32 protein-coding genes and 2 pseudogenes (2 of these 34 cut by a window edge) are annotated in these 57,671 nt (G+C 60.1%); 18 read left to right on the top strand and 16 right to left on the bottom strand.

Annotation, left to right across the window (positions count from 1 at the left end):
• From PSH69_RS29950 to PSH69_RS29925, 6 genes are all read right to left on the bottom strand, one after another.
• Positions 1-357, bottom strand: partial view of a DUF2971 domain-containing protein gene (locus PSH69_RS29950; RefSeq protein WP_305410627.1) — the start only. Its footprint begins 492 nt before the window's first position; 357 of the gene's 849 nt are visible here — the first part of the coding sequence; it begins with the start codon at positions 355-357; its stop codon lies beyond the left edge, outside the window.
• A 707-nt stretch (positions 358-1,064) separates the two neighbouring features.
• Positions 1,065-5,096 (bottom strand): hypothetical protein, encoded by a 4,032-nt coding sequence (locus PSH69_RS29945; RefSeq protein ID WP_305410626.1) that lies wholly within the window; start codon positions 5,094-5,096, stop codon positions 1,065-1,067.
• Between the two features lie 14 nt (positions 5,097-5,110).
• A complete protein-coding gene (locus tag PSH69_RS29940) occupies positions 5,111-5,518 on the bottom strand; it encodes a DUF6375 family protein (protein WP_305410625.1) in 408 nt (135 codons plus the stop codon).
• Positions 5,515-6,432, bottom strand: a complete 918-nt coding sequence (locus PSH69_RS29935) for a radical SAM protein (RefSeq protein WP_305410624.1) — start codon at positions 6,430-6,432, stop codon at positions 5,515-5,517. The genes PSH69_RS29940 and PSH69_RS29935 overlap by 4 nt, the downstream gene beginning before the upstream one ends.
• A gap of 996 nt (positions 6,433-7,428) precedes the next feature.
• Positions 7,429-13,599, bottom strand: a complete 6,171-nt coding sequence (locus PSH69_RS29930) for a hypothetical protein (RefSeq protein ID WP_305410623.1) — start codon at positions 13,597-13,599, stop codon at positions 7,429-7,431.
• Positions 13,596-24,800 (bottom strand): hypothetical protein, encoded by an 11,205-nt coding sequence (locus PSH69_RS29925; protein WP_305410621.1) that lies wholly within the window; start codon positions 24,798-24,800, stop codon positions 13,596-13,598. Before PSH69_RS29925 ends, PSH69_RS29930 begins: the two co-directional genes overlap by 4 nt.
• Positions 24,801-25,100: 300 nt before the next feature.
• On the opposite strand from PSH69_RS29925, the pseudogene PSH69_RS29920 reads away from it, so the two are divergent.
• From PSH69_RS29920 to PSH69_RS29890, 7 genes and pseudogenes are all read left to right on the top strand, one after another.
• Positions 25,101-25,645 (top strand): annotated as a pseudogene (locus PSH69_RS29920) (IS5 family transposase); the annotation flags it as partial.
• Between the two features lie 767 nt (positions 25,646-26,412).
• Positions 26,413-28,269 carry a DEAD/DEAH box helicase gene (locus PSH69_RS29915; RefSeq protein WP_305410620.1) on the top strand — a complete coding sequence of 619 codons (1,857 nt, stop codon included), beginning with the start codon at positions 26,413-26,415 and terminating at the stop codon, positions 28,267-28,269.
• Positions 28,266-28,694, top strand: a complete 429-nt coding sequence (locus PSH69_RS29910; RefSeq protein WP_305410619.1) for a hypothetical protein — start codon at positions 28,266-28,268, stop codon at positions 28,692-28,694. The genes PSH69_RS29915 and PSH69_RS29910 overlap by 4 nt, the downstream gene beginning before the upstream one ends.
• A 557-nt stretch (positions 28,695-29,251) precedes the next feature.
• Entirely contained in the window at positions 29,252-30,154 is a 903-nt protein-coding gene (locus tag PSH69_RS29905; protein ID WP_305410618.1) for a LysR family transcriptional regulator, read from the top strand.
• A 131-nt stretch (positions 30,155-30,285) separates the two neighbouring features.
• Complete coding sequence (locus tag PSH69_RS29900) at positions 30,286-30,912, top strand: glutathione S-transferase family protein (protein ID WP_305410617.1); 627 nt, start codon at positions 30,286-30,288, stop codon at positions 30,910-30,912.
• Between the two features lie 63 nt (positions 30,913-30,975).
• Positions 30,976-31,923: pseudogene (locus PSH69_RS29895) on the top strand (pyridoxamine 5'-phosphate oxidase family protein); the annotation flags it as partial.
• Between the two features lie 391 nt (positions 31,924-32,314).
• Positions 32,315-32,692, top strand: a complete 378-nt coding sequence (locus tag PSH69_RS29890; RefSeq protein ID WP_305410616.1) for a DUF6124 family protein — start codon at positions 32,315-32,317, stop codon at positions 32,690-32,692.
• Between the two features lie 50 nt (positions 32,693-32,742).
• Here the strand turns inward: PSH69_RS29890 and PSH69_RS29885 are convergent, their stop codons facing one another.
• Genes PSH69_RS29885 through PSH69_RS29850 form a run of 8 tightly spaced genes read right to left on the bottom strand, consistent with a single transcriptional unit; the run spans position 32,743 to position 41,752 of the window.
• Positions 32,743-33,873 (bottom strand): glycosyltransferase family 4 protein, encoded by a 1,131-nt coding sequence (locus PSH69_RS29885; protein ID WP_305410615.1) that lies wholly within the window; start codon positions 33,871-33,873, stop codon positions 32,743-32,745.
• The gene (locus PSH69_RS29880) at positions 33,874-35,004 is read right to left on the bottom strand and encodes a glycosyltransferase family 1 protein (protein ID WP_305410614.1); all 1,131 of its coding nucleotides are present in this window, start codon (positions 35,002-35,004) and stop codon (positions 33,874-33,876) included.
• Positions 34,988-36,364 carry a glycosyltransferase family 1 protein gene (locus PSH69_RS29875; RefSeq protein WP_305410613.1) on the bottom strand — a complete coding sequence of 459 codons (1,377 nt, stop codon included), beginning with the start codon at positions 36,362-36,364 and terminating at the stop codon, positions 34,988-34,990. The genes PSH69_RS29880 and PSH69_RS29875 overlap by 17 nt, the downstream gene beginning before the upstream one ends.
• Positions 36,361-37,626 carry an ABC transporter ATP-binding protein gene (locus PSH69_RS29870; protein ID WP_305410612.1) on the bottom strand — a complete coding sequence of 422 codons (1,266 nt, stop codon included), beginning with the start codon at positions 37,624-37,626 and terminating at the stop codon, positions 36,361-36,363. Before PSH69_RS29870 ends, PSH69_RS29875 begins: the two co-directional genes overlap by 4 nt.
• Positions 37,626-38,423, bottom strand: coding sequence for an ABC transporter permease (locus PSH69_RS29865; RefSeq protein WP_305410611.1), 798 nt, complete (start codon positions 38,421-38,423; stop codon positions 37,626-37,628). Before PSH69_RS29865 ends, PSH69_RS29870 begins: the two co-directional genes overlap by 1 nt.
• A complete protein-coding gene (locus tag PSH69_RS29860; RefSeq protein ID WP_305410610.1) occupies positions 38,424-39,866 on the bottom strand; it encodes a mannose-1-phosphate guanylyltransferase/mannose-6-phosphate isomerase in 1,443 nt (480 codons plus the stop codon).
• A gap of 3 nt (positions 39,867-39,869) precedes the next feature.
• The gene (gmd, locus tag PSH69_RS29855; protein ID WP_305410609.1) at positions 39,870-40,841 is read right to left on the bottom strand and encodes a GDP-mannose 4,6-dehydratase; all 972 of its coding nucleotides are present in this window, start codon (positions 40,839-40,841) and stop codon (positions 39,870-39,872) included.
• Positions 40,838-41,752 (bottom strand): GDP-mannose 4,6-dehydratase, encoded by a 915-nt coding sequence (locus PSH69_RS29850; protein ID WP_305410608.1) that lies wholly within the window; start codon positions 41,750-41,752, stop codon positions 40,838-40,840. Before PSH69_RS29850 ends, gmd begins: the two co-directional genes overlap by 4 nt.
• 417 nt (positions 41,753-42,169) lie before the next feature.
• Between PSH69_RS29850 and PSH69_RS29845 the strand changes: the two genes are divergently transcribed.
• The 7 genes from PSH69_RS29845 to PSH69_RS29815 all read left to right on the top strand — a co-directional run bounded on the left by PSH69_RS29845 (position 42,170) and on the right by PSH69_RS29815 (position 51,453).
• Positions 42,170-43,804: a glycosyltransferase gene (locus tag PSH69_RS29845; protein WP_305410607.1), complete on the top strand. Its 1,635-nt coding sequence runs from the start codon at positions 42,170-42,172 to the stop codon at positions 43,802-43,804.
• On the top strand, positions 43,798-45,102 hold the full coding sequence (locus PSH69_RS29840; protein ID WP_305410606.1) for a glycosyltransferase: 1,305 nt from the start codon (positions 43,798-43,800) through the stop codon (positions 45,100-45,102). The genes PSH69_RS29845 and PSH69_RS29840 overlap by 7 nt, the downstream gene beginning before the upstream one ends.
• Entirely contained in the window at positions 45,099-45,995 is an 897-nt protein-coding gene (locus PSH69_RS29835) for a bifunctional 2-polyprenyl-6-hydroxyphenol methylase/3-demethylubiquinol 3-O-methyltransferase UbiG (RefSeq protein ID WP_305410605.1), read from the top strand. Before PSH69_RS29840 ends, PSH69_RS29835 begins: the two co-directional genes overlap by 4 nt.
• Positions 45,988-47,142: an acyltransferase gene (locus PSH69_RS29830; RefSeq protein ID WP_305410604.1), complete on the top strand. Its 1,155-nt coding sequence runs from the start codon at positions 45,988-45,990 to the stop codon at positions 47,140-47,142. The genes PSH69_RS29835 and PSH69_RS29830 overlap by 8 nt, the downstream gene beginning before the upstream one ends.
• On the top strand, positions 47,136-47,975 hold the full coding sequence (locus tag PSH69_RS29825; protein WP_305410603.1) for a class I SAM-dependent methyltransferase: 840 nt from the start codon (positions 47,136-47,138) through the stop codon (positions 47,973-47,975). Before PSH69_RS29830 ends, PSH69_RS29825 begins: the two co-directional genes overlap by 7 nt.
• Before the next feature lie 162 nt (positions 47,976-48,137).
• Positions 48,138-49,334, top strand: coding sequence for a DUF3142 domain-containing protein (locus tag PSH69_RS29820; RefSeq protein ID WP_305412897.1), 1,197 nt, complete (start codon positions 48,138-48,140; stop codon positions 49,332-49,334).
• A complete protein-coding gene (locus PSH69_RS29815; RefSeq protein ID WP_305410602.1) occupies positions 49,321-51,453 on the top strand; it encodes a hypothetical protein in 2,133 nt (710 codons plus the stop codon). The genes PSH69_RS29820 and PSH69_RS29815 overlap by 14 nt, the downstream gene beginning before the upstream one ends.
• A 3-nt stretch (positions 51,454-51,456) precedes the next feature.
• On the opposite strand, the gene PSH69_RS29810 is transcribed toward PSH69_RS29815, so the two are convergent.
• Positions 51,457-52,086: a LysE family translocator gene (locus tag PSH69_RS29810; protein WP_064621373.1), complete on the bottom strand. Its 630-nt coding sequence runs from the start codon at positions 52,084-52,086 to the stop codon at positions 51,457-51,459.
• A gap of 145 nt (positions 52,087-52,231) precedes the next feature.
• Between PSH69_RS29810 and PSH69_RS29805 the strand changes: the two genes are divergently transcribed.
• Positions 52,232-52,705: an Lrp/AsnC family transcriptional regulator gene (locus PSH69_RS29805; RefSeq protein WP_019580354.1), complete on the top strand. Its 474-nt coding sequence runs from the start codon at positions 52,232-52,234 to the stop codon at positions 52,703-52,705.
• A 45-nt stretch (positions 52,706-52,750) separates the two neighbouring features.
• On the opposite strand, the gene lpdA is transcribed toward PSH69_RS29805, so the two are convergent.
• A complete protein-coding gene (gene lpdA, locus PSH69_RS29800; RefSeq protein ID WP_305410601.1) occupies positions 52,751-54,151 on the bottom strand; it encodes a dihydrolipoyl dehydrogenase in 1,401 nt (466 codons plus the stop codon).
• A 211-nt stretch (positions 54,152-54,362) separates the two neighbouring features.
• Here lpdA and hflK (PSH69_RS29795) point away from each other — a divergent pair, with 211 nt between their 5' ends.
• The 3 genes in view from hflK (PSH69_RS29795) to hflK (PSH69_RS29785) are tightly spaced (each overlapping or abutting the next) and all read left to right on the top strand, a layout consistent with a single transcriptional unit that may run on beyond the window.
• Positions 54,363-56,327: a protease modulator HflK gene (gene hflK / locus PSH69_RS29795; protein WP_305410600.1), complete on the top strand. Its 1,965-nt coding sequence runs from the start codon at positions 54,363-54,365 to the stop codon at positions 56,325-56,327.
• A complete protein-coding gene (gene hflC / locus PSH69_RS29790; RefSeq protein ID WP_305410599.1) occupies positions 56,324-57,379 on the top strand; it encodes a protease modulator HflC in 1,056 nt (351 codons plus the stop codon). Before hflK (PSH69_RS29795) ends, hflC begins: the two co-directional genes overlap by 4 nt.
• Positions 57,376-57,671, top strand: partial view of a protease modulator HflK gene (hflK, locus tag PSH69_RS29785; protein ID WP_138866556.1) — the start only. 763 nt of this gene lie beyond the right edge of the window; only the first 296 of its 1,059 coding nucleotides appear in the window; its start codon is at positions 57,376-57,378; the stop codon falls past the right edge of the window. Before hflC ends, hflK (PSH69_RS29785) begins: the two co-directional genes overlap by 4 nt.

The following is a 57,671-nucleotide window of genomic DNA, read 5'->3' as shown; positions in this document are numbered from 1 at the left end:
TGTATTTGTGTACAAGACATCGCCTGAGTCAACCGTGATCAAGTTGTAGTCGGGAGAATTGAGAAATGGGCCTGAGACATCGTAGCCGATCACAAAGCCCTGGTGCTGATCTGCATAGTGAGCCCACATCAGCGGATTGATAGCGCTGCGCGTTAAGCAAAGAATGGCGACCTGGTCCTTGAGCTGGTCGATCCTTGCTTTGAGCGTTTCTTGCTTGCCAGCGGGGCCAACACTGTTCGACAGCGCGGTTAGCTCGAAAGGATCGTTGAAGAACTCGGGCTTTCGGAACCCCAGGTTCTGGCTCTTGAGGGCGGCCTTGCCACCGGCGTAACTGTAGTATTTGTAGAGGATAGTCACGCGCAACTTCTGTCTCGGCAAATCGTGAGATCTTAACGACTCTCTCCGCTTTCGTCTCTGCCCCAAGGGGCTGCGGTGAGTGCTGCCTACTTCGCGATTTCTCGTTTCAACCTCGAATTGGCTGCGAAATTGCGCTCCACGTGACCACCCGCTTGCATAGGCAGCGCATGACCGAACAGGCCGGCGACGCTGCCGAAGCGCACTAGTCTCGGCAGGTCGGCAGGGCGTCCTTGCCGAAGCAGCCCGATCGCTCCGAGCAGCAGACCGGCAGCCAACGTGGGCCATAGCGTGAAGGCGAGCGCCCCCACGCCGTGCTGCGCCTTCGCGATCGGCGCACCGAGGCCAAGTGTGATACCCGCTGCCCAGCAGTAGCGGCCAGATTCGGGACAGGTTCATGAGATGAAGGCTCTCGTGGTTGATGTCCTGTTCAGTCTGGACACCGGATTACTGCCAATCTAGAGGAGCCTTGGAACTTCAATTTTTCCACTGGGTGGGGAATCGACCCAAATTTCGTAGACACTTCTGATGGTCCACTTCTGGCAGATTTATGCCTGCCGCCACTGGCAGCTTCACGCCCTGAGGAAGTCAGTCAACCAAAATCGAGGTTCTTGAGGAGCGATGAACCACGCTTCCTCAAGGCATTCAAATAGGTGATTTCGTCGTAGAGCGTCCTGGTCTGCCAGACCCGGTATAGAATCCGAATCCACTTAAACGCGAGTGCTCGAAGCAGGCTGATAGACGTGAGTACGCTTGTGAATATTCTGGTGGTTCGCGTAGAACTCGTGCAGGTTGTGCGCCTCGGCTGACCGGTGATGGAGGCCACGCTCTCCCCACATGAGCCACACCAGCGCCTTACCGGACTGCGTCAAGTAGCTGTCAAGAAGGTCACGACGCAGATAGCTGAAAGAGCCACTAAGCTGCGAGCCATACTCGCCGACTTCGCGGTACAGGGACGCCACGCCTTCAGCATCGTGCAAATCCCATTTGGCGCGGTACCTGAGACTCAAAGCGTTACAGAGCCGTTTAGAGGGCAGGCGCGCACCGCTGTCCTGGTTCACCACGCTGTGGTTGCTCTCCCAGTTGTACTGCTGCACTGGGATGTCGATCGCGATGCCATTGTTTGACCACCTATCAGCGGACACCATGTATTCGGCGTGGTCGCCCTCTTGCTCATCGGTGACAGGCAGTCCCGGGATCGAGGAGAAAGGCATCTCACCCGCATAGGTGTAGTAGTCGCCTGGCACCTCCGGAATGGCGCCATTTCCGGGGTATTCGAGACTAGTGAATAACGTGCACAGGCGGTCGACTTCTCCGCTGTCCACGAGTACACCTCGGAGGAAGGTGAAGGCCTGTCGGTCATCAGCGGGAGCGTTCTGTTCGAGGAACCCGTCAAGTACGACCCACGGCCCCGTCAGGCCATCAATCTTCGCGATCTCGAGGATGTCGCGGTAGTCTGGTTGCGGACCACTCACAATCCAGTCGCCAGTACCCGTAGGCTGACCGCTGAACAAGACTGGGAGCTGCAGGTCGATGCTCACGACCTTGAGCGGGAACGTCGGGTCGATGTCCGCATCTGAGGGGCGAGCGCTGTGCTCCTCGGCAAGGAGGCCCTGCGCGTACCGGACACCCCACATCTCGAAGTAGGCGATCCAGCCGTACTTCTTCCCGTATCTGTCGACCTTGTTCTTGTCATTTCCCATACGAGGACCGGAGTCCATTTGCCGATCAACAGCTTCGAATTGCTCGGGGTCATAGCCAAGCATCAGCATTCGCGAAACGATTACCGGCAGCACCCGCTGGTACTCTGGATTGCGGTCGTCGTAGTTCGACCGACCTGGAATCAGTCTCCCCATCGTGTAGTTACCGAAGTCCATTCGAATCGCCGAGCGCTTCGCACGCTCGATCACCGCCGGGTCATACTGCGGCATGTTCTCAAACGGACTGGGCAGATGGTCAAACGGTGGAACGAGATGAGCTGCCTCGTCCTCAGACAAGCAAGCCGGATCAACCGTCCTCGCGATGGCAATGGTTCCCAGGCAGTACTGCTGATATAGAGCATGCCAGGTGGGATGCGTCGCGCCAGGCGCGAACATCGCTTGATAAATCTCACGAGCAACTCTCGGCAGTACCTCACGCATCTCCACAGCATTAATATCCGACCAAGTGGTCAGCACCGTACCGTAGGCCGCGGCGAACATCCGTTCGGGGACGTATGGGTCTGAAATGGCGATTGCCTCCACTGCCAGCCGGAAAAACTCCCCGGGCCGCTTGGCGGCGAATTCGTACAGGGTCTTGGTGGCCACGTCTCGCAGGCTTCTGGATGTCGACGTCAGCGCCCACATCACCCAACGCGCCCGCCGAATCTCTCGCTCGTCTAGGCAACCCGACTTCCATCTAGTCGACAGGAATTTGAAATCGTCTTCAACTTCCTTAGACCTCTCGCGAACCCACTCCGACCAGAAAAGATCGCGCTGCGTATTGGGCATGGTCAAGAGCACGCCGTGCAAGAAATCCATGTCAAACGGATGCGCTCGCGCTGCCCTGGTGCTCCAAAGTCTCTTGAAGGCCATCCGTGCGAACTGCTTCGACTCCTGCATTGCGCGCGCGAACCGTTCCACCGTTTCCCGCCCGATTTGCCTTGGGTCTGATTGCGCTGTCAACAACAGAGCGTTCATGACAAGGTTCTCGTCCGACAATTCTTGCCAAAGCTGGCGCCTGCCATGGCGTTGCGGATACAGGCCAACCAGAGCCTGGAACACGTCATAGGCGAAGGTATGCGATCCAGCCTCACGGAATTGGAATTGCGTGCGTCCTTCATCGCTTTGCAGCCATTGCACCAAGGACGGCCTGGCAAGCAGGTACCGTGCCATCATATGTCCGGCCATCAGGTCGTATGAAAACGCGATTCCTTGGCCGCCGTCTTCAGAAGTCGTTCGAACGAGGACGCCTTCGGACTCCAGCGCGCGAATGACGCTGGCGTCCCAACGGCCCACGTCTCGAACAGCCGTTCGTGCAGCTTGGAACTCCACGCTTCTCGCGTTCCCCCCCCAGAGGAGACCCGCGATCGTCAGCAGCGCATCTTGCACTTCCTCCTGATAGATGCGATGCGCCGCCGGTGAAAGCTCAGCAACTCGTTCGGCGACCTTGTTGAAGTGCACTTCGAACAGGCTTGCAAGCGAACTGGGCAGCGCTTCCACGCCGACAATGTGCTGGCGTCGAGGGTTCGCCACCTCGCAGAAGATTCTCAGCGTCAAAGGATGCTGCAAGAACTCAATTGGCAGATCCGCGTCGGTGGCGTCGATCTTGTAGTACTCAAAGTACTTGTCGATGGCCGTCTGCGGATCTTCCTGGAACCCGTTGTGCTCAACTTGAGGAAAATCCTCTGGCAGGCACATCTGCGTGAACTCATTGCGCAGAGTGACAACCAACAGGACGTACGGAAAGTCCCTAAGAAGCTCATCCGCCCGGCAGAGCTCATCCCTCCAACTTCTGGGGTCTTCCGCCTCATTTAGACCGTCAATGACAATAGGGATGCGCTTGCCCGCGCGCTGACCCGCCGCATCTACGGCCTCAACCAGCCGGTCGAAGCTCTCCGCCGGCTTGCCAGAAATCTTGAAGGCAGACACGAGATCGTCAAGCCCCTGGCCTGCATGGAGATTCTTGCCCAGCAGCAAGACACCACCGGGGAATTCTCCGTCCGCCTGCGTCACCTTGACGGCAAGCTCGGACTTTCCTTCGCCCGCGGCCGCAATCACGGCGACGGCTCGAGCGCCGATCGAGCGCTCCAGACTGCGCAGTGCCGACGAAACTGCATGGATGTCCGCAACCAGATTCGCGGCTAACGGAGCTCCGTCTGAACGCGCCCCACGCAGCTTCGAGAGCAGCCTGTCGTAGCGCACCGGCTGCGAAGGATTCGACGCCAGTATTTGTTGTACAGCGTCGAAGTTGCCCTTGCCAAGCGCCTCGTTCAGGCTATCAAGCAGGTCAGCCAATCCGGTGGCTCGAGCCAAGAGCGATTCGACTTCGGCCTTGATTTCATTTTTGAGTTGCCCTGTCAGCGAAGCAATGTCCGTGCAATTCCTCTTGAGGGCACTTGAGAGCTTCCTCAGTGATTCCCACGCACTCTGGCCGCCCAGACGCCTGAGTACCTTCTCCTCTGCCCCAACGACAACATGAACTTCTGGCTGGTATCGGCGCTTGAACGGAGCCGCAGCGAGCCTGTACTGCTCAGCAAGTAGCGCAGGCGTCAGAACGAGCTCGCCGAAGTAGGTTTCTCGAAGTAGCGCTCCCGGTCCAACCAAGAGGTCTTCGATGTCGGTTGCCGTCAGCAGCTCCAACTTCAGCTCGGGGAAGCGGTCTTTCTCAAGCGCGAAGAACCACTCTTGGTCTCCCTTTGTCAGCGTGTGGTGTGTCCAAAGCTTCCAATCGGTCACGCCTGGGACATGCTTGCGCGTCTTCTCCATGCCCTCAATGATCTTGTTGCGGCGTGTGGCTCCCAAGTCTTGTCCGTTCGCCAGCTCATACCATTTGCATTGCCAACCAATCCAGTGTGGCGGCGCTCCGAGATCACAAGACTCCGTCAGCTGGAGGTGGAACTCCACGCCAGGCTGGTTTGCGAGTTGCTTGAAGCGACCGAAGCGCCCGTAGTGTCGGCGCACCAGAGAGCGGCAAAGCTTCTCGAAGTTTTCATCCGCTGCTCCGGGTAGCTCGCTGAATACATCCCAATTTGCTTCAGGCATCGGTGTTTTCCCTGTCAGCTGGCGTCGGCGGAATCGGACGGGTAGTCGTGCGCCGAGAAGACTTCGACCTTTGCCCCAGCCTCAATGAAGAGCTTCACGAACGCGGACACCTCAGCCTCGTCAGTCGTGACAGTGATTCGATCGCCTTCACGCCTGAGATAATGCTCAGATACCAGCTGGCCGAGATCAGCTGGCCCCAAGGTGTTGAGGTTCAGGCTGCGCATCAACGAGAGCATGTCATCTGAAAATCTCTGATCCTCTGGTTCAGCAAAAGGGATGGAGTGGCTGTCATCTTTCGAAGCCTGAGCGCTGAGCCTGTCAATGTCCTTCTCGACCTTCTCTGCGTCTTGCGCTCGCTTGAACCTCCCGATGAGAACCAGGTTCATCGAATGCTCAGACCCGTATCCGTTCCAAATCTTCATGATTGCGTCTCGCATTTGATCTCGAAGGTATTTCTGAGTCGCTTAAGCGCCGACAGAACGCCGGCGTCTCCAATCTTCGCGCCGGCAGGCGAGTAAGAACTCGCGCGAAGCATGCCGGACGCGTCTATGTGCGCATAGGCCTGAAGGCCTCGCTCATCGGGGAGCGGGTCGCACGTAGGCAGTCCAGACGCACCCGCCTCACTGACCGCAAGGCGAACCTTGCCTCTGTAGCTGGAAACCCAGTCCTGAAATGCTTGGCCGACCACTCCATCCATGCTTGCGACTGCGGTGGTTGCTTGCTGAGGAAGCAACAGCAATTCGCTAGCTCCAACCTTTTGCGCGAGCTCGCTCATCGCGTCAAGTTCTGTAACCGTGCGCTCGTTGACCACAACGTTGATCCCAAAGGGCGACAAGGTCGCAATCGACTCCATGCCTCGGAGCAGGCTGGCAAACTGCTTCCCGCGCTGTTCTTCATAGGTGCGACCTACCCCGTCAACGCTAATGCGTGCGAAGTGGATCGAGCCCTTGAGGCGCTCGACGAGCTGTGGCGTCAGGCGATGACCATGAGTCGTGAATGTGACCGCGAGCTGAGTCTCTCCCGCAACCCGTTTGCATATGTCGACGAAGTCAGGATGCAGCGTGGGTTCGCCGCCGCCAAATCCGATGCCGAGGCACCCCTCAGTATCCAGTTCCTTCAACCAGCCGAGCACCTGGTCAGTATGCAGCGACGCCTTGTGCTTCGGCGCGTAGCAGTACGCGCAGTGAAGGTCGCAAACATTGGTTAGTGCAATGGATACCTGGCGGGGGGACGTTGACCAAACCGCCTCTTTCGGGCGCAACTCGTCTAGCAGGACATTCAGACCTGAAAGTCGATCGAAAAGATGCACCCCGTTTGGGCCGATTCTGGACTTCATAAGGCATTGTCACCTAAAGCAGTTCTACCTTAAACGGGTATTCTAGCGCGTCGATGTTCTCGAGGCAGCCGTCGGTGCGCTCGTCTGCTAAGCGCCTAACTGTCAGTCAGCGCCTGCAGCCCATGTTCTGCCGATTCCAGGACGCAACTCTCACATCATTACTGATTGATCACCGAGAACTCGTCCGAGGCGATCTGCACCTTGCGATCGAATGCAGCGACCGAGCCGGGTCCGGGGCGGTGTGGAATAGCGACTTCCGCTTTCTTAGCGACAGCGGCCGTTGCATCGCTAACCGCGAGTGGCTGCATTCGCTCATAGCAGCCGTTCGCAGACAGACTTCGAGTGACTGCAACCCATAGCGGATGTCCACGAATGACATCAAAGCGGCCAGATGAGCAGCGGCAGTGACTTTTGCCGCCACTTAAGCAACAGCGGGCTTTGGGCATGAAAAACCGGGGGGGGAGCACAAGGAAAATGTTGGCAGCTTTGCGAATTGACTAGAGCTTACGATGCAACCTACTGCCGTCTACTCCAGCCCGTCCTAAACGCCTTGAAATCAACTCACAGGCTATTGCGAAGCCCGCGGCGATAAACGTCGAAGCACCTTCTACGATTTTAACACTCCAGACGTAACAACTACTCCACAGCCACTGATTCTCCGATTTCGCCCATTATTGTACTCAGTGGATGGTCTCTCTCGGACATCCCAGCGCACGGAGCTGATAGTCTGTTACGGCTTGGAACATTGACTCAGCCAAAAAGCGCAATCGCTCCACCTCCACAGCCGGCGCCTGCCTCCCGCGCTTCATGCCCACGGCGCATTGCTTCGACAGCATGGGAATATGCCGGATGATCAGTGCGTCTGTACGCAAAACTCCGTCAAAAACCGGGTTTCTGGTGAAACCTGTTGCCGAGGGCCGGGCAGAAAAACGATTCGGTCGGCAATCCGCTGCCGGTCGCTGACTTGTTCGGAGTTTCCTTAGTAGCGGGACCCGCCTATGGGAGCTCCGAGATCGCCGAGCATGCGCCGCTGTACTCGAAGCGCCAAGCCTTCGAGGTCTTCTGCAGTGAGGGCCATTCGAGAACATAGGCGCACTGCCAGTGCCTGAATAGCGCGTCCTTAGTCAGCTCGATCCCGTTCGGCCCGTCCTCCATCGATCCGAACCCGCTGACGGCATTGTTGCTCACCGTGCACACGTGAGGAGCCGATTCCATTGCCGCTTTATCGATCCATAAAATCTGAATCCGCGGTAGGAACGTGACAGTCACCGCTCCTGGAGCACGCCGCCACAGCGCGAGCCTTGGTGAATCATGCAGCCAATGTGCGCTCTGCTGTTCCCCGAGCTTGCGCGGCGTCTGGGCAACGAGGCTGGCGAGCGCGGCCATAGCATTGTCGGTGTAGGCATCTGGCTCGCACACTGATGTTTTCTTTAATTGCTCGACAGTCCCGATAGTGCATAGGGATACGGCGTTCGGCGCCTGCAGCGTCAACCATCCGAGCGTCCTGTCGCTCAGCATTTCGTTCACATCGTGCACGAGATTCGATTGCCTGTTTGGAACGAACTGCTTGGACACCACTGCAAGGCCCCATTCCTCCTTCTCATCGATTAACTTTCCGGTGGCCACAAACGCTCCGACCACCATCCGATCGGGCATGCTCCAGCCATCCGCTCCCCGCGCGACGCGTGTGATTGCGACTGACGGTTCATCCAATTGTCTTGTACTCGACGTCTTGTGAATGTTGAGGACATGCAACACGCCGCGCAGCGTTGCTATGGTGAGGAGGCTCGCGAAAGGTTGATCGAATGGTTTGCCGATGACGCGCGAACGTGTTAACTCCCGCAGCCGCCATTCGGCCCCTCCCATAGTCGCCGTTGCTAAAGCGACAAGTGTGAAGGTCTCGCCTACCGGTGCCCCACCATTCCTAGGCGCCGTGTGTGCGGCGCGCGGCGAGCGCAGCTGCATACGTACTCCTGGCCCTGCGCTAGATGCGCCAGCCGCAGCCGACCACTGTGTCCACACACTATCGCCGGGGCGAACGCTCCACGCCGCTACGTCCACGAGCGGCGCCGCTATCACGTCATGGCCATCCGCCGCCGGTACAAGGCTGGGTCTCGCTCGCGGCAGCAAGCTGAGCATATCCGGCTGCGAACCAAAGTGAATCGCTTGCCGGCGCTCGAGACCGAAAGACACGCGATTACCCCAGTCGTCGCCGGTCAGTGCGGAATGCAGAACGAGCCGGAATTCTGTCGCCGATTCGACGTCGGTGGTGCGCGGTAGCGCATGTGCCGCCTCAACTACTGCGCCCTCGTCGAACGCGACTGCGAGCGCCGCCTGTTGGCGCGCAGGGGCGTCGTGCTGAGTCACCTCGCCATCGAAGAGCAGTTCGAGTGCGTAACTGTGTGCGGGTCCCATGAGCGCTGAACCCACCGGCGCTGCCGAGGTTCGCAAGACTGCGCGTACCTGCTGCGGGCGTGCGAGCATCAGGCTGAGTTCGTTTCTCCCGCGCACGATGGCCAGAGCCGAGCCCTGGTGGCGTCGTCGCGTAGTTTCGTCGAGCGCCCAGCGCGCCACCGCTTTCTGCTGGCGGCCCGCCTCTTCTTTGAATTCGGAGACGAGCCCCGTCGCGAACACGCGCAGGCCGGTTGGAGCGTCCGGCGCCTCGGCATGCAGCTCGACATGTAGGGCCGGACAAGTGGAACCTTCGTCGAGGCTCACGTCGATCCCCAACATGGCCCCAGCATGCCAGGGCAGAGCGAAAATTCCCCCCTTAGGTGCGAGAAAACCGCTATGCGGCCAGCGTCCAACGTCACCCAGCGCTGCCCACTCCAAGAGTTCCTCGTTATCGCCGGGCCAATCCGCCCCCCCGGAGAAATGGGCTTGTGTCTGCTCCGCCCCCAGTCCGCCCAGCTCTATCGGAGAAAGGCATGCCGCCAGCAGCCGGCGTTCGTGCCAGGGATCGTCGTCGGCGGGTTTTAGGTCGGTTGCCCAGCGGCGCAAGGGGAGCCAGTCGAGCTTGGCGTCCTGCACTGTGGGCACGCGCAGCTCAACTGTACTGGTGCCGCTCTTGACCGGCAGCCGCAGCAAAAGACCGCGGCGAGTGACCTCGTTTGGTGGCGCGATTGCAGCGGCGCCCAGGACGCGGTCCGTCCCGAAGACGATCTGTGCTTCCAGCGCCGCCGGCGAACCCTCTCCTTCGCAAAGGCAGATGAGACTCGCGCAGGCCAGCGTCCCGCGCGTTGCCAGAAACTGATGGACGGCCGCGAATTCCACCCGGGAAGGCTCACCGTCTGGCCCCAGGCAATGCACGGCCAGCAGGTCTAACGTGCCGGGCCAATCCAAATCGCCGTGTTGCCCGACGCCGCAGCAGATGCCGTCAAAAACGGCATCGACTTCGTCGTGCCATAGCAATCCATCGACCTGGCGGAACGTGAAAGTGTTGCGGAATACGATGCGTCCGCTGACAGTAGCTTCCGATAGCGCGGGTGCCGCGGGATCCTGGCTGTTCCAAGAAACATTCGCCACCACCACGAGCCAGGACCGGTTTCTGTCACATTCTGCCACTAGGGAGCGTGGGTCGGAGCTGCACTTCAGTGAGGCCTTAATACTGAACTGCGCTGAGGCGTGCGCCGCCATTGTGACTTCAAGGGTTCCCGCTATCGCGACATCGGCCGTGGTAGCCGAGAGCAGCCAGGTGGTATCGGAGGCGCGCGCCGTTTGTAGAGTCACATCGTCGATGGCATCACCGAGGTGCAAGCCCTTCAACACGACTGTGCTGCCTTCCTTGGCTAGCGTGAGCCGCACGCCAGCCGCATCGCCCCATGTCAAGCATTTCGAGAAAATCACCTCCCAGGCGCAGCCGTTCTTTTCTGGCTGGCCGACAAGTGTCATGTCAACCTCCAAGCCGATGGCGTGAGCGATCCGGCAGCACGCGCGCGGACCGGAGGGTGTGTCCAACCACTCGAGTGGAGCGGGGGAACTCACTACCACACCGATACGGCCGAGCGCATCGGTTTCCAGTTCCACGCCCGTGACTTCGGCCGTCAACGCCTCCGGCGACCCGCCGATGCGCACCTGCATGGCCACCACGCGTGTTCCCGCTCCCTTGTCGTCGAAACGCCAGACGATGTCGGCAGGCACCACATCCGCAAGTCCCCAACTGCCAGCCTTAAATTCCCACTTGAGTTCCAACACGGGGCTATCGTCGAGTGCCGCTCCGAGCGGCGGGCTCCAGGGCGGCGCAAGCTTGCAGGTGACGCGGGCCACATTCTTGTCGAATTTCTCAATCGCCCGCGCGACCAGCGCGCAGGGACCGATAGCTGGACGCGAGGACACGCCCGCTCGCACTTCGCCGCACAGGTCCCACGACGCTATCGCCAGATCTCCAGGCTCGCTGTCGAGCAGCGTCAGCGTCACGTGGGATGATGGCTGCCCTGCCCACGACAGGCCCGCCGTGCGTATCGCCGTTATGCACGTCGGCTCTGCCGTGCCGCCCGAATTGATCGGTTCCACTTGCCGCATCTCGCCGTCGAAAAGGCCTTGCTTGCGCCCCGCGCCGTCGAGGGTTTGTCCACGCGTCTGAAGCTGCATCAGCGGCTGACCGAAATTGAGCATGGGCGCTGAGCCGGGCTGTTGCGATGAGGTGAGTTGTGGCGTGTCTTGGTCTAGTACGATGCCAGCAGCGGAACCGAAACCGTCCGCGCCATGATAGGCGCCAAGCGTAAAAGTTTGTGCGAAGCCTGCGGTCTTGAATTCGATTCGCGGTTGATCGTCGCCGAGTTGTTTGTCCACGAGGTCAAGAACGACCTGGCCCGGACTCGGTAGCCAGCCGTTCACGGTGATTTCGGTGCCCACCTTATCGGCTTTCTCAGGCACGGTGGCGGCCAAATCGTCGCTCGGCCGCACGCTACTGAGCGCGGTGGACCCGATTGTTCCTGATAATGTTCCATCGGCTGTTGCCTGCAGCAATGACTCCAAATGCATCTGGATGCCATGGCGCAGCATCTGCCGCGCAGGCGCGTTGGGCGGTCCTTCGAGCGACAAGCCGGCGATGTGAGGATGAAATCCCGTCGCAGCAACGCGCTGCCACTGGGGCGCTGCATCGCCCGTTGTGTTGAAGGGCGGCGCTGCATACGCGGGGAGTTTGCCTTGCTCGATGCGCAATTCGATGCCTGGCGCCTTCGGTTTTGGATGCGCTGGAAACAGCGCGCGCAGTGGGTCGACTACGGCGCCGGTACGCGTCTCATCCCGCTCCGGCAGAGTGCGGACAAAGTACGCGCCGTCGAACCGACTCCAGGCCTTGACGCGCGGCTGTGCCGACGCCGGAACCGAAGATGGCACGGTTAAGGTCACATAACCGCCGCTCAGTTCAAGTGTCCATGCGCTATTATGAGGGCCAGTTGTGTCGCCGACCCAGCGCGTGCCGCAAAAAACCTTGCCCAGCGCCTGCGCGAACCGCATATCGGCTCCATCACGCGCGGGTCGCGTCGCGAAGTCAGCGTCGAAGGCGGCGCGCAAGCGCGATTGCAGACCCGGGATGCCGTCTTGCGACCGGTTGAGCGACAGCGGTTTGTCAGAGATGAGTGGGTCGTCACCTTTCTTCGCGATTTGGTCGAACGCCACCCACCAGGGCGGGCTCCGCCACTCCAATAGGGGGCGCATCGCTTTGAGGCTCGCGTGGTCGTTGCGCACGGTCAAGGTGACCGCCTGCCCTGCTGGCCTTGCCGGATCGTCGGAAATCCAGACTGACAGGCCGGGCGGACCGCCGAGCGCTTCGAGCGGTACGCCGCCGCGAAACTGTTGCGACGGCCTGCTCAAGCCCTTGCGGATGGATTCAGGCACGGCCGCATCGAACACCTCGGGGGACATTTCGAGCAGGCCCTCGGCGGTTGCGAGCCAGCGCGGCCGCGTGGCATTGTCAGACGCGATGTTGTCCTGGGCATCCATTAATCCCTCGTAGAAGATGTACGCCTCGGCCAAATTAACCGTAGGTGTATGGCCCAGGCCTCCCCATTCCACGTGAAGCTCCGGTAGTGACGTCAGTTCGGCAGATGCGTTCGGATCGGCCGTCGTGCGCATTATCCAGGCGACCCATGTAAGTCCCCCTGGTGCACTCCCGGGCTTCCAGCTCGCGATGGCGCGTTCCGCGCTCATCACTGAGCCTCCGACTTGAGCGCCCCAATCGATGTACACCGCGACCGGGCGCTCGCTCACGCACAGGCCTGCTTTGACGACGATCTTCATCGACTTATCGTTGTGCGGTGCGGTCAGATGTACCAGGATATCACCGAGCCACTCCTTATCCGACAAAGCAGAGCCGTCCTCCATTCGCTCGAAACGAAGTCCTGGGCATAGGTCGAAAGTGCGATCAAATGCGCTGGCCAACACGGACTTTCGTTCGGACTTGAGGATGTGCCATCGGCGAACGGTCCAGGGTGTATCCCCATTGGTCCAATCGCTGACGTCGTGCTGGAAATTACTGGTGAGCGTGGAATTGGAAGTCGGCACGCTCTTGCCTGACAGAAGTAGCGCGAAGTAGTCACTTTCCTCTTTCCAGGCGAGGTCTGTGTTGTGAGGTAGCCGCAACATATCTCGCATGCCGGCGCCGAGCGAACCCGCAAGGCACGCCCCGTGGGGCGTGAAGACGTAGTCTAGCTCGGCTCCATCGGCCGATAGCGTTGGCCAGAGCGACCCGAGAAGAGAACCTTTTGTGCCGGGCGACGGATTTGGCAAGGCCTTGAATACCGGTGCGGCAGCGCAGGTCAGTGATCCAACATGCACCTGCAAGCCGACGCCGTTCGCATTACGCGCGAGGACCGAGTCACCGGACAGTTGGATAGCGATCTCCACAGACTTCCAGTATTCGAATGGCGCTGTGTCAGAAGAGGGACGCCATTTGGTGACATCAGGGATCTTCACGACCAACGTCGCCTTGGCACGGTCAAGTGTGGCTCGCAGCAGCCCGGTGGCAACGTCTAGCTGTAGCAGCCCCGGAGTTGTGCTTGAAATCTTGATCGTGTGCAAGACAGGGAACAGGATCCCAACGGTACGTTTTCTCTCTATGGGCCAAATACCCCACTCGCGATACACAGCTGTGAACGCAAACACCTCTGGCATCTCGATCTTCAACATCGGTGCAGGCGCTGACGTGGCGTCTGTGGGCTTCATGGCCGACCTCCGTAGCGGGTACCGTCCCTCTCGACGGCGATCTGAAGCGTCCAAGGCGAATCGCCGTCGCGCAACGTGCGCAACCACGCGAGTTCGGAACACGCAAGGTCCAGTGTGATGCGTGCCGACAATCGGCCCGCCAACGCGCCTTCGGTGATCTGGACGAGTTCGGCGGTAGCGATCCGGCCGAGTTCGGCGGTTTCAGTATCGTACGGCTCGACCAGCAGACTCACGGAAAGGATCTTGGTTTCGCCCGGCTTGATGTTGATGCGTGCGAGTTCCAACGTCAATTGACGTTTGGTGTTGCTGGCGACGAGCACGTAGGCTGCGTACAGATCGGGCAGTTGCATCGGCATGCGGGGAATCCCATCGTCGAAATCGCCCCCGTCCTCTTCGCCGATCGGCTTGTCGTGGCGCAGCCAATAACTCAGCACGGCCTGCAGGCGCCGCTGCTGAGTTGGCCAAAGGGTCGGATCGAGGCTGTCGGCCGCGCGCACGAGCGGGAATTCGATGTGCAGCTGTCCATCCTCCGCGGTTACTACCGTGAGTTCAGGAGGCGCATAGGCCAGGTCACCACCCTCCACGAACACGGGCGTGAGCCAATGATCGTCCACGCTCTGCCTCTCCTCACGCGACTCGCGCACCCCAGCCTGCGTGCTGACCGCGACCGCATAGCGATACGCAGCGGGCAAGTGGGGATACCGGTATCTGTCGCTGCCGCGCACGATTCGCTCGGGCCCGCGTTCGGGCAATGACCAGTCTTCGAGGTTGGAAGCGGCCTGGGTCGCCGTAGCCCAGCTGGCCTGCCAGGCTATCACGTCGAAACTCAGGATCCTTCCCAGTAGATCGCGCCACTTTTCTGCATCAGCGTCGTCAATGCGTCGCCGCAGGGCGACGCGCTGCCCGACAAACTGCGTGCGAGGGCCAAGGTCGTCTCGCGCCAGCTGCGCGCGCTGCGCCGGGTGCACAGTCACTAGGGCGCACAACGCGCCCGTCGTGGCATCGATGCCAGTGGCCCAGCGGTCAGGTGCCAGAGCCAGTGTGCGAGGTACGGCGACCTTGTGGGCGACATCCCGGGGGGAGGGAGCGTGGGGATCGAAGGGTTCCGTCGCGAACTGGTAGCGGCGCACCACCTCGACCCAAACGTCGAGGTATTGTGCATAGCCTTCGTCTAGTCCGTGGAAGAAGTGCACTTGTCCGTCGAGCAGCGGTATGTCGACCTCTAGGGGGGGGGGCGGGATGGCCGCATTGACGGGCGTGTCTCCCTTGGGATTGGCCGCCGGCCGCAAGGGAGCAGCCTGCCAGAACAGGCGGCACTTGCTAGGATTGTTGCCGCCGAGGAAGTGCGCTGCCCGCTCGCCCATAGTTATTAGCAGCATCTCCCATCGGCGGGGCAAGGTAGCAGTGCCCGTCTTCGGATCATACGGGGTTGGGTCGATCGCTTGCAGAGCCTGGAACAAGCAGCCACCTCGCAGCACTTCCTTGGGATCCACCTTTTGGCGAAGCCCATCCAGTTCCCTTAGTACCGGCAATGCGAAGAGCCGCACACACCACTGAAGCCGCGCGCGGCCGTGTGGACGTTCGCCCGGAGCAAACCGCGTGAAGGACAGCACGGCCACGTCTTGCTTGGAAAGGGTGGCTTGGGGATCAACTGGATCGCCGTTATCAAGCCATTCGCTCGGATCTATTGGTTCGCCGTCACGTTCTAGCCAGCAGGTCAACGAGCCGCCCAATGCTTCGACCAGCCGCCAGCCAGCGGGGTCAGTGGTGGCATCGGCACGCTTGAGCAGCCGCTCGATGCGTTCGCCCTGCGGTACGGCGGCCGGGCTTGGAAGCAAGGGCTCGTCCACCGACAAGCAGACAATTGCATGCAGTTCCAGCGCTCTGGCGTCAAGTTCGCCGACGGCTTCGATAAGGCTGTGGTGTAGGAGTACGGGGCGGGCGTTCACGTCCTCTATGGCCGAGAATTCTGTAGCCACCGCCCCCCCTGGCGGCCAATCTGCCTGGAGCTTTTCTCCCTCTGGCTGCCAGTCCAATGCTCCGGCGTCACCGGGCAACGGACGAGGCGTCACCGAGACCGGCAGCGAGCGGAACAGCGCCTCGGACTGCAGCGTGACCTGTGCGATCTGCCGTACCGGCAAATCAGTGTCCATGGTGTCGCGCCCCCACACACGCAGCGCGACCACCGGTCCGAGTGGATTGTTCGAGTCGGGCTGGGGCGAGATGACACCACGCAAACGCGAAACGACGCGCGCCTCAGTGCCGGCCCCGGGGGTCGTTACGGGCGCGAAGGATTCGCGTCCCACCTCAGCTTTGAAGCTGCTGTATTCAAGCGGCAGGTAGTTGCGCGGAGCCGGCTTGGCTGCCTTGATCGGCACGCGCTCGAGCAGCGAGACCTCTGACCCTTCGGAGAACAGTCCATTCTCCGGAACCATGGACTTGTCCTGCACTGTGGACAAGTCCGACGGATCGAACCTAATGGCATGCCTAAGCCGAAAGGCGGGCGAATTGAGTTGCGAGGCATTGGGATCGCCTTTGACATAGATGTGGAATTCGCCTGCTCTGGCGGTCCCAAGAATGTCGTTCCACAAGGTAGCCTCGTTCTTATCGTCGATCGAAACCCTCGCATTGAAATGCTGCACACCATCCTTGAGTCCGCCCACTGCCGTCCAATCCAATTTCAACTGGACCTCCGACAGAGCTTGCAGGTCTTCCGCCGCCAGTTGCCGCATCTGGTCGGGTTGTGGCAGCTTCACACGCAGCCCATCGGCATCCTCAACCGCTATGCCGGCGGAAAGATTGAGCGCGAGATCGAGCCCATCTCCGTAGCGACCGAGCATGTTCGACTCCGCGTCGCGCCGCCAAAGGCGCAGACGCGATCCGAAATTCGGTGCTTTCAGATCTTGGTCCGACAGCCCCGACACGGCCACATCGAACTGCACGACAAACTCTGTCTTCTCGGCAATCGAGGGTAGACGCAGCAGCACTTGTGCATGTTGGATGGTGAAAGGTTGTGACGCCGGAAAATAGGACGCCTTCACCCTCTGAGTCGCCAGAGCTTTACCATTGCCGGGTGAGAGTGCCTCCACGATGTATTCGAACTTGGCCTCGCCGTGGAGCAGCGTCGGAAGCCCACGGTCGACAAACTGGAACTGGGGTCTCACGGCAACAATGTGGTTGTTTGCTAATGGGTAGGTCAGCCAACCTGGAAGCAGCAGCACTGGCGGGGTGGCTGGCACTTGCGTGCCGCCCGTCTGCACCCGCCGCACGCGAAAGCTCTCGATGCCCGCATGGCTGTACGGGCCCTCGCGCACCGCCGTTCCATCGGGTTTAATGCGCAGCACGGTCCAGGCAATGCCTATCTCGCCCTTGCCTTGGAAGTCATAGCCGGGGACGATCTGATAGCGCTCGTCGCGATTCACGGGTGGCAGGATGGTATCGGGCGCGATGGGGTGGTCGAAGAGTTGCAGGCTAGCTGACTCGAACAGCGCCGCCATGCCTGCGTGCGCGATCTCGGCTTCCAGCTCGCCACTCCCTGTGTCGGGATGGACCGGATCGTTGAATGCCAACACAAGCCCGAGTTGCGCCGCCAGCCGTCGACCATCGGGTACGTCGCCAATGAGCGCTGGAATCTCGTGATCCACCAGCGCGGACGTATCGCGCGCAAGCGCTAGCAGCTGCATCAGGAGTTCGCCCTGGTGCGTCACTGTCTCAGCAGAGGGTGCTGGATTCTTCTGGGCATAGCGCGCTGCCTGCGCCAAGTGCCAGTCGTAGGTACCGGCTCCGCGTCGGACCCGAAATCGTGTCGAGCGACGACCGGGCATGGCGGTCACTGCTGGGTCGTCGAAGTCGCCGTCGACCGGACGCAGCGTGCGCGGGTCGACGACCTCTACATACTTGGGCTGTGCGTCTTCGAGCGTCATGAGCAGATCGCCCACCAATACTGGCTCGCTTTGGTCTGGATCGCGTTTCTGCACCCAGTCCAGGGGCAGGAGTTCTTGCCTTGCGCCTTCCAGCACCTCGAAGCCAGCCGCCACGTTGGTTGAGCTGGTGCGACCCACGAGGCCAAGCCAGGCGTGCTTTGCCCCCGCCTTGAGTTGCCATTTGTGGTATCGCTCGGCGAATGCTCCATTGTTGTCCTTCGTCGGCTTTGGATAGCAGGCTTCAGCCTCGCCGTCTGGGAACAGGACCACACGCAACTGGTCGCCGACACGGATGGGGAAATATCGCCACTGGTCTGGTGGTGCGGCGACGGCTGGAGCGGGTTTGCTCACAACTGCGGCCTGGGCTGCCCAGGCGGGCAAAGCCGGCGGCGGACCTACCAGGCCTGCGGCGGAAAGCGCCAGCTCCTTTGCCCGAAAGCGCAATGTCTTTCCGTCGTCGAGCAGGTTGTCGATCGGCGGCATTAGCTCATTTATCACGCGCCTCGCCTCGCCGATGCGGCCTTCAGAAGCGGCCACGCGCACGCGCACTTCGAAGCCGAAACCCGCGACGTGAAGGCTGACCTTGGCTGTGCCCTCGAATCCCAGGCCGTCGGGTACGAAGGCTGTGTTCAGATTCGCGGTCACTGTGAGCGTAATGCCAGTGCTGACGTCGAACAGCGTGACGTCAAAGCTACAGAAGAAGGTCTTCACGTGGATGCGTTTCCACACACGTACGGAGAGTTCCAGTGCCGCGGAGACGGCCAGTTCGGCCAGTGCGTAGAGCTGGCCCGAGGACGTGATGGCGCCGCCGAACGATGCAACGAGCTCGAGGCTGGCCTTGGCCCTGACACTTACGTTCGCGAAGCCTAGGTCGCCGTTGAAGCCGCCGCCGAGCACGGCCTGCGCCCTCAGGTTGAGGCCGACGGCATGCGTGCCGCGGTAGTAGCCGAAGCGGAAGCCCGCTTCGATCATCCCCCGGGCCGGTCCGAGGTCGGCTTCGAAGCGCGCCTGACGCGGCCAGCCGACTTCGACGATGGCCCCATGCGGATCGGCATAGAGTGCGGCCGATAGCCGGCAGTTGTTGAGGGCATCTTTGAGGAGAGAGCCAAGCGCATTGCCGCGCGCGCTCGGTCCGAAGCGCGGGTCTTTCAGGGTGACGAATCGTGCATAGAGAACTTGCTCGCGCGGCGAGAACCCGAGCGCGCCCTTGACGGCTGGATGTTCCAGAAACTCCTGCGTCTTCGCTGCCTCGGGCGAGGCAAGAAACCAGGCGTTGAGCCCGGCCACGATGGACAGCCGTTCGTCGATGGCCAGCACGAGGCTGCCCACGAAGGGATGGTCTTTGTCCATCGGCAGAATGCCGAAGGACACCAGGCCGTAGCCCACCAGCAGGTTCTGTGGACCACCGAGGTTCGGTACCCATGCATCGAGCGAGCCCGGATAGGGCAGCCCCGCAGGCGAATCCACCGCCCGTTGAACACGCTGCGCGATGGACTGATCGGCAGGCTGCAAATCGGAAAAGCCGCGCAGGCCCTGACCCACGCCGACGCCGAGCCCAACGCGCCGTAGGAAGAACCCATAGCCCAGTGAGTCGTCGCGCTGGATTTCTCCATACACGGCGATTGAGGGGCGTATCGCGCCCTTGTCGTCGCGAATGCGCGTGAGCTTGAGCGTGGCGTCGGCCGGTGGGATGAATCCGCAATCGAGCGACACAGTGCCGCCGATGCCGAACTCCTGCTCGTCGTCGTACTCACGCAGCGTGCCCGCGAAGCGGAAACCGCCGTCTAGGCGCAACTTGATACCGACCGAAGAAATGCGCACGCTCGGCTCCAGGCTCCTAGCATCGCGCTGAGACACCGTGATGTCCCCGAGCGAAAGCTGTGCCTGAAGGCCCGGGAGCTCGGCCGTGAAGGCAACGTCTCCGAGCAGTTGAACCGAAAGGCGACCAGCATCGGGGGGCAGGAACACAAAGCCTCGCCACACCACTTGGAGGATTTTTGCGACCTCGAACTTGCGCGGCGTCACCTGGACACGGACGGTCGCCTTTCCCAGGTCCCGCAGGTCGAGGTTCTCGAAATGGGCGCTGATACCATCAAACAGCTCTCGGTACTCGGCGAGGCGGTTGGTCAGTTCGCCCTCGGGCACGAATCGCACGCTACCAGTCAGCCCGCCTCGTGCCTTCCAGCGGTCGTCCTTATTCCAAGAGAGCCCGAGGCGCACGCTGTCCACCTGCATCTGCAGGTAAAGCGCCCGGATGTGGAACACTCGATCCACGCCAACGTCTAGATCGGCCAGCACGCCCAGTCCAGCATTGTCGGAGAGCAGGCGCACCGTGAGCACACCGTCGGCGTCGTCGAAGAGTTTTAAGCGAGTGCGGGCGCGCAGGCTCGCGCCTGTGAGCCGTCCACGGTCAATAGTAAGTTCGCCAAGGCCCTCACGCGCTGACTCGACCACCAATGTTTCATCCAATGATGGCAACGGGCCAATGCTCTGCGAGCCTTCGCGAACCTTGGCATGTAGGTTGAGGCCCGCGTGACCAAGAGAAAGCTTGTCTATGTCGAACGCGAAGCCGCTCTCGGCCGGTACGTGCAGTGCGATCGGTTGCGCACCGAGCTGGAACTGCAAGAAGTCAGCATTGCCCGAAAAATCCAGGGTCGCTTCAAGGGTACGCGGCAATTCGAGCTTCGCCAGGAGGCCGAACAAAAGTGTCGAGTCTTTGGTGCGGGAGAGTTTGATCGTTGCCGTACTGAGCGCGAACGAGAAACCATGCCTGAGGTCGAGTTCATCGTTGACGATCGGGCAACTGCATTCGAACGAAAGAGGTGCCGTGAGGGGGCCAACCGCGAGATCGATACTCAAAAGGAAGCCAAAGCGCCCAGGCTTTCCAAGCAGGGTCAGGCTGGCGTTCGGATTTTTCAGCTCGGCCACCAAATCATTGGTCGCACCCGCGATCCATTTCTCGGCGACATCGAGGAGACGACTTGAACCCGCGAGCAAGGTTGGCGCGCCCTTCCTGAGCAAGGACACGGGCACGCCAGGAAAATCGGCGCGGGTCAAGTCGATGCGCACTGGTTGTACCGCAGCCCCACCCCCTCCGGGACCCGCCAGCGCGGCGATGGCGGTGGTGTCTATCGTGCCCAGCGGAATTTGGAACGCTGCCTTTTTATCGCCCTTGGTGGGTACGACGCGCATGAGCGCGCCATCCGATACCGCTAGCAGTAAGTCAAGTTGAAGCGTTACCTTGGGCGGCAGCTCGACGTGGGCCTTGCCGCCAGTTAGGTCGACCTCGATGACCAATGGCCCTGAGTCCTCGATGACGAGGATCGCGGCGGGCGAGCCGAGCGGGAGATGCAACCAGTCCACTTCCAACCGAAGTCGCACCGTCGGGGCAAGCGCCGAGTCGAGGCCCACGGTGAGCGTGAGTGTGGCCTTGCTGTCAATTGGCACCGGCACAATCTTGTCGAGCCCCTGCACGACCTGATGAATTGGCACTGTCCATACCAGAGCACCGTTGTTGATCGACACTCCCTGGATATCGGCCACATGCGCGCTCAACTCCAGGGGCGCACTCAGCCATGGCGCCGCAAGGACCAGCCCGGCCATGAGTTCAAGGTTCTGTGCCCCATTCCGCGCCTCAAGTTCGACCCGTAAGTCGATGGCGTCGCCAAGGTCGCCGAGCCAGCTCGACACGTCGGCCGACAAGAGGAACTCATTGCCGAAGTCCGCCTGGTCATACTGATAGGCCTTGTCAACGACCCCGTCACGTGACCAGTACATGTCGAAACTACCGCCCTGCACCACGTTTCCAAGCAGAACCTCGACGGGCTCGGGTAGGAAGAGCGGCACGGCTCCGACACCTGGCAGGCTGAACACAAGCCCCGATACGCTGTAGTGATCGTCGGCTGCGGCATGTGGTTGCAGTGATGCATGCAAAGGCGACGCATTCTCCAGCACCACCACCGCAGACGGCAGCACCTCGGCGAGCACGCCCACCCCGACCGCGCCGCCTGCCGCGACAGGTAACATGATGGCGCGTGAAACGTCGGCCGTCGCCAGGGCGCCAGATGACGCAAGACCTGCAATATCGAACACCTCGTCCAGTTGCGAGCAATATGGCACACCGTCAGCTGCGGCCGGCAGTGGTGCCAGATCGAGCAGCAGCGTTCTCAGCGCGGCGTCCTTGGCGCCGGGTACCAGGACCTCGCGGAAGAACAAGCAGCGCTCGATGTTGTTCCACTGTGTGTGATCAGAGGGAATGGCCAGGTGTTTTTTGAACCAGGTGTTGGCTCGCTTTCGGAGGGAGTCATCCATCATCGACTTGGCGAGGCCCGACGCATCCACATGCACCCAATGCGCGAGCGCGCATAGCGTTTCGGACGTCTGGAAGAGCTGATAGGCGCGCGGAATCTTGGACATCGCACCTTTGAGGCCTTGAAGGATCAATCCGAGTGCACCGCGCACACGCATGCGCCAGACGTCGTAGAGCGCGCGCCGAGCAACTGGCTCGGTGCGCAACATGGCGCGCATACGGTAGAGCGAAGGCCAGTTCAGCAGCGTTGCCGCGAGTTCGGCCGAGTCTGTCTTGGCGCCGGTCTTCGGGTTCCAGAGGCGGGCTATGGTTTTCGGTAATAGGTCAGTTGGCCTTGCTCCACCCGTCGGCAGCGCATCGCGCGTCCACTTCTGCTTGAAGAAATCGCCCTGGCCTTGCCAGGTCGTGCCCCAGAGATCCAGACCGAGGACGCGCAGGTGGCGACCGAAGGGCCCGTCGGACCAGCCCAGTTGATTCTTGTCGACGTAACTGCCGAGCCAGCCGAGGTACTCAAGGTAGAACGCGAAGTCGCTTGGCGCTGCCTTGCCGCCCGCTCGCGGGAACGACTGCGTCAGCCAGGAAAAGCGCAACGTGAAATTCGTCGCGTCGCGCGACACCGAGAAGTCATCGGCCGCGTCTAGCTGCATGCCTTCCCGCATCGCGCGCACGAACACAGCGAAGCTCGAGCGCTGGAGCGGGTCGGTGATGTCAACGCCGAAATGTTCAGCCGAGGCATTGGTGATCGCGCACTCGGCAGTTGTTCCACTGCTTACGATGACCTCGCCCCCCGCATCGACTGATGCCAAGGCAATGGAGTTCACGACCGGCGACTCGCGTTGATCGAATACATGAAGCGTCCGCTGGGCCAGGTCGGGGGCGAAGAGCTGCCAGCGGGAATTGGTGGGAAGGGGCGGCGTCGAAGCGTCCGTACCTATGCGCAATGCGCTCGCGGCCTTGCGATCCCACATGCGCCACAATCTCAGCGAGGCCCAGCGTTGGTCCGCGTCCGCGACAGGACGCAAGGCGTGGCGCCAGGGGTTACTCACGGGCGCGTTGCCGATCAGCACATAATTGGCCGTCAGGGCGCCGATCGTTTCCCGAGTGGACTGCCGCAAAGCGGCATCGCCTATGGAGGAGACTTGCTTCGGAGAAACTGCGTGGCCCTCGGGTAAGCGGACACCAACGCCCATGTCCTTGAACGCCGTCGTGTAAGCGGCCACGTCATTCGCTATTTTCGCGTGGGCTATGTGTCGGCCAGTTGCTGCCGTGAGATGCTTGGAAGCCGCCGGATCGCCCTTGCTCCATTCGAGGTTCTCGAGCGGGTCCTGGAATACGGCGCCGGCAAACATCGGTGATGATCGGACCGCTTTGCTGAGTGGCGGAATTGCCAGTAGCGACTCGGCCGGGTCATACAGATCAGCGACCTTTAGGCGAAACTTGCGACCGTGAGCTTTGCCCACAGGCCACTTCGCGAGTTTCTCCACGTACGAACCTGGGAACGGTGTCTTGTCGATGCTCTGGAAGCGCTGACAGAACTCATCTTCGAATTTCGCCTGCACGACATCGTCGGCGCCTCCAGCCCGGATCGCGACGTTCCAAGCCTCTTTGATGATAGCGATCATCGGCTGACCGAACGATTTCCCTGGGTTGAAAACGTTTAAACGCACGACGATTGCAAGCGCCAGCTCACTCGTTAGCACTTTGCCCAGCCACATGCGTTTAGCAAGTGCAGCGGGCAGCCCCCAGCCACGCAAGTCCTCCCACGCGACATTTCGCACCCGCTGCACGGCTGCTCGCCACATCGCGTCGCGCAAGGCAGGCTGTGTGCGACACAGCATCGTGATTCGGTAGTGAAAGTGTGGGCTGCGCCAGAATCGGCGCTCTTCCTCGCTGGGCTGGGGCATCACTTCCGAGATGCCAGCATCCGCAATGAACCGCCCATTTATGGTTCCAGGCCTGCCCGAGAAGCATTCGTACGCAGGGCCCCATCCTTTGGTGTCACTCCAACTCCCCGCGGTATTGGTTAAACCAAAGCGCTGGAACCTCTCATGCAGTGCTGGATCATGGATTGCCAACGAAGCCAAGAAGCCGCCCAGTTCGGTCCCGCCGTGCTCCTTCGACGGACCGGTGTAGTGCAGGAGCGGAATCGAGATGTTGCCCCGGTCGTAGCCCTGGATGCCGTCGAAATAACCTTCTGGTTCGTTCTCGGAAATTGACCGCACGACGCGAAATAGCGACCGCCATTGAATGTCGCGACGAATACGTGTCGCATCCGTCAATGAACTCGGCAGCAGTTCCATCGCGATCCATGGGTCCACGGTGACCCCGGTAGCGCGATATATGTTATTAGGGTTCCAGTTCAGGGCCGTCATGAAGCAACGGGCCTTCGAATGAAGCCCGTCCGGCCGCATCAGGCCGGTCGGAGGCTCGTAGCCAGGCCCCTGGAACGCCGGATCGCCGGTGTCGAAAGCGAACATGCCGGAGAAGTCGAGTGCGAAGAAATGCTTGCCGGCGTCGTCCCTGGAGAGAGACCAGACGTTGGGCTGATCGACCTGGTCGAAGCTGGAAAATTCGTCAGGTACTTCCGTCTTTTTGCCGTCCGCGTCGAACGCGGATTTGACCCGCTGGATGATGACGGGACACACATAATGGCCGGCCTGGTGGGGCGAAGCGGGCTTGCTGCACCACAGGTCCAGCGCGGCCTCCCACTGCGCGTTCCAGTCACTCGCGAGCGGCAAGCCCGCAACTTGGCGCCGAATTTCGTCACAAATGTCCGTGGACGACTGGACATACGCGCCCGGTGTTTTGACTGCAAGGTGCTTGGTGGCGAGGCAGTAGACCTGGAACTCGAACTCTGCCCAGCGGAGCTCATCCGGGGATGGGGTCGCGGGGTCGGCGAAGCATTCGAAGCCGCAACTGGCAAGCCTTTGCGCGCGATTTAAGTTCTCGACCTTAACTTTGTCGTCCATCGAAGCTCTCCACTTCGAGTGGGCTCGTATGATGGATGGTCAGAGCTCCGCGCCCCACCGTCGTCATGTCTTCCCGCCCGTCTCACTCGCCGAACAGCATTCACGGTGTTGCGTGCTCAATCATCAAAGGCCGCGTCCTACGCGCCGTATACCTTGCTCGCCGAGACAACAGGCCGAAAAATCATTAGTGCGAATTCTTATGTTGAAGAATGTAGTCCACTAACTCCACTTAGGGAAACTCCGGAAAAGTCCCGACCGATCTGCTGAAATGGTGCCACTGCTGAATCTGAGCCTTGACGCATGACCCAGATGAGCTTTCCGATGCCGAGTACACCGGCAAACGTAAACAGACCCGACGCGAGCGCTTTCTTGGGGAGGCGGAGCAGGTGGTGCCGTGGGGCGGGCTGCTGGCACTGATCGAGCCGTTCTACTCCAAGGCTGGCGATTCCCGGCCGCTGTATCCCCTGGAAACCATGCTGCGCATCCATCTGCTGCAAAACTGGTTTCCCCTCAGCGACTCGGTGATGGAAAAGGCACTGTACGAAATCATCTCGTTGCGTCAGTTCGCCAAGCTATCGCTGACCCAGGGCAGTCCCCCGGAAGACACGACGATCATGAATTTCCTCCACCTGCTGGAGCAGTACGGACTGGCGGCAGGCATCCTGGCTGTAATCAATGGCCACTTGGGCGAGTGAGGACTGCCGCTGCGCTAAGGCTCCATCATCGATGTGACCATCATCCATGCGCCGAGTTCGACCAATAATCGGGAGGGCAAACGCGACCCGGAGATGCATCAGACAAAGAAAGGCAACCAGGACTTCTTCGGCATGAAGGCGCATATCGGCACAGCGCTGGCCTGGGGGGAGGCCGGGCTCACCAGACTGTCATGGATGGTAAAGTGCCGTAACGATGGAACGTGAGGTGCATGCCCTGATATACCAAAACTCAGTCAGATACTGGGTTTTCTTACGGCCGGCCCTTGGTGAAGTACAAGTTACTGGCCGCTATAATGGGTCGATTCTGTTGAAAAGTCCGGCCTGGTTCTCACGACAAAAAAGTACGCGTCTGAGATTGAATTCCTTGCTTTCAGCAGAAGCTTTCCAGACACGGATTTCAAGTAGTAGCGTGCAAAAGATGTGTTTTGCCCCGTCAATTTTCGAGCAGTTTGAGAAAACCGCCTTTTTCAACAGAATTGGTCGTTCTCTGCCGGTTATGTCCACGAACAGCGCTGGTCAAATCCGATGCAAATGACTGGTCAGATCGAATGCAAATAGGTGGGAAAGTCCGTGCAATTACCCATCTCGCGTAGTTAGGCGAGACTTCAAGGTAAGAGCATCGTGGCTATGAACTGTCTTCGGTAGTGTCGGCATGAAGAGGCCCGAAAATTTCAGGCACCTTGAGCAATATCATTGGGCTATTATGATTAAAAGCGTGTTCAGCTCCTACACCACCTTGGTTGATCCAGCTGATTCAGAAATAAGGATATTTCGATGCCCGCCCCGGCTCCGTTGCTGCTGAGAGTGCCCTTTCTATCGCAATCTGCGCAAGTGCATGCTGCTCGTTTGAGCTGCGGTTTTGGCGTGGATGATCGAAAAACGCCAGAGAGTTTTTCATGAATTACTTTACTGACACTGCCGTTAACATTTTAGGCAACAGTAAGCTGCGGACGCCTCAAATCGAGGCCTATATCAAGGCCCAAGAGCACTTTGCGAGCGATCCTGAACAGGATGCGCTGATCGTGTTGCCTACGGGTACGGGCAAGTCAGGGCTGATTTCCATCGTGCCGTTTGGATTGGCGAAAGGGCGTGTCTTGATCATCACCCCTGGCCTTGTGACCAAGCAGAGCATCAGGAAGACTCAAGACCTGCTCGAGGACAATTTCTGGATTAACTTTGATGTGATCTTCAGCGGAAATGACCTGCCCATCACCTGCGAATTCAACTCGCTGACGCTCCAGCGCAGCCTAGAGCAAAGCCACATCGTCTACTCCAATATTCAGCAAATACACAGCGACCGCCCTACGTGCCTGACCAAGCGAGTCCCACCCGACTTCTTCGACCTGATCATCGTCGATGAAGGGCATCACGCGCCGGCTGAAACTTGGCAAAAGACACTTGGCCACTTCGCCAAGGCTAAAAAGCTTTTTGTAACTGGAACCCCATTTCGTGGCGACAACCAGGAAGTGCCCGGAAAGCTGATTCACAAAACGCCACTGTCTGAAGTGATGAGAGACCGTTACGTCAAATGGCTCAGGAAAGAAACGGTCAATGCTCATGAACTCTATTTCACGTTGGCTGACCAGCCAGGCGTTAGGCTGTCAAAGGAGGAAGTGCTCGGGTTCAAAGACCCTGAGTGGGTCCAGCGCAGCGTTGCATTGTCGAAGGAATGCTCACTGGACGTGATTGACCAGAGCATTCACAACCTCACCGAGCTGAAAAAAGCGTCACCAAAAGTGCCTCACAAAATCCTTGCTGTGGGCTGCAGCATTGCCCATGCCGAGGATCTGCGTACTTGGTACGAGGCCAAAAATCTGAGAGCGGCGATTGTTCACAGTTACATGGAACAGCCGGACATCGATGCAGCTTTTAGAACGATTGATAACAATCAATGTGATGTTGTCATCTCCGTGAACATGCTGATGGAAGGATATGACCATAGATACCTTACGGTTCTTGCGCTTTTCCGGCCCTATCGAAGTCTAAATGCTTTTGCTCAAATCGTCGGCCGGGTGCTACGCGCAATCCCTACAGACGAGATCACAGCGTTCGAGATTGATAACAACGCTGTTGTGATCTACCACGAGGAAACCGGCCTGGATGCGATGTGGAGCTCGTTTCAGAAGGAGGTTGATCGAGCAAAACATCAACGCACCAAGGAATACATAATCACTGACCAGGAATACGTTCGAAAGGAGGAGTCCCTGGCGGGGGTTGGTTCCTCCGAAGCATTTGTCAGCGATCAGGATTCCTATTTGGAAGACCTGGACTTCAACAAGATTTTCTCTGACAAGCGAGCAGAAATCGATGCTTTTGCTGCCCAGAAAGTCAAAGAGCTGCCGGGTATAGAGGGTTACGACGCTGACGTGCTTGCACAGTTGACGAACGTCATCCGCAACGCTGAGATGAAGAAGGCCGCCCAGGTCATCGACCCTAACCTCTTGGAAAAACGACCAGAGATCGCGCGGAAGCAGCTTCGAGAGATCCTTACGAAAAAGGCCCAAGATGAAGTAGCCACGCTGCTCAGCGACCTAGGGATCGACGAGAAAAACTCTACGCTTTATCAGAAATTCGCAGCTCACGTTCCGATGGCAAAGCCGAATATGCCCAACGACGGTATACTGGTGAGCTTTATCAACACCAAGCTGGCTAAGAAGTACGGCAAGGTAGCTGAGCGTGATAATAGCTCACTTTCCGAGTCGATCGCGCACGTGGAAGTAGTCATCGCTGAACTGAGGAAAATGCTGAGATGAGCCTCGAATCTATCAAATTACTCGTTGACGAACTGACGACTCTCCATATCAGCCGAGGCGTTCAGCCTAGCGACCTCATCGACAACGTGTTCGAAAACGCTTACGTCGAATCAGCAGCTCATAAGACATCGAATGGTGTGGTATTTGAGATCACTTTTCTCGAGGCCGATGAAGACGACCGTCCTGTGAAAGTGGCGATGCGATACACCTACGACAGTAGTCGCCACTTGGTGCTCATCGAGCAGAAGGTCGCAGCAAAGAAATATGCAATTCAGTGGGATCGTGCAGCTTCAATACGCCAGCGGGTTGAAAGACTCGAAGCGATGCTGGCGACCAGCCTTCCACAAGAGAAAGTGACGGCCATACTTTCCACTATCCCAGATGATTTTGTGGCCATGTTCCCTCGTCTGAAGCTCGTCGCCTAGTCTTCGTAGGACTGTGCACGCCGAACTCGAAAAGTGTCCGTCCTGGACCCGCATATAATTCCGTCGTCCCCTAACAAGGCAAAGTGGAACGACGATTCATTTTGAACGCGGGTGAGAGACCTTGCTTCGCGAGGTTGGGTAGACAGATATCCTCTGACCTCAAGGTCAATGGGATGAGAGTCTACAGGGATCGCTGTCCCCCTAAGTTTCTCATGGCCTTGTTCATGAAACGCACGAATGGGGCGCTTGGACTCGCGTCACGGTCGACGGTGGTCGACTTATATACCCGAACGGGCCAGCAGTATGAGCGGGCTGGTGCTTATCGCCGCCCTGCGACCTATTGAACCCTGTGTCACTCTTAATTGTATAAAAAGACTTGGCTTCTGCGCCGTCGCGGGTATCTGTGTCAGTCTTTACTAACGATATAACGAAGAGGTAGTTGACCTAACCTACTGATTTATAAAGATAGAATATGTCACTCTTATTTGTTTGAAACCACCAATAAAAATCGCAGCCTACGGTTGCGATTTTTTTTACCTGAACGAAGGACATACCCGATGGACCGATTCCAGGAAATGCAGGTCTTCGCCGCTGTCGCCCAGGACCAAGGTTTCTCGGCGGCGGCGCGGCGTTTGGGGATGTCGGCGGCCAGCGTTACCCGGGCAGTAGCGGCGCTTGAGCAGCGCATTGGCACTCAGTTGCTGACGCGCACCACCCGCAGCGTGCATTTGAGCGAGGCGGGTCAGCGTTATCTGGAGGACTGTCGGAGAATTCTCGCCGAGGTGCAGGAAGCCGAGGATTCGGCCGCCGGGAGCCATGCCCAGCCCCGTGGGCAACTGACGATCACCGCGCCGGTATTGTTCGGCGATTTGTTCGTCACGCCGCTCATGGTCGGTTACCTGACTCAATTTCCTGAAGTCAGCATCAACGCTGTACTGGTCGACCGGGTGGTGAGCATGGTCGAGGAGGGCATCGATGTGGCCGTGCGCATCGGTGAATTGCCTGACAGCAATCAGCATGCAATTCGAGTGGGCGAAGTGCGGCGAGTGATTTGCGCTTCCCCTGGATTCCTGACTGATCATGGTCGGCCTCGGCATCCGGCAGATTTGAGCCGCGCCCCGATCATCGCCACCTCGTCCATCGGGCAGCCCAGAAGCTGGCCGTTCCTTGAGGCGGGAGAGCCGATCAGTGTTCGTCCGGAGCCACGTCTTGTGGTCTCTGCCAATCAAGCGGCGATCACTGCCGCCGCCATGGGCCTGGGATTGACCCGGGTTCTGTCCTATCAAGTGGCGAGCAAGATCGCCGCCGGTGAGCTGGAAATCGTCCTGGCTGACTTCGAACTGCCGCCATTGCCCATCCATGTGGTCTACCAGGGTGGGCGCAAGGCTCCGACGCGGGTTCGCAGTTTTGTGGACTTCGTGGTGAAGGTGCTGCGCGAACACCCGGCCCTGAATGGCTGAAGGGTTATTGCACTGGATGAAATAATGGATTGCGTTTACTGGTGATTCTGTTGCTTTGGTTGTGGATGGAAGATAGCGCTCCATCGGCGCCGATCTTTCCTGAGCGGTGCCATCACCCAGCGGAGCCAACCATGCAAGCCATCAAACTCTACAATTTCCCCCGTTCCGGCCATGCTCACCGTGTGGAGCTGATGCTGTCGTTGTTGCAATTGCCGACCGAGCTGATCTTCGTCGATCTGGCCAAGGGCGCACACAAACAAGCGGATTTTCTTGCGCTCAACCCGTTTGGTCAGGTTCCGGTGATTGAGGATCAAGGCATGGTGCTGGCCGATTCCAACGCGATCCTGGTCTACCTTGCGCAGAAATACGGCAACGGTCGCTGGCTGCCAACCGATCCGGTCGGTGCAGCCAAGGTTCAGCGCTGGCTGTCGGTCGCCGCCGGGCCGATTGCCTTTGGTCCTGCCAGGGCAAGGCTGATTACTGTATTTGGTGCGCCTTACAACGCTGAAGAGGTGATCGCTTATGCCCACACCTGGCTCAAAGTGATCGATCAGGAACTGGGCGCAACGGCCTATCTGGCCGCCAATGAGCCGACCATCGCCGACATCGCCGCGTACAGCTACATCGCCCATGCCCCGGAAGGCAATGTGTCGCTGGACGACTACGCCAACATCCGGGCCTGGCTGGCGCGGATTGAAGCCTTGCCAGGGTTTGTCGGCATGCCGCGCACTGTCGCCGGTTTGCAAAAAACTGCCTGATGCTCACGGCCCGACTCGGTCGGGCCGTTCTTATTACGCGAGGAGCGCAGAGGAGAAGCCGTTATGGAACGTTCACCTTGGCACGTAGGCGAGAAACAATTGCAGGCTCGTGTGGATGTCGCCGAGCGAATGGACGAATTAGGTCGTAGGGTGATTCGCAGCGAGATGCCGGATCAGCACCGTACGTTTTATCAGCAACTGCCGTTCATGCTGTACGGCGCGGTGGATGCTGACGGCAACCCTTGGGCCAGCATTCTTGAAGGGGCGCCGGGCTTTGCCCATTCTCCAGAGCCCACGCTGCTGCAGTTCGGCAGCCTGCCTGGCAGCGACGATCCAGCGCAATTGCAAGATGGAGCGGCGATCGGTCTGCTCGGTATCGAGCTGCACACCCGACGTCGCAACCGTCTCAATGGTCGAGTTGGTGCTATGACGGCGAGCGGCTTCGAGGTGAAGGTGGAGCAATCTTTCGGCAATTGCCCGCAATACATTCAGTTGCGCCAGTTTCGCTCGGTGCCCTTGGCGGATCCCGCGACCCGTATCGCGCAGCATCTCAATGGGCTGGATGACGCGGCCAAAGCCATGATCGCCAGCGCCGATACCTTCTTTGTCGCCAGTTATGTGGACGTCGATGGCCGACGCTCGGTGGACGTTTCTCATCGCGGTGGCCAGGCCGGTTTCGTCCAGGTTGAGGGCAATCGCCTGACCATCCCGGACTTCGCCGGCAACCGGTTCTTCAATACCTTGGGCAACCTGCTGATCAACCCTCGAGCCGGTTTGCTGTTCATCGATTTCGATTCGGGTGACCTGCTGCACCTCAGCGGTCGCACGCAAGTCATCCTCGAAGGCCCGCAGATCGAAGCCTTTCAAGGGGCCGAGCGGTTGTGGGCATTCGAGGTGGAGCAGGTAGTGCGTCGGCCCGCGGCGCTGGCCTTGCGCTGGCGCTTTGACGGTATGTCACCCACCAGTTTGCTGACCGGCACCTGGGCGCAGGCCAACGCACGTCTGCAAGCTTAGGCCCTGGAGGAGAAAAAGATCGCAGCCTTCGGCAGTTCCTACAGAGGGTAAACAAATTCTGCGTAGGCGCTGCCGAAGGCGGCGATCCTTTGATCTTCAGGCAGCCCTACAAACGATGATTTTGGGGGATGTTTCCGACAGGTTTTGACGGTTGTCGGGTGGGAAGTGGAGTGGATAGGCTTTTGGGGTCGCTGCAAATTCAGTGATCGGGTTTGGTCGCCCAGGTTTAGAATGGCGCACTTTTGTGCTTGCTTCATGGCGAGCTGTGCGTGGGAGGGCTTAGGCCCTGCCGGGTTCCATTCCCTGGTCGACCAACCCGCGTACGGTTCGCCACCCTTCTGCTTGGTCGCAGTGTTGGCGAACTCCAGTCCTCGAATGGAGTTTCACCATGTTCAAAGCAACACTGAATCCCCCGGAAACCGACGCCGTTTCCCCTTACGAATCCCTCGATTCAAAAAAACTCAACGAAGCCGCCGAGCGCGCGCTCGATCACTACCTCAACCCTTCCGCCCTCAAAGCACCGGTCGCCCGCAAACCGAGCACGATGTTCATGGTTGTGCCGGATATCAAAGACGAAGACCTGTTGGCCCACACCTGTGAATCGTTGGCCCAGGCCAGTGTGATGGCGAGTGATTTTACGGGCTATCTGGAAGGGCCGCACCGGCATACGGCGATGGCGATTCAACAGATCGTCATGCTGGCCGAGCTGGCGGTGAATCGGATGCTGGATAACGTTGGCGCATCAAAAACTGCGCCACACAGCTGAACCCTTGTAGGAGCTGTGGCGAGGGGGCAAGCCCCCTCGTCCCTATGGATTTAGGCGTAGGACAGGGATTTCTCTTCCAGCAGGTCCTGATACAGCTGCGTCCACTTGCGACCCATTTCATCAGCCGTGAACAACTGCCGATATCGGGCTTCAGCCTTAACCCCCATTTGCGCCGCAAGCGTCGGGTTTTCCCACAGGGTGCGCATGGCTTCACGAAATGCCTGTGGATGACTTGGTGGCACCACCAGCCCGGTTTCGTTGTGGATGTTGATGTAGCTGGTGCCGGTGCCAATTTCACTGGAGATCATCGGTTTGCCGTACATCGCGCCTTCGAGCAGCGAGATGCCGAACGCTTCGGAGCGCAGGTGCGATGGAAACACGATGGCGTAACTCAGTTGCAGCAGCGCGACTTTGTCTTCGTCCCCCAGACGCCCGAGGAAGTGGATATTGCGCAGACCCAGCGTCGCAGCCTGGGTGTGCAGTTCGGTTTCCAGCGGCCCCGCGCCGACGATGACCACCGGGTAATCCACGTCTTTCAAGGCATCGAGCAGGATGTGCAAGCCTTTGTAATAGCGCATCACGCCCACAAACAGGAAAAACTTATCCCCAAGCGTTTGCCGCCAACGGGCCATGCGTTCGCTGTCGGCCTGTGGATAACCGGCCTTGTTCAGGCCATAGGGGATAACCCGGGTCTTGTCCTGAAACTGCTGCAACACATCACTGGTGTGCAGGTAGTTGGGGGACGCGGCGACGATCCGGTCAGCACTGGCGAGAAAGCGGTTCATCAGTGGCCGGTAAAGTTTGAGCAGGTGTTTCTGGCGAATGATGTCCGAGTGGTAGGTCACCACGCTTGGCTTGTTCATGCTGCTGAGGAAATGCACCACGTCCATGAACGGCCACGGGAAGTGGTAATTGACCACGTCCGCCTCGGCGGCCATTTCACGAAACTGCTTGAAGACGCTGTAAGAAAAACCCGTGGAGGCAAACTGAATGTCGAGTTTGGCCCGATGGACCTCGTGCTGCCCCAACTGCACCATGGGCGGCGTCGGATCGGCACTGAGGGTCAGCACCTGGCCTTCAATGCCATGCTGGGCGCCGCTTTCGCATAACTGGAAGATCACTTGTTCGATGCCGCCGACCGAGTCAGGCAGGTACGTCTTGAAGAAATGAAGAACTCGCATTCAACCTCCCATGGCCTGACGGTAGGCGCGGGCGGTGACCTTCGCGCAACGCTCCCAGGAAAAAATCCTTGCCTGCTGCAGCCCGGCGTCCGAGCATGCCTGCCAATGCGCTTGATCGTCGATCAGACGGCGCATCGCATCGCGCAAGCCGTCTGGATCGTCAGGTTCTATATAGTTACCCGCTACGCCTGCGACCTCGGGCATGGCCGAGCGTCGGGTCAGGATCACCGGCGTGCCGCTGGCCATGGCCTCCAGCACGGGTAGGCCGAAGCCTTCGTAGAGCGACGGAAAAATCAGCGCCCGAGCACCGGCCAGCAGTTGTGCGACCTGTTCGTCGGGCAGATAACCGAGCAAACACACATGACCGCTGGCCAATGCCTGATGCAGCTCCTCGTTGAATTGCTCGCGCTGCCAACCGGCCATGCCGACGATCAGCAGCGGAAAGCGTTGACGCAATGCTTCCGGCAGTTGGGCATGGGCGCGCAGGGCCAGAGTGAGGTTTTTGCGTGGCTCCAGGGTGCCGACGCAAAGGAAGTATTCCCGCGCCTCGACCCCATGGGCCTTGAGTACTGCGTCGATGGCCTCGGGTTCACGTGGGTGGAAACGTGCCGCCACGCCCAGCGGTGCGACCACAAAACGCTCCGCCGGCAGAGCGAACCAGGCTTGAGCTTCGTCGGCGATGTACTGCGAATCGGTAAGAATCAGCCGCGCCTGTTGCACGCCCTCGGCCAGTCGCCGCTCGATTTCTCGCAGGCGTGCCGGTGGTTGCGTCTCGGGGTAGTGCAGGTGTGTCAGGTCATGCAGGGTGATGACCGTCGGGCCGTCGAACGACAGCGGCCATAGACTGGGTTCGTGATAAAGGTCGATTGCCCGGGAGCGGCCCTGATCGAAACGTTTCTGCGCCAGCCAGCGTCGTGCCTGATACGCACCGGGTATCTGCCGCAGCAATGGCGTCAGTCGTGAGTAGCCCGGCAGGGCCGCATCGGGTAGTGAAGAACTCCAGCCCCAGCCATGGAACAGTGACAACTCGACGTCCGGTTCTCTGGCCAGGGCGCTTGCCAGCTCGGCGACGTAATGGCCGATGCCGGTGCGCGGGGCCTGGAGGATGCGGGCGTTAAGGGCAATTCGCATGTTGACTCTCAGGCACCGGCTCCGGGCTGTTCAGGTTGTGCTCGATCCGTTGCACCAATTGCGCACTTGCCTCGCGCCAGCTCAGCCAGCGCCATTGCTCAAGGCTCAGCGGCGCCGGAAACACGCCAGAGCGTTCCGTGTCGGTCACCAGGTTGGCCAGGCTCTGTGGGTCCGCCAGGTCAAAATACGCCATGTAGTCGCCACCGATTTCCCGGAAGACCGGAATATCGCTGCCCATCGCCGGTAAACCGCGCTGCATGGCTTCCACCAACGGCAGCCCGAACCCTTCTACGTAGGATGGGAACACCAGCGCGGTGGCGTGGGAGTAGGCGTGTTCAAGGCTCCTGTCCGAGAGCGTATTGAACATGAACAAACGCTGGTTCAGCTCGGGATGCTGTCGGATGCGTTCTATCAGCGCGTCACACTTCCAGCCAATCTTCCCGGCAATGCATAACCTGGCCTTGGACCCAGCAGCCCAGGCGCGCTCGAAGGCGTCGAGCAGGTACCCATGGTTTTTGCGTGGTTCGATGGTGCTGACCATCAGGAACACTGGCTCCGGCGTCTTGAACATCTGCAACAAGCCTCGATCGACCTCGGATCGGGGATCGCTCAAGTCCAGTTCGGAACCGAGGTGGAAATAGTCGAACCAGCGTTGCTGGACCTGTTGCGGACCGATCCGGCGCAGCATTTCCTGACGCACCTGATCGCGGATGGTGGTGGAGATCGCCACATAACCGTCGGCCGTGCGGGCGATCCAGTCGAACCAGTCGTTGAACACCGTGACCAGCCCGGCGTCGCAAAATTGCGGGTGGGTCAGCGGGATCAGGTCGTAAATCACCGAAACGATGCCGACCCCGTCACGCTTGAGTTGCTCGGCCAAGGGGAAAAAGTTGGCGTGCCAGGACGAATCGAGCAAAACCAGCTGATCGCCGGCCCGATGCTGCAACGGCACGCAGCGTTCGGGGATTTGCTTACCCTTGAGTGCCCGATCAAGCAGGCGCATTGGCAGGCTGAAGCAGGCAAATGCACCAAGGCGACAACCGACATACAGCACCCGCCGGGCGAAATGCGACTGGCTGAAGGGGCGACGCCGTTCCAGTGTACGGTGACGCAGCCAGAACGTATTGGCCCACTGTTCCAGCTTCACGCGCAGGCTTATCAGATCGAGTGTCGATGACTTCAACGGCGCGAGGCTCTTCACTTGATAGAGGCTGCCATTGATCATTACTACCGGGATGCACTCGCGTTTTGCGTCGGCCGTGGGCAGTTGTTGAATGACGTTGCGTACGACGCGTTGAATGCCCGAGTTGGCGTTTGGATGTTCGAAGACGTAGGTGCATTCCACCAACAATCGGCTCATCGGGACACTTCCGGGTCAGCCGTTTGCATACTCTTTTCGCTGGAGCGGGTGATGGTGGTCTGCGCCTCCAGCCATGAGCAACCGACGAAGTCTTCCTGGCGATTGTTGATCACATGGAAGACCAGGCCGTAGTCGCGCCATTCGAAATTGCGATCCAGGTGCGAGTCCAGGCGCGACAGGCTCAAGGCGACCGAATAATTGCCTTTGCCCAGGCGCATGTCGAAGGCGAAGCGGAAGGTGACACGCTCGCCGGCACTCAGATCGGTGACGGGTTTGTCCAGGCGATGGGTGTTGATGCCATAAATCGCCTGGCCCAGACGATCTTTGATCATGAAGCCCAGAATCAGTCGTTCGATGTCCTTACGGACTTCGGTCTGTACTTCCAGCACCATCGGCTGGCCAACCTCCGCCACTTCGACGCAGCGCCCCTGCGCGTCGAGCAGGCGCACGCTGAGAATCCCGGCTTCACCGGTACCGGAAATGGTTTGCACCTGACCGTTGACGAGCATCTCCTGGCGCACCGTCTGGCCTTCGCGCTGGGCGAGCATGGCGTTGTAGTAGTCCATGACCTCTTCGGGTTTGCCACGCATGGCCATGCGCCCGCCTTCCAGCAGAATGGCGGTGTCGCAGATCGACTGAATGGCCGAGCGGTCATGGGAGACGATCAGCAGGGTAGTGCCGGCCGTGCGGAAGTTGCGGATGCGATCGAAGCTTTTGTGCTGGAAATAGGCGTCGCCCACCGACAGGGCTTCGTCGACGATCAGAATGTCCGGGCGCCGCGCGGTGGCGACGCTGAACGCCAGGCGCATCTGCATGCCGCTGGAGTAGGTGCGCACCGGGTGATCGATGGCGTCGCCGATTTCGGCAAAGCTTTCGATTTCCGGCATCAATGCTTCGATTTCTTCGACCTGCATGCCCAGCAACTGGCCGGCCATAAAGGCGTTCTGCCGTCCGGTAAAGTCCGGGTGAAAACCCATGCCCAGTTCGAGCAACGCGGCCACTCGACCTTCCAGTTGAATCTGTCCGCAGGTTGGCTGGGTGGTGCCGGTGATCATCTTCAGCAGTGTGCTTTTGCCCGCGCCATTGACGCCGACGATGCCTACGGCTTCACCGGGTTTGATCTCAAAATCGACACCTTGCAGGATCCAGTGCAGGTGGTGGTGGGTTCCGGAAAACGGTACCAGCCATTCGAACAGCCGGCTCCAGCGATTCGGATACTGTTTGTAGGCCTTGCCCAGGCCACTGACGCGTATATGTCCCATCAGAGCTCGTCCACCATTTCACCGACACGCTGACGGAACAGCCGCAGCGCCATGACGCAGAACAACAGCCCGATCACCATCAACGGGATCAGTGAGTTCCAGTCCGGCCATTGGTTGTAGAGGAAGACATTCTGGTAGCTGTTCATCAGGGCGGTCATCGGGTTGAGCCCGATCAGGTGCTGGATGCCCGGCGGCAGGATCGAGATCGGATAAACGATCGGCGTCAGCCAGAACCAGAATTGCAGGCAGATGCCGAACAACTGCCCGACATCACGAAAGAACACGTTGAGAATGCCGAGGATCATCCCCAGGCCGGCGGCGAAGATCACTTGCAGGATCAGTAGCGGCACCAGCGCCAGCAAGGCCATGCCGGGCAACCTCCCGCTGATCAGCAGGAAACCGAAGAACAGCCCCAGAATGATTGCGAAGTTGATGCCGGCATTGAGCAGGGCGATCACCGGCAGGCAGATGCGCGGGAAGCTGATTTTCTTCAGCAGGTTGGCATTCTCCAGAAACATGCTCTGGCTGCGTGTGGTGATTTCCGAAAACAGGCCCCAGGTCAGCAGGCCGGCGCACAGGTAAACGCTGTAGGCCAGGCCATCGTCCACGCCCGGCAAGCGGGCGCGCATGATCTGGGAAAAGATCACCGTGTACACGACGATCATCGACAGCGGGTTGAGCACGGTCCACAGGGCGCCGAACAGTGAATTGCGATAACGCGCCTGAAACTCTCGCTTGACGCTACCGAGGATGAATCCGCGGTAATTGCGCAGCGAGCGGTACAGATTAAGCAGCATTCAAACCGTCCTGCCGTATTGGTCTTCGAAGCGGACGATATCGTCCTCCCCAAGGTATTCGCCGCTTTGCACTTCAATGATCACCAAGTCGATCACGCCGGGGTTTTCCAGGCGGTGCTTGTGCCCGGCGGCAATGAACGTCGATTCGTTCTTGGCCACCAGGTGCGTACCGGAGCCGTTGTTGGTGACCTTGGCCATGCCTTCGACCACCACCCAGTGTTCATTGCGGTGATGGTGCATCTGCAGCGACAACTTGGCGCCGGGTTTGACCACGATGCGTTTGATCTTGAAGCGCGGGCCTTCCTCGAGCACGGTATAGGTGCCCCAGGGGCGGCTGACCGTACGGTGCAGGCGATAGGCTTCGTGCTTTTCGTCTTTGAGCTGCCGGGCCACCCGGCGTACGTCCTGGGCGCGGTCGGCATGGGCGACCAGCACTGCATCGGCGGTGTCGATGATGATCAGGTTATCCACACCCACTGCCGCGACCAGCCGGTCTTCGCTCTGGACGAAGTTGTCGTGGCTGTCGATGAAGATCGCATCGCCGCTGGCGCGATTGTTCTGTGCGTCGGCCGGCACCAATGCCGCCACGGCACCCCAGGAACCGATGTCGCTCCAGTCGAAACCGGCCGGCACCACGACCACTTTGTCAGAGTGTTCCATCAAGGCGTAGTCGATGGAGATGTCGGTGATCTCGGCGAAATGCATGGGCGACAGTTCCTGCTGCAGGCTACCGCCGGTTTCCACCGGTGCACTGGCCGCCATGCAGGCACGCGCCTGTTCAAGCAGCCGGGGTGCATGAAGGTGCAACTCGGCCAGCAGCGTGGCCACCGAGAAGCAGAACATCCCCGAATTCCACAGGAAGTTACCGCTCTCCAGATAATGCGTGGCGGTTTGCAGGTCGGGCTTTTCGACGAAGCGCTGCACCTTGGCCGCGCCTTTATCGTCCAGCGGCGCACCGGTTTCGATGTAGCCGAAACCGGTTTCCGGGGCTGTCGGCACGACACCGAAGGTCACCAGATGACCGGTCTTGGCCAGCGCCACGGCGTGCTCGACCGCGCTCTTCAAGGCGTCTTCGTTGAGAATCAGATGGTCGGCAGGCATCACCACCATGATCGCTTCATCGCCGTGCAGGGCTTGTAGCGAAAGGGCGGCCGCCGCGATGGCCGGGGCTGTATTGCGGCCCATCGGCTCGAGTAGAAAATGCCCGCGATGGCGCTCCAGGCGCGCACCCTGATAGTGATCCTTGCTCTGGAAGTAGTAGTCGCGGTTGGTCACCGTGACGATGTCGCCCCAGCCATCGAGCAAACCGGCCGCACGCCGATAGGTCTTGCCCAGCAGCGACTGGCCGTCGGGTAAAGCCATGAACGGCTTGGGATGACCTTCACGAGACACCGGCCACAAACGGGTCCCGGCACCGCCGGAGAGAATCACGGGAATCAGCATGGCCTACTCCTTGGCAACGCGTTTCACGTCCGCATCCATCATCATGCGGATCAAGGTGTCCAGATCGGTTTTCGGTTTCCACCCCAGCACGCGTTGGGCCTTGGCCGGGTTGCCAAGCAGCACCTCTACCTCGGCCGGGCGGAAGAACGCCGGGTCGATCTTCACGTAGTCACGGTAGTTGAGGCCGATGTGATCGAAAGCGATCCGGCACATTTCGCGCACGGTGGTGGTCACGCCGGTGGCGACCACGTAATCGTCAGGCTTGTCCTGTTGCAGCATCAGCCACATGGCTTCGACGTAGTCGCCGGCGAACCCCCAATCACGCTTCGCGTCGATGTTGCCCAGGCGCAGTTCCTGCTGTTTGCCCTGTTTGATACGGGCGGCAGCGTCGGTGACCTTACGGGTCACGAACTCGATGCCGCGCAGCGGTGATTCGTGGTTGAACAGGATCCCGCTGCTGGCATGCAGGTTGAAGCTTTCGCGGTAGTTGACGGTGATCCAGTGGCCATAGAGCTTGGCCACGCCGTAAGGGCTGCGCGGATAAAACGGCGTGTTTTCATCCTGTTGCTCGGCCTGAATCAAGCCGAACATTTCGCTGGTGGAGGCTTGATAGAAGCGGGTGTGCGGACTGAACTGGCGGATCGCTTCGAGCAGATGGGTTACGCCCAGGCCGTCGACGATGCCGGTGGTCACCGGTTGATCCCAGGAGGCGGCGACAAAGCTTTGCGCGGCCAGGTTATAGACCTCGTCCGGTGCCGACTTGATCACTGCACGCTGCACCGAACAGGCATCGGCCATATCGCCGTCCAGATAGACGATATCGCCCTCGATCCCCGTCTCGCGCAAACGCCAACGCGAATCGCTGCTGCGTCGCGCCACCAGGCCGTGGACCTTGTAGCCCTTGTCGAGCAACAGTTTGGCCAGGTACGCACCGTCCTGGCCGGTGATCCCTGTGATCAGTGCACTTTTTGTCATTGTTCTTTTACTCGCTTCTCCCAGTCGGACAGGATCGCCCGCAGGGATTGTTGTGTTGTGATTTCAGGCGTCCATCCAGTGGTCTGTGCAAGCTTGGCGTAGCTGCCGCAAACGCGACGCTGATCCGCACGACGAAGACGCGTTGGATCCTGAATCAGTTGCATATCGATCTGGGCGAGATCCCCCAGTTGTTCGATCAAACTGCGAATGCTTTGCTCGCGCCCCGAGCAAATGTTGTAGACCTGCCCCGGAGTGCCTTTTGCCAGCAACGCCAGGTAGGCCGACACCACATCACCTACATCGAGGAAATCACGAGTGACATCGATGTCACCGACTTCCAGTTGCGCCGCTTGCAGGCCTTGCTTGATCCGGCAGATCTGCCGCGCAGCACTGGCGAGGACGAAGCTGTCCTTCTGCCCGGTACCGATGTGGTTGAACGGACGGGCCACCAGCACTGGCCAGTTCTCGCTCAGGCCCCATTGCAGGCTCAGGAATTCCGCCGACAGTTTGCTCACGGCATAAGGATTGCGCGGGCAGGGTGGCTGGAGTTCGGTGATGGGCAGATCGGTTTCATTGACCTGGCCATAGACATCACCGGAGCTGACGTACAGGAAGGTACCGTTGAAGCCACGGGCCTTGAGGGCTTGAAGCAGGTTGAGAGTGCCTAGCAGGTTGATATTCAGCGTGCGCGCCGGATCACGGAAGGCTTCGGGGACGAAGGTCTGGCCGGCCAGATGAATGACCGCGTCAGGCATTTCTGGCCACAAGCTTTCAAGGCTTTCTGGCTGTTCGAGATCGTACCGGGAAGGGGCAGGCAGCAGCTCCCATTCCGAGGCATCAGCCTTCAGTCGCGATTGGATGTGTTGTCCTACGAATCCACTCAGACCCGTTACGAACAGACGCTTTTTCAAGCCGTGGTCCTCAATTCTAAACTTCTGCCATTTCCCACAGGATTGTCCGACAAAACCGGGAAACTTCTAGGAAAGTGGACAGGCGAAGTCGTTGTTGTAGTTGTTTGGTCGCCAATCTGTGCCAATTGCGCAGCAATTTCAACAGGTCCCAGCGTGACCGGTCAGTTCTCGTTTTTGCAGGCCTGTTTATTCTCGCCAGACGGTTCACGAACCCTTGATGGATGTGTTTAGAATGCCCCTCGTCACGATTATCCAGCGTTCGCCCGGGTTGTTCCGAGAACCCGCGAAGCTGACCATTAAAACAAGAACGTAGACGGGCAGAAGACGATGGACGACGACCGGCAAACGCCGACTCGATCCGTGCCTTTGCCGTCATAGAGTGGGGCTGCCGGGATGGCGGTTTCATCGTGGGATGCCATGAATTTCATTCTTTACTCGGACGTCAACGACAGCTCCATCAGCCAGAGCCTCGGTCGTCCCGAATACAGCTACTACTTCGTACTCAAGGCTTATCGACCGGTGCTCGAAAGCTTGGGGCGGGTGCATGTGGTGTCGTCGGCCGCCGAAGTCGATCCGCTGTATCGACAGTTGCAACAGGCGGGTCAGGAAAGCCTGTTCCTCTCGTTCTCGCCACCGCATAAAACCCCAACCGACTTGCAATGCCCGATGGTGTGCGTCGTTGCCTGGGAATTTGACTCGATCCCGGCCGAGCACTGGGACAACGATCCGCGGCATGACTGGAGCCAGACCCTGGCACGTCATGGTCAGGTGATTACCTTGTCCAGCCACACCGCCCAGGCCATCCGTCGCACCCTGGGTGAAGACTTCCCGGTGCTGGTGCTGCCCACGCCGTTGTGGGAACGCTTCGCTGATGTGCGTCAGCAGTTTGCAAGTACGCCGGTGAACCCGGGCACCACGTTGCAGATCAAGGGCTGCATCATCGACAGCCGTTCCCTGGGTTTGTCGGCCGATGGTTTGATCGCGCCGTTACTCAACGAGCAGGAGCTGGAAACCCATAACCTGAGCGTCGAAGCGCCTGAGCCAGAACCCGTAGCGCCACCTCCGCTGACCTTGCGGCGGCGTGGGTTCATTACCAAACATTACCTGCGCGAAGGCTACAGAGCCCTGGCGACCAACACTGAGCACCGGCCGCTGTTTTTGCTCAAGCACAACCTGCTGATGTGGTATCGCGAAGCCGTTCGTGATCTGGTGCCCAATGCCGTCCGCCCGCAGCTGGCCCGGTTTCGCTCGCCACCGCCGTTGCCGGAACCATCGCCGCTCTCGACAACCGAGAGCGAAGCGCTGGCGTCGGTCGAGCACCCGCAAGCCTGTCTGCCCGATACCCGCGAACGGGTCGAAATCGAGATCAGCGGCGTGGTGTACGTGAGCGTGTTCAACCCCGACGACGGCCGCAAGAACTGGCACCATCTGATCACGGCGTTCTGCTGGGCCCTGCGTGACGCCGAAGACGCCACGCTGGTGGTGAAGATGACTCAGAACGACCTCTCGACCTATTACGTCGAAATGATCACCTTGCTGTCGCAGCTTTCGCCCTTCGCCTGCCGAGTTGTGGTCATGCACGGCTATCTGCAGGACGAGGAGTTCGCCAGGCTTTACGGCGCGGCGAGTTTCTACGTCAACGCGTCCCGCTGCGAAGGTTTGTGCCTGCCATTGATGGAGTTCATGGCCTGCGCCCGACCAGTCATTGCGCCGAACCACACGGCGATGCGCGACTATATCGATGAGCGGGTGGCATTCGTCGTCAAGTCCAGCCATGAGCCGACGATCTGGCCACAAGACGCACGCATCCTCTATCGCACCCTGCGCCATCGACCAGACTGGGGATCGTTGAAAGCCGCCTATGAGGACAGCTACGCCATGGCCAAAAACCGCCCGCAGGCTTATCGGGCCATGGCCACGGCCGCAAATGAGCGCATGCGCGATTACTGCAGCTTTGAACCGGTGCAGCGGCGCCTGGCGCAATTTCTCGGGAAGGCGCCGAGCAGCGGAACCATGCCGCAGGCAGCTGAGGCGGGGACTGCATCATGCTGATCATCATTCATTCGGAAACCAACAAGAGCAATATCCAGCAGAACCTGGGGCGGCCCGAGTACAGCTACTACTTTGTCCTCAAGGAGTTCCGCCCGGTGCTGGAGCGACTGGGCCAAGTCATTGAAGTCAGCAACCCTGACGAGCTGGTCGATCGCTTGTATTTCGACTGCTTGAGTCGTGGCGAGGACTGCATATTCCTGTCGTTCTCGCCGCCGCACCGCACATCGGTTCATTACGCGTGCCCGACCATCCCGGTGTTCGCCTGGGAGTTCAGTACCATCCCCACCGAAAGCTGGCAGGGCGAACCCCGTCATGACTGGCGAGTGGTATTGGGCGCGTCCGGCAGGGCGATTACCCACTCGAGCTTCACGGTAAAAGCGGTGCGCGACGTGATGGGTGCCGATTATCCGATCTGTGCCATTCCTGCGCCGGTGTGGGACCGCTTTGCCGCACGCGGCGAGCACCTGACCAAGCGCCCGGTGGTGGAACCGGTGTGGCTGAACCTGCGTGGCCTGTTGATCGATAGCCGCACTACGGATTTGCGTCCCTATGGACCGCCAGCGTTGCGCGAAGGGACACCGATCTCGCTCGTCGGGCCGCCGCGCGATTGCCAGTTGCAGCTTGAAGGCGTGGTCTACACCTCGGTGTTCAACCCCTACGACGGGCGCAAGAACTGGCAGGACATGATCAGCGCGTTCTGCACCACATTCCGCGACACCCCCGATGCAACCCTGGTGTTGAAACTCACGCACCATGACATCGCGAACGCGCTGAACGACATGCTGCACCATCTCTACAAGAACCAGTCTTACCAGTGCCGGATCGTGCTGATCCACGGCTATCTGGCCGACGTCGATTACGAAGGGTTGGTTCAGGCCACCAGTTACGTGGTTAACAGTTCATTTGGCGAGGGGCAGTGCCTGCCGCTGATGGAGTTCATGTCCTGCGGTAAACCGGCGATCGCGCCGCTGAACACGGCAATGGCCGACTATGTCGACAGCGACAATTCATTCATCGTCCATTCCACTGACGAGCTGACGGCCTGGCCCCACGATCCCCGGGCGGCCTATCGCACGCTGCGTTACGTGACGGATTGGGATTCGTTGTGTACGGCTTATCGCGCCAGCTATGACGTGGCGAAAACCGATGTTGAACGCTACGCAAGGATGTCGGCCCATGCGGTCCGTAGCCTGGAGCGGTTCTGCAGCCAGGCCAGCACCGAACAGCGTCTGCTGACGTTTTTCGAACAACGGTTACAACGTGCCGGGACGTTACCCGTGGAAGCCTCGGGCGCATGATCCGGCGCTTGCTCGCACGACTGTGGCCGGCATCGCTGCCGGAGCCAGCACCGCTGCCTGCGCCGGTCGACAGCGTATCGCCGCGGGATGTCGGCTTGCACGACGCCATACTCGACGGCTGGTTTTCCGGTGACAGCGGTGAATTGCTCAAGGGCTTTGCAATTGCGGCGGATGACACCTTGCTGGATGTCGGTTGCGGTGAGGGCGTTGCGACGCTGTTTGCGGTGCGTCAGGGCGCCTCGGTGATTTTTACCGACAGTGAACACGACAAGGTTTGTGACCTGGCCCGGCAAGTGGACGCACAAACGAGCAAGCCGAGCCTGGGGCTGGTCAGCAACAGCCTGCCGTTGCCGCTGGCCGATGGTTGCGCGAGCAAAGTCGTGTGCATGGAAGTGCTCGAACACATCGATCAGCCCGAACCGTTCATGGCCGAGCTGGTGCGCATGGGCCGCCCGGGGGCGCAGTATCTGCTCAGTGTGCCGGCGCCGGTGGGCGAGCATTTGCAGCAAGGCATCGCCCCGGCCAGCTATTTCCAGTCGCCCAATCACGTGCAGATTTTTACCCCGGAACGCTTCGCCGCGCTGGTGGAGGACGCCGGTCTGGTGATCGAACATCGACAGGCCAGCGGGTTTTTCTGGGTGATGGGCATGATCTTCTTCTGGGCCAGCGAGCGCGCGGCCGGGCGTGACCTGGGCGGCGCGGTGCGTGACCGGATTCAGGCGCCGTATCCGCCGCTGATGGAGAGCTGGGCGAGAACCTGGCAAGACCTGTTGGCGCGACCTGACGGCCTGGCGATCAAGCAGTTGCTCGATCAGTTCATGCCCAAGAGCCAGGTGATCATTGCGCGCAAACCGCTGACGACCGACTCAAAGCCGGGACTGCGCCATGAGTAGTCGTCGGATTCTCGACATCGAGTTGTTGCGCGGAGTCGCCGTGCTCGGCGTGCTGGTGCATCACTTGCAAAGCATGCCGTTTCCGGGAGGGCTGCCGGGCTTCGAGTCGGGCTCGGAATACGGGCAATTCTGGTGGGGCGTGGACCTGTTTTTCGTGATCTCGGGGTTTGTGATCGCCCGTGGCTTGATTCCACTGTTGCGCGGATGCCAGACACCGCAGGCGTTCTGGCGGGAAACCCGTGACTTCTGGATTCGCCGGGCCTTCCGTCTGTTGCCGTCCGCCTGGTTGTGGCTGTTGCTGATGTTGTCGGGTGTGTTGTTGTTCAACCATTCGGGCGCCTTTGGCACGGTGCAGGCCAATTTACAGGCGACGCTGGCGGGCTTTCTGCAGTTTGCCAATTTCCGTTTCGCCGAAAGCTTCATGCACTTCGAATACGGCACCAGTTTCGTTTATTGGAGCCTGTCCCTTGAAGAACAGTTCTACCTGTTGCTGCCACTACTGATCCTCGTCTGTCGCAAACGGTTGGTGTGGGTGTTGCTGGCCTTGGTTGCCGTGCAGTTGTTTACCTGGCGCTCGGCCTTGTTGATGAGCATCAGGACCGACGCCCTCGCACTGGGCGTGTTGCTGGCGATGTGGAGCTCAAGGCCGAGCTATCTGGTTTGGGAACCGCGGTTGTTGAGCCGCCGTTGGGCCGGCCTGTTGATGCTGATCGGTGTGGCGGCGGTGTTGAGCGTGATGGCGAGTCCACCGTTCAATCTGGCAAGTTACCGGATAGGAGTGCTTGCCTTGCTGTGCGCGGTTCTGGTGTGGATCGCTTCCTACAATCGCGATTACCTGCTGCCCAAGGGCAAGCTCAAACAATTACTGGTGTGGTTGGGCGCCCGGTCCTATGGCATCTACCTGATCCACATCCCGGCGTTTTTTGCCGTGCGCGAAGGCTGGTTTCGTTTCGCGCCCGGCGGTTCGCAGGACGTGGCCATGCAGCCGGTACTGGCGCTGTTTTGCGCTCTGAGCCTGATCGTGTTGCTGAGTGAGCTCAACTACCGATTCATCGAGCTACCCATGCGCAACCAGGGTGCCCGTCTGGTGCAACGCTTGCGTGCGTCCCGATCAGCTCTTCCATCCTCTGGAGTCACCTCATGCTGAGCCTTTTGAAAAAACTCACGGCGGGCACGCCTGCTGCCGCGCAGCCGCAAACGCCAGTACCCTCGGTCTCGGACAAGGTCGACCCGTACTTGCTTGGCCTGCAAGACGCGATGCTCAGTGGCTGGTTTAACCAGCAAACCGGCGAGCTGTTCACTGGTTTCCCGGTCAGCCCCGAGGACACGCTGCTGGACGTGGGCTGCGGTGACGGTGGCAACGTGCATTATTGCGGCATGCGCGGGGCGAAGATCATCATCGCCGACATCGACGCCGCCAAGGTCGAAGCGACTCGTCAGCGCCTGAGCGATACGCCGGCGCGGGGCGTCGAGTGTCACGTTACGGACTGCAACCCGCTGCCGATTGCCGATGCGACGGCGACCCGGGTGGTGTCCACCGAAGTCATCGAACACGTGGATGATCCGGCGCAGTTTCTGGCCGAGCTGGTACGGGTCGGCAAGCCTGGGGCGCTGTATTTGCTCAGTGTTCCGCACCCGAGTTCCGAAGACCTGCAAAAGGACATCGCCGCGCCGCAGTACTTCCAGAAGCCCAACCACATTCGCATCATCAGCGAAGAGCAGTTCAAGGCGATGGTCAGCGACGCTGGCCTGGAAGTCGTCAGTCACAGCCAGCACGGCTTCTATTGGTCGATGTGGATGCTGTTGTTCTGGGAAGCCAAAGTCGATCTCAGCAACGGCGACCATCCGCTGCTCAATCATTGGGCCGACACCTGGCAAGCCGTTCTGTCTTCGCCACGGGGCGCACAGATCAAACAGGCGCTGGACGCGGTGGTGGCGAAAAGTCAGGTGATCATTGCCCGCAAGCCGATAGCTGAGTAGGCTGCCGGGAATTCATAACCGATCAATTGTGGCGAGGGCGCTTGCTCCCGCTGAGCTGCGAAGCGGCCCCTTCATATCATCAGACACACCACATGGCTGCATTTTGCGACTGCTGCGCAGTCGAGCGGGAGCAAGCGCCCTCGCCACAGAGGATGAGGGTTCATTGTGTTTTTCATTCGCGTGTCGGCCTTGCTTGGCGCATTGCTGTTGCTCAACGGTTGCAAGCAACCGGACGCGCCGCCGCTCGATCAGCAACTCTATGTCTGGCAACGGCAATGGACGTCGGCCCATGACGCCGCGCTGAGCGACAGCCGCAGCGATTTCTCGACCTTGCGTGTGCTGGCCTTGCAGGCATTTCCACAGTATGGCTGGAGCCGGGCGCGGATCGATCCGGCGCTGCTCAAGCGTGATGGCCGACCGCTGATTGCGGTGGTTCGTCTGGATGGCCAGCTCAACGGGCTGGACCGGGACGAGGTCACGGCGCAGATCCAGCAGGTGCTCAGCGATTGGCAAGGGCAGGGGCTGACCCTGTCCGGCGTGGAAATCGACCATGATGCGGGCAACGCCCGGCTACCGGCCTACCGCGAATTCCTCACCCATTTGCGTGGCGTTCTGCCGGCGTCCTTGCCACTGAGCATCACCGCGTTGCCGGCCTGGCTCGACAGTTCTGAATTGCCGGCGTTGCTGGCAACGGTCGACAGCAGCGTGTTGCAGGTGCACGCGGTGAGCGATCCACGGCGTGGGCTGTTCGACCCGGATCAGACACGGCAGTGGGCCAGGGCCTGGAGTCGCAATACATCGAAACCGTTTTATCTGGCGCTGCCGGCTTATGGCGTGGCGCTGTTGCCGGGGGCTGGGGGCGCGCCGGTCGTGGAAAGCGAAGTGCCCATCGAGCGAGGCGGCGAACGTCGGGAGTTGCTGGCAGACCCGCAGCAACTGAGTAAGCTCGGCGCCGAGTTGCGCGCCGATCCACCGTCCCATCTGGCCGGGCTGATCTGGTTTCGCCTGCCCCTGGCCGATGATCGCAGGGCCTGGAGCCTGACGACGCTGGGCGCTGTGGCGCGCGGCGATACGCTCGACAGTCATGTGGGGCTGAAACTCTCGGCGCAGGACGGTCTCTACGACATCAGCCTCAGCAACCAAGGCAACCTCGACAGTGCCTGGCCCGAACGCCTGACGCTGGCGGTGCAGGGCTGTGAAGGCGCCGATGCGCTGGCCGGTTATGCGTTGCAACAGCGCCCGGATCTGCTTACCTTCACCCGCCTGCGTGACGGTCGAATCCCGGCCGGCGGGCAGCGCGTCATCGGTTGGGCACGCTGCGCACACATTGATCAAGGAGGTTCGAATGTTTACCCGTAACTGGCCCCGCCATGTGCTTTGTCTGAGCCTCAGCCTGCCATTGGGTTCGGCGCTGGCCTGCGGGCCGGACTTCCCCATGCGCCTGCTGGACAACCGTGGCCAGTCGCTGGCGGAACTGCCGGAAGGCAACTTCAACCTTGAGATCAGCCGCCTCGGGCATGCCATCGCGGGACTGAAAAATGTCACCGCCGCCACCAACATTCCGGGGGACGGTTACGGCGATGCGCCTGATTACACCCATCAGCGCGATACCGCTGAACAGGCCGGTCTGACGCCTGAGCAGCAAGCGCTGGTGAAACAACTGCGCAGCCTGACCGATGCCCGTCAGGTTGAAGAGCAAGGCGCGAATCTGCCGGCCGAACATAGGCTCTATCTGGCTGGCGCCGTGGCGTTCAACGCCGGTGACCATGGCCTGGCCGCCGAGTACTTTCAGAAAGTGCTGGCGCTGCCGGCGGATCAACGCCCATTGCGCAGCACCTGGGCGGCATACTCGATGGGCCGGGCGCTGTTTGCCATGAGTTCAGAAGCAGGCGCGACCCCTGACCTGTTGGCTCAGTCCCGCAAGGCCTTCGAGCAGACCCGTCAACTGAGCATCGACGGCTTCAGCGACCCGTTGGAACTGGGTGTCGCCAGCCTCGGCGAAGAAGCGCGAGTGGCCCGCACCGCGGGTGATTGGGACAACGCCATCCAACTCTATGCCACGCAGAACCTTCACGGCTCGGCGGTGGGCTACACCTCGCTGAAGCTGTTGATGGCCGATCTGGCGGCGATGCCTGACGAGCAACTGGCCGGGTTGCTCAAGGGCAAAACGGTGCAGCAACTGGTGACGGCGTCGTTGATCAGTCGACTGGGCTGGTCATTCGGTGATCAACCGCCGAACGAACAGAAACTGATCAAACTGCTGCAAAGCAGCACCCGTGGCAGTCTGGATAATGCCGATCGCCTGGCGGCGATGAATTATCAACAGGGCGATTACGCCAGCGCCAAAGCCTTCCTCGAACAGGCTGGTGACGGTGGCCTTGCGTGGTGGTTGCGGGCGAAGCTGGCGGTGCGTGATGGCGACAAAAACGCCGCCGCAGCGGCCTATGCCAAAGCCGCCCAGGCCTTCCCGCAGAACGAATCCTGGGGCGAGCGGCGGACGCCCGACTGGGATTACGAAACGCTCCAGCCCAAGTGCCGGGTCGAGGGTGAAAGCGCGATTCTGGCCCTGCAACGCGGGGATTACCTGCAGGCCTTCGATCAGCTCTATCGCAGCCAGGGCATCTACTGGTTCGACGCGGCCACCGTGGCCGAGCGGGTGCTGACCCTCGATGAACTCAAGCAGTACGTCGACACCCAGGTGCCGGCACCGCCACCGCTCAGCCAGCAGGATCGCGACAATTATGTGCCGTTGCCGGTGGCCGCGAGCCTGCGCAATCTGCTCGGGCGGCGTTTATTGCGTGAAGAGCATTACGATGAGGCTCCGGCTTACTTCGACAACCCGGATTTGCAGGCCAAGGCCAAATGGTATGGGCAATTGCGCAAGGAGGCCGAATCCAAATGGTGGCCGACCTCCAAGGCATTCGCTTATTACTACGCCGCGACGCTGGCTCGCCACGATGGGATGGAGCTGTTGGGCTACGAGATGTCCCCGGATTACGTGACCTTCGGTGGCAATTACAGCCTGGAAGCTCCGGAGCTCAAGGTCGGACCGCTGATGACCGAGGGCGAAGTGCAGCGTCAGCAAGCTACGGTGGCGCAACCTGATGAGCGTTTCCATTACCGTTATGTCGCCACGGCTCTGGCGAGTAAGGCTGCCGATCATTTGCCCCACAGCAGTCAGGCGTTTGCTTCGGTGCTATGCAAGGCCTCAGGGTGGGGCACCAGCCTGCAAGAGCAAAGCGCGTTCTATCGTCGTTATGTCGAGGAGGGGCCCTATGTGGTCTGGGCCGGTGATTTCGGTCATCAATGCCAGGAGCCGGACTTCCAGAACGCCGACAAGCGCTATGTGACCCAGGTCACCGACGCTATGCGGTCCACGCTGCGGCCCTACAAAAAACCATTGCAGATCAGCGCCGTGTTGGCCGTTACGGCAGCGGCGCTGTTGTTGATCAGTCGCCGCCGTCGGAAAGCGCGATAACGCTCAAGCTTGTTGAACAAAGGTCAGCCGCACAGCAAAACCAATCAACAGGCTGCCAAACAACCACTGCTGTACCCGTTGGGCCGATGGACTGCGTTGCAGCCAACGGCCCAACGCAGCGCCGACCAGCGCGTAGGCGCTGTCGAACAGCAAGCCGACGCCGACCAGCATCATGCCCAGGGTCGCAAATTGCGCGAGCACCGGTCCGGCTTGAGGGTTGATGAACTGCGGCAGCAGCACTGAGCAAAACAGCAGCGCCTTGGGGTTGAGCAGGTTAGTCAGCAAACCGCGCTGGATCGCCTCCGGCCACCGTGGTTTAGCAGTCCTTGCGTCTGCACCGTTCAAGCTCGGCAGCATCGTGGTGCGCAGGCACTGAATGCCGATCCAGAGCAGGTACGCGGCGCCGGCCAGGCGCACCACGTCGAAGGTCCAGGGCGCAGTCCTGAACAGCGTCGCCAAACCCAATGCCGCCAATGCCACATGACAACCGCGCGCCACGCCCAACCCCAATGCCGTGGCCAGCGCCGCGCCTTTGCCCTGACGAGCGCCGGTCTGCAACAGCAGAATCATGTCCGGGCCCGGCAACAGGTACACCACTGTCAATGCCATGAAAAACAGCCAGAGTTCTGTCATGTTGCCCCCCATTCGTTGTCGATTTGGTGGGGTCAGTCTACGGCCGAGGGGCAGGGCAGGTGGTTGCGTAGTCAGCTTCTAAAGCTTCGATATTTGGCATAACCTGCCAGTTTATGATGATCGAACCATCAGGATCTGCCAAAGCATGAAACTGGACGCCTACGACCGCAAAATCCTCACGGCGCTGCAACGGGACGGACGCCTGAGCAACGTACAACTGGCCGATGAGATCGGCTTGTCGGCCTCGCCCTGTTTGCGTCGGGTCCGGATGCTGGAAGAGGCCGGTGTGATTCGCGGCTATCAGGCCAACCTCGATCGAGATGAAGTGGGCCTTGGGCTGACGGTGTTTGTCGGGGTCAAGGTCGAACGGCATAACGATGAACAAGCCGAAGCGTTTCGCCTGGCCGTGACGGCATTGCCTGAGGTGATTTCGGCGTTTCTGGTGTCCGGGGAATCGGATTTTCTGCTGCAAGTGGTGGTACCGGACTTGCGCGCCTATGACCGTTTCCTCACCGGGCGATTGCTGAAATTGCCGGGCGTGAGCGATATCCGCAGCAATTTTGCAATTCACACGGTGAAGACGCCGGGTGCGTTGCCGTTGGGGCATTTGCCTGACTGAAAAAGCGAAAAGATCGCAGTCTTTGGCCGCGATCTTTTGATCGTTCTAAATCTGCGTCGCCATCCCTTCCACGTTCATCGCCGCCTGGCGCAAGGCCTCGGAGCGGGTCGGGTGTGGATGGCAGGTCAGGGCGATGTCTTCGGCCGAGGCGCTGAACTCCATGGCCACGCAATATTCGCCAATCATTTCGCTGACGCTCGGGCCCACAAGGTGCACACCGAGAACTTCGTCGGTGCGCTCATCGGCCAGTACCTTGGCGAAGCCTTCGGTTTCGTGGTTGATCTTCGCCCGGCTGTTGGCGGTGAAGGGGAATTTGCCGACCTTGTAGGCGCGACCTTCGGCCTTCAGCTGTTCTTCGGTCTTGCCGACGCTGGCCAGCTCCGGTTTGGTGTAGATCACGCTGGGGATCAGGTCGTAATTGACCTCGCCAGCCTTGCCGACGATCTGCTCGATGCAGGCCATGGCTTCGTCTTCGGCCTTGTGGGCGAGCATCGGCCCTGAGGTGACGTCACCGATCACCCAGACCCCCGCAGCCTCAGTGCGGTGGCCCTTGTTGGCGAGCATGCCGCGTTTGTCGGTGGCGAGGCCGACGTTCTCCAGCCCCAGGCCCTGAGTGTAAGGACGACGACCGATAGCCACCAGCACGTAGTCGGCTTCCAGCAGTTCGGCGGTGCCACCTGCGGCCGGTTCGATACTGAGTTGAACTCCGCTCGCCGAGGAGGTGGCGCTGGTGACTTTCGAACTCAACTTGAAGCGGATGCCTTGCTTGCTCAATGAGCGCTGAAGGGTTTTACCGGCTTCAGCATCCACACCCGGGCAGATCCGGTCGAGAAATTCGACGACCGTCACCTGAGCACCCAGGCGCCGCCATACCGAACCCAGTTCCAGGCCGATCACTCCAGCGCCGATCACCACCAGGTGCTTCGGTACTTCAGCCAGCGACAGTGCGCCCGTGGAGTCGAGGATGCGTTGGTTGTCGATGTCCACGCCCGGCAGGGGAGTGGGTTCGGAACCGGTGGCGATGATGATGTCTTTGGCGCTCAGCTGGATCTTGCCACCCTGGTTGTCGGTCACTGTGACGCTGCCCGGCCCGTCGATGTGGCCCCACCCCTTGATCCAGTCGACCTTGTTTTTGCGAAACAGAAACTCGATACCCTTGGTCAACCCTGTGACGCTTTCATCCTTCTGTTTCATCATCTGAGCCAGGTTGAGCACAGGTTTAACCTCGATCCCGAGGTTGGCGAATTCCGCCCCCATGGCCGCGTCGTAGAGCTCGGAGGCATGCAGCAATGCCTTGGACGGCATGCAACCGACGTTCAGGCAGGTCCCGCCGAGGGTGGCGCGGCCTTCCACACATGCCGCTTTCAAGCCCAACTGCCCGGCGCGGATCGCTGCGTTGTAACCGCCGGGGCCGGCGCCCAGAATCACGACGTCATAGGTGCTCATGGTGCAACTCCTGGATTGAGAGGGGCGGGATCGATAAAAAGTAGTCTTCAATAAAAAATTACGAACGTAATATGTGCGTTTCTCACCATTTCGGTCAAGGCTTCAGCTTGGCGACAGGTTCAGCGTTTTTAGATAGAACGATTCAGGACGAAAATTTCACCATTTTCGTTATATCGTAACGAATTGTGATTTGAGTAATGGCTGGGGTGGTATGCAAGTCGATCTCGATGGCGATGGAGCACAGATAGCAGGGCTGCCGCGCTTTCAGCAGGCGGTCGTTCAAGGACGTCGATTGCGTCAATGGGCAATCGGTTTGGGTGCCTTGGTGGCCGCAGGGCTGGTGCTGGCGTTTTTTGTCGGGCTGTTTGCACCGCAGTCGCTCTGGCCCGCGTTGCTGGTCAATCAGAGCGCCGGTTTGCTGGTGTTGGTCGCCGGTCTGCAGTCGGCCTGGTGGGTAACGCAGTGGCGTGTACGAGCGATGAATCCGGACGCGTTGGTGCCGGTGGCTATCACTGAAGAAGTCGTTGTCGCCGAAGGCTGGTACGAGCGGTTGCTGGAGGGCATCAGTCAGCGTTGGCTGCGCTTGCTGGGGCAGATCGGTGCACCGACGCTCTGGCTTGGCGGCTGGGCGTTGTTGAGTTTGTACAGCATCGAGCAGGTCTGGAACCTCGCTTTGCCGCCCGCCGCGTTGGGATTATCGGCCAGTGTCGGCGCGGCGTTGTCGTTGCTGCTGGCGTTCGGTTTGCTGGTACTGGAGCGGCAACTGGCCCAGGAAAATGTCGCCCAATGGCCCGAAGCCGGGTCGTTGGCGCAGCTGACTCGGGTCGCGATTATTGGCCTGGTGCTCAGCGCCCTGTGTTTGTTGTTCGCCAGCGAAACAGCAGTGTGGCCGGTGCGTCTGGCGGTGCTGATCGGCTTGCTGCCGGGATTGGTGGCCGTCGAGTTATTGCTGCGCGCCGTGTTGTCGCTGTTCAGCCCTCGTCGTGAACAACTTGAACCGACATGGCTGGCGCGAAGCTTTGTCGCCGATATGCTGCGCTGGCCGCCGCAACCCTTGCTGGCATTGCAGCACGAGTTGCACAACCGCTTCGGCATCGACCTGCGCCAGATATGGGCCTTCACCTACATGCGACGGGCGTTTTTACCGGTGCTGGCGGTGGTGGTAATTGTCGGTTGGTTACTCACCGGTATTCATGAAATTCCGCTGCAAGGGCGGGGGATCTACGAGCGTTTCGGCAAACCGGTAGAGGTTTTCGGTCCTGGTTTGCACGCTGGTTTGCCCTGGCCGCTGGGGCGCGTGCTGAGCGTCGAAAACGGTGTGGTTCACGAGTTGGCCACCAGCGTCGGCGAAACGTCGGCACCGGTGGAGGCCGAACCTGCCGAAGGCCCGGCACCGGCCATTGCCAATCGCTTGTGGGACGCCAGCCATGTGAATGACAAATCCCAGGTCATTGCCAGCAGCCGTGCCGACAAGCAGAGCTTTCAGATCGTCAATATGGACGTGCGCTTCGTCTATCGCATCGGTCTGAGCGATCAAGCGGCTCTGGCCGCGACGTACAACAGCGCCGACGTGCCGACGCTGATTCGCAGCACCGCGAGTCGAATTCTGGTTCACGATTTTGCCTCGCGAACCCTCGATGGTTTGCTCGGTGAAGACCGGGTAGGGCTCGCCGAAGACATCGGCCGAGCTGTGCAGGCAGACCTGCAAAAACTCGACAGCGGCGTGGAAATTCTCGCCACGGTGGTCGAGGCCATTCATCCGCCAGCGGGTGCGGCGAACGCCTATCACGGCGTGCAAGCGGCGCAGATTGGCGCCCAGGCATTGATCTCCCGCGAGCGCGGTGCCGCAGCGGAGGCGACCAACCAGGCGCAATTGCAGGCCAGCATCGCTCGCGATCAAGCCACGGCCAGTGCCCATGAAATCAACTCGAGCGCTCAGGCCGCCGACCTGAAATTTGCCGCCGAGCGAAAGGCGTACTCCAGCGCCGGCCAGGCTTTTGTACTGGAGCAATACCTCAGCCAACTGACCCAGGGTCTGGCTAACGCCAAGCTGCTGGTTCTCGATCACCGTCTGGGTGGCAGCAGCAATGCGCCGACCATCGACCTACGTACATTCACGCTGCCGGCTGACCCTGCGCCGTCGCGTAATACCGCTCAGCCAGGAGCCGCCCATTGAGCCAGTCGACGCCTATTCACGATCATCACGACCACGATGACCACACCGGCCACGATCACGGTCATGGCGGGCATCACCACGGTCATCATCACCATCACCACCATGGTGATCCGCACGAAGCCGGCCTATTCCCGTGGCGGCGAATGGGCTGGGCAGTGCTATTGGTAGCGTTTGCGATCGCGGCGGCGAGCCTGGTGCAAGTGCGCTCGGGGGAGGCCACGGTGATCACCCGCTTCGGTAATCCATCGCGGGTATTGCTGGAGCCGGGTCTTGGCTGGCGTTGGCCGGCGCCGTTCGAGGCGGCGATTCCGGTGGATCTGCGGCTGCGTACCACCTCCAGCGGTTTGCAGGATGTGGGCACGCGTGACGGTTTACGCATCATCGTGCAAGCCTACGTGGCCTGGCAGGTACAGGGCGATCCGGACAACGTGCAACGCTTTATGCGTGCCGTACAGAACCAGCCAGACGAAGCCGCGCGGCAGATTCGCACCTTTGTCGGCTCGGCGCTGGAAACTACTGCCAGCAGTTTCGACTTGGCCAACCTGGTGAACACCGACGCTAACCAGGTGCACATCGCTGACTTCGAAGCGCAGTTGCGTCAGCAGATTGATCAGCAGTTGCTCACCACCTATGGCGTGCGAGTACTGCAAGTCGGCATCGAGCGTTTGACCCTGCCGTCGGTAACGCTCACCGCGACGGTCGATCGTATGCGCGCCGAGCGTGAAACAATCGCCACTGAACGCACGGCCATTGGCAAACGTGAAGCGGCACAAATTCGTTCTGCGGCCGAGCGTGATGCGCGAATCGTGCAAGCCGCTGCAACGGTAAAAGCCGCAGACATCGAAGCGCAATCCCGCGTCGAAGCTGCGCAGATTTACGGGCGGGCCTACGCTGGCTCACCGCAGCTCTACAATTTGCTGCGTTCCCTCGACACCTTGGGCACCATCGTCGCACCGGGCACCAAACTGATTTTGCGCACCGATGCGGCGCCGTTCCGGGTGTTGGTTGACGGCCCGCCGACGCTCGATAACAAGTCCGGGTCGCAGCCATGAGTTTGGTTCCACGTGGAACAAATGAATTGAGCAGCCCCTGGATTCAGGCCGGGCGCTTGGCTTTTCTCGCGCTTTACGCCGTGACCGTGCTGGCTGCTTTGGCGTGGGCATTTTCCAATGTGCGGCAGATCGATCCGCAGAATCGTGCCGTGGTGCTGCACTTCGGCGCACTGGATCGCATTCAAAATGCCGGCTTACTGTTGGCGTGGCCGCGACCGTTTGAGCAGGTGATCTTGTTGCCGGCAGCGGATCGGGTGATCGAGCGTCGGGTGGAAAATCTGCTGCGCACCGA

The sequence above is a fragment of the Pseudomonas sp. FP1740 genome (genome assembly GCF_030687165.1).
In the GTDB taxonomy this organism is placed as follows: domain Bacteria; phylum Pseudomonadota; class Gammaproteobacteria; order Pseudomonadales; family Pseudomonadaceae; genus Aquipseudomonas.
Note: the sequence above shows the minus strand (reverse complement) of the source record. Positions and strands in the feature narration are given on the sequence as shown.

Bases quoted from the DNA above. Each gene is read 5' to 3' on its own strand.
- PSH69_RS29945 (WP_305410626.1), bottom strand. From the start codon at position 5,096: ATGCCTGAAGCAAATTGGGATGTATTCAGCGAGCTACCCGGAGCAGCG.
- PSH69_RS29940 (WP_305410625.1), bottom strand. From the start codon at position 5,518: ATGAAGATTTGGAACGGATACGGGTCTGAGCATTCGATGAACCTGGTT.
- PSH69_RS29935 (WP_305410624.1), bottom strand. From the start codon at position 6,432: ATGAAGTCCAGAATCGGCCCAAACGGGGTGCATCTTTTCGATCGACTT.
- PSH69_RS29930 (WP_305410623.1), bottom strand. From the start codon at position 13,599: ATGAAGCCCACAGACGCCACGTCAGCGCCTGCACCGATGTTGAAGATC.
- PSH69_RS29925 (WP_305410621.1), bottom strand. From the start codon at position 24,800: ATGGACGACAAAGTTAAGGTCGAGAACTTAAATCGCGCGCAAAGGCTT.
- PSH69_RS29915 (WP_305410620.1), top strand. From the start codon at position 26,413: ATGAATTACTTTACTGACACTGCCGTTAACATTTTAGGCAACAGTAAG.
- PSH69_RS29910 (WP_305410619.1), top strand. From the start codon at position 28,266: ATGAGCCTCGAATCTATCAAATTACTCGTTGACGAACTGACGACTCTC.
- PSH69_RS29905 (WP_305410618.1), top strand. From the start codon at position 29,252: ATGGACCGATTCCAGGAAATGCAGGTCTTCGCCGCTGTCGCCCAGGAC.
- PSH69_RS29900 (WP_305410617.1), top strand. From the start codon at position 30,286: ATGCAAGCCATCAAACTCTACAATTTCCCCCGTTCCGGCCATGCTCAC.
- PSH69_RS29890 (WP_305410616.1), top strand. From the start codon at position 32,315: ATGTTCAAAGCAACACTGAATCCCCCGGAAACCGACGCCGTTTCCCCT.
- PSH69_RS29885 (WP_305410615.1), bottom strand. From the start codon at position 33,873: ATGCGAGTTCTTCATTTCTTCAAGACGTACCTGCCTGACTCGGTCGGC.
- PSH69_RS29880 (WP_305410614.1), bottom strand. From the start codon at position 35,004: ATGCGAATTGCCCTTAACGCCCGCATCCTCCAGGCCCCGCGCACCGGC.
- PSH69_RS29875 (WP_305410613.1), bottom strand. From the start codon at position 36,364: ATGAGCCGATTGTTGGTGGAATGCACCTACGTCTTCGAACATCCAAAC.
- PSH69_RS29870 (WP_305410612.1), bottom strand. From the start codon at position 37,626: ATGGGACATATACGCGTCAGTGGCCTGGGCAAGGCCTACAAACAGTAT.
- PSH69_RS29865 (WP_305410611.1), bottom strand. From the start codon at position 38,423: ATGCTGCTTAATCTGTACCGCTCGCTGCGCAATTACCGCGGATTCATC.
- PSH69_RS29860 (WP_305410610.1), bottom strand. From the start codon at position 39,866: ATGCTGATTCCCGTGATTCTCTCCGGCGGTGCCGGGACCCGTTTGTGG.
- gmd (WP_305410609.1), bottom strand. From the start codon at position 40,841: ATGACAAAAAGTGCACTGATCACAGGGATCACCGGCCAGGACGGTGCG.
- PSH69_RS29845 (WP_305410607.1), top strand. From the start codon at position 42,170: ATGAATTTCATTCTTTACTCGGACGTCAACGACAGCTCCATCAGCCAG.
- PSH69_RS29840 (WP_305410606.1), top strand. From the start codon at position 43,798: ATGCTGATCATCATTCATTCGGAAACCAACAAGAGCAATATCCAGCAG.
- PSH69_RS29835 (WP_305410605.1), top strand. From the start codon at position 45,099: ATGATCCGGCGCTTGCTCGCACGACTGTGGCCGGCATCGCTGCCGGAG.
- PSH69_RS29830 (WP_305410604.1), top strand. From the start codon at position 45,988: ATGAGTAGTCGTCGGATTCTCGACATCGAGTTGTTGCGCGGAGTCGCC.
- PSH69_RS29825 (WP_305410603.1), top strand. From the start codon at position 47,136: ATGCTGAGCCTTTTGAAAAAACTCACGGCGGGCACGCCTGCTGCCGCG.
- PSH69_RS29815 (WP_305410602.1), top strand. From the start codon at position 49,321: ATGTTTACCCGTAACTGGCCCCGCCATGTGCTTTGTCTGAGCCTCAGC.
- PSH69_RS29810 (WP_064621373.1), bottom strand. From the start codon at position 52,086: ATGACAGAACTCTGGCTGTTTTTCATGGCATTGACAGTGGTGTACCTG.
- PSH69_RS29805 (WP_019580354.1), top strand. From the start codon at position 52,232: ATGAAACTGGACGCCTACGACCGCAAAATCCTCACGGCGCTGCAACGG.
- lpdA (WP_305410601.1), bottom strand. From the start codon at position 54,151: ATGAGCACCTATGACGTCGTGATTCTGGGCGCCGGCCCCGGCGGTTAC.
- hflK (WP_305410600.1), top strand. From the start codon at position 54,363: ATGCAAGTCGATCTCGATGGCGATGGAGCACAGATAGCAGGGCTGCCG.